This is a genomic window from Lentzea sp. NPDC051208 (assembly GCF_040682435.1).
GTDB classification, from domain to species: Bacteria; Actinomycetota; Actinomycetes; order Mycobacteriales; family Pseudonocardiaceae; genus Lentzea; species Lentzea kristufekii.
In genome coordinates this window covers 1-55,903 of record NZ_JBFBAW010000007.1, presented here as the reverse complement: position 1 = coordinate 55,903, position 55,903 = coordinate 1, and the positions used below count along the sequence as shown (strand labels likewise).

The following is a 55,903-nucleotide window of genomic DNA, read 5'->3' as shown; positions in this document are numbered from 1 at the left end:
TCCAGCGGCCCGTAGTACATCGTCTGCCCGCGCGACACGATCACGACCTGGTCGACGGTCTGCTCGACCTCGGCCAGCAGGTGGCTCGAGATCAGCACGGTGCGGCCCATGCGCGCGAACGACTGCAGGAAGTTCCGCAGCCACGCGATGCCTTCGGGGTCCAGGCCGTTCGCCGGTTCGTCGAGGACCAGCACCTGCGGATCGCCGAGCAACGCGGTGGCGACGGCCATCCGCTGCTTCATGCCCAGCGAGAACCCGCCGACGTTGCGGTCGGCGGCGGTGCTCAGGCCGACCAGGCCGAGGACCTGGTCCGCCTGAGCGTCCGGCACGCCGAGCGCCGCCGCGTACACGCGCAGGTGGTTGCGCGCCGTCCTGTTCGGGTGGAACCCCTGCGCCTCCAGCACCGCCCCCACCACGCGGCCGGGCTGACCGAGCTGGTGGAACGGTCTTCCGTTGATCGTCGCCGTACCGCTCGTCGGCTTCACCAGTCCCAGCAGCATTCGCAGGGTCGTCGTCTTGCCCGCGCCGTTCGGGCCCAGGAAGCCCGTCACGCTGCCGGGTGACACGGTGAAGCTCAGGTTCTGCACCGCGGTCACCGAACCGAACTGCTTGGTCAGGTTCTGGACCGCGATGAGGCCGCTGCCGTCATGCATGCGGCCCATCCTGCCTGAAGCGTCAGTCCGGCAAGGCGTGCTTGGGACGAGACACGACGGGCGCGCGGTGCACCACCGGCGGTTCGGCCGCCATGGCCGGCAGCTCGGTGGTCATCTCGGCCGGCGTCTCCTCCGGCAGTTCGATAACACCTGATCGAGTGAACGGGTTGCGCAACGGGCGGCGCCGTTCGCGATGCGGCAGGCCCTCGCCGATCAGGTGTTGGTGCGCCATGTTCCAGATCTGGCACGGCCATCGGCGGCGGCGCAGCCAGCCGGGACAGGCCTTGCACCGGCCGTCCTCGTCGGGCTGGTGCACCGTCAGCAACAGCCGCCAGCCGTCCGCGAGGCGGTGGATCTCCGCGCGGGCCAACGGAACCAGCGCTTCGGCTTCTCCGTGCTCCGCGACTTTGTCCAGCAGTGACAGGCGTTGCAGCACCGCGTCGCGCAGGGTCTCGTCCATCACATCTTCGCCGTGGCCTGGTCGAGCAAGGATCCCAGCCGACGTGTCTGAGTGGCGGACATCACAGCGGTCTCGCCCGGCGGCGTGACCAGCAGGACTCGGTCGTTCTCCACCAGAACGGTCATCGATCTGTCGCGCCCGAACGGGTCGTGGCAGTGGATCCATCCCTGTGGTTCAGCCATGGAATCTCCCTTCGAGGGACACCCGACTCCGTCTTCATCGGCCGAACGCCCTGCTCGCCGCACCGCGATGTCGGGATTTCACTCGTTTGCTGGAAGGGCCGGACACCGGCGGTGGTCCACTCGGGGAAACTTTTGGGTCGCGTTTCGGCGGGGGTGCTGGGCGCGGTGTGCCAGAGCCCGCTATATTTGGTCACGGCGGCCCCGCTCCCAGTGACCCCCAGGCTGGTTGAGCGCGGCCGCCCTTTAATCTCCCAGGTCCTTCCTCGTTCTTTCCTTCCGCGCACGCTCTGCGCGAAATCCTCTTGCGCCCTCCGCTCTCGTACGCTGTAAGTTGCTCGTACACCGTAAGGGGGAGGAACGATGACTTCGACGACCGAGAAGGTCGTGGCGCACCCGCATCCGCAACGCTGGGCCGTGCTCGGCGTGCTGTGCCTGTCCGTGATGGTCGTGGTGCTGGACAACACCGTGCTGAACGTGGCCATCCCGTCGATCTCGACGGGCTTGGACGCCAGCACCGCGGACATCCAGTGGATGATCAACGCCTACTCGCTGGCACTGGCGGGCCTGCTGCTCACGACCGGCTCGCTCAGCGACAGGTTCGGCCGCAAGCGCGCACTGCTGGCCGGTCTGGTGCTGTTCGGCACGGGCAGCGCGGTCGCGGCGTACGCGACCTCGTCCGAGGCGCTGATCGCGGCCCGCGGCTTCATGGGCATCGGTGCCGCGGTGCTGATGCCGGGCACGCTGGCCGTGCTGATGCAGCTGTTCGACGACAAGGAACGCCCGAAGGCCATCGGCATCTGGGCCGCCGTCACGAGTCTCGGCTTCGCGGCGGGACCGGTGATCGGCGGTGCGCTGATCAAGCACTTCTGGTGGGGCTCGGTGTTCCTGATCAACGTGCCGGTGGCGATCCTCGCGATCGCGGCCGTCGCGATGCTGGTGCCGGAGTCCAAGGACCCGGCCGTGCGCAAGCCGGACGTGCTCGGCTCGGTGCTGTCGATCGTCGGCATGGTGTCGATCGTGTACGCGGTGATCGAGGTGCCGGAGCACGGGTTCGGCTCGGCGGAGTTCGGCGTGCCGGTGGCGATCGGCCTGGTGACGATGACCGGATTCGCGTTGTGGGAACGGCACACCAGCGATCCGATGCTCGATCTCGGGTTCTTCAAGAACCGCCGTTTCACCGGCGCGGTGGCGTCGGGCGTGCTGGCGGCGTTCGGCATGGCGGGCTCGCTCTTCCTGCTGACGCAACACCTCCAGGGCGTGCTCGGCTACAGCCCGCTGGAGGCCGGCGTGCGCGTGGCGCCGATGGCGATCGCGTTGCTCGTCACCAGCAACACGTTGGGACAGCTCGTGATGAAGCTCGGCGCGGGCCGGGCGATGCTGCTCGGCATGACGATCGTCGCGGGCGGCGTGGCACTGCTGTCCGTCGGCACCACCTACCCGCCGACGCTGGCCGGGCTGGTCCTCATCGGCGTGGGTGTCGGTGTGTCCCAGCCGGTCGCGGTCAACGCGCTGATGGGCTCGATCCCACCGGAACGCGCCGGAATCGCGTCCGGGCTGTCGGGCACGCTGACGGAACTGGGCTCGTCGTTCGGCATCGCGGTGCTGGGCGCACTGCTGTCGGCGCGGTTCGTGGCCTCGCTGCCGGAGGGCGTCTCAGGGCGCTCGCTGACGGAGGCGCTGCACAGCGGTGCGGACATCACGGTCGTGCGCGAGGCGTTCTCGAACGGCATGAGCGTCAGCCTGGTCATCGGCGCCGTCGCCGTGTTCCTGGGAGGTGTTGTGGCCAGCGTGTTGCTCAGGCGTGCTTAGGATCGCTTCGTGGAGAGCGTGTGGTTCAGCAAGCCCAGGCCCGGCAGCGGCCAGCCCCTCGGCCTGAGCCGGGAGGCGATCGTCCGCAAGGCGATGGAGATGCTGGACGCGCACGGTCTGCAGAAGCTCTCGATGCGCAAGCTCGCGGCCGAACTGGGCGCGGCGCCGATGTCGCTGTACTGGCACGTGCCGACGAAGGACGCGCTGATCGAGCTGTGCCTCGACGAGGTCTACGGCGAGTTCACCCTCCCCGACACCGAGACCGACTGGGAGACCGCGGTGCGCGGGATGATGCGCGAGTTGCGTCAGCTCGCGCTCAAGCACCCGTGGTGGATTCGCGGCATCGGGGAGTTCAACACCATCGGCCCGAACGCCGTGGCGTACGCGGACGCCATGTTCGGGCCGATGATGCGCGCCGGACTGTCGACCGTGGCCGCCGCCCAGTCGATCTCCACGGTGGGCAGCTTCGTCAACGGGTACGCGATCGCCGAGGTCAACTTCATCGGCCGCGGCGGGATGGACTCGCCGCCGCCGGACATGGACAAGATCGCCGACCTCTACCGGGACAAGCACCCCAGGTACGTCGCGATGCTGGACGAGAGCGAGTTGTGGTCGCTCGAGCGCCAGTTCGAGTTCGGGCTGGACTGCGTGATCGAGGGCGTCAAGGCGAAGCTGGAGGCGCTGCGGCCGTGAGCATCGGCGCCAGATGGGCGAAACCCCCGCAGCGATTCACGCGTGCGGGGGCCTCAATCATCCAGTTGGCTTTCAGACGACGGTGTCCAGCGGCGTGTGCACGAGGCCGGTCGCCTCGGCCACCGGGCCGTTGGTCAGCAGACCGGCGTGGACGTTCAGGCCCAGGGCGAGCGAACGGTCGTCCTTGAGCGCCTTCTCCCAGCCCTTGTCGGCCAGCGCGACGGCGTACGGCAGCGTCACGTTGGTCAGCGCGTAGGTCGAGGTGCGCGGGACGGCGCCCGGCATGTTCGCGACGCAGTAGAAGACCGAGTTGTGGACCTCGTAGGTCGGCTCGGCGTGCGTGGTGGCGCGGGAGTCCTCGAAGCAACCGCCCTGGTCGATGGCGATGTCGACGAGCACCGAACCCGGCTTCATCTCGGCGACCAGCGCGTTCGAGACGAGCTTCGGAGCCGCGGCACCGGGGACGAGCACGGCACCGATGACCAGGTCGGCCTCGCGGACGGCCTGCTCGATCGCGAACGAGTTCGAGGCGAGCGTGCGCAGACGGCCCTGGAACTGGGCGTCGACCTGGCGCAGGCGGTCGACGTTGGTGTCCAGGATCTGCACGTCGGCGCCCATGCCGACGGCGATGGTCGCGGCGTTGACGCCCGCCACACCGCCGCCGATGACGACCACGCGGGCCGGGGCGACACCGGGGACGCCGCCGGGCAGCACGCCGCGGCCGCCGGAGGGCTTCATCAGCGCGAACGCGCCGACCTGCGGGGCCAGCCGGCCCGCGACCTCGGACATCGGGGCGAGCAGCGGCAGCGCGCGGTTCGGCAGCTGCACGGTCTCGTAGGCGATGGCCGTGGTGCCGGACGCGAGCAGCGCCTCGGTCAGCGGCTTGTCGGCGGCGAGGTGCAGGTACGTGAAGAGGGTCTGGCCGGCGCGGAGACGGGGGTACTCCTCGGCGATCGGCTCCTTGACCTTGAGGACCAGGTCGCCCTCGGCCCAGACGTCGTCGGCGGTCGCGAGGACCTTGGCACCCGCGGCGAGGTACTCCTCGTCGGTGATCGCGGACCCGAGACCGGCGCCCTGCTCGACGTAGACGTCGTGCCCGCGGCTGGTCAGCTCGTGCGCACCGGCAGGGGTGAGAGCGACGCGGTACTCGTGGTTCTTGATCTCGCGAGGAACTGCGATCCGCACGATGACTCCTCCGTTCGGTGGCCGACATCTCACAATGTGAGGCAGGCACAAGGTCATGTCACTGTGCTGGTCGCACTATCTGGTACCCCGATGGTTGTTCATCTGGGACAAAGCGACCTGAGCCCGGTTCGCGTTCCGCTCGACCGGCCCGCGTTGACACTCGGCGGGGGGCGCACATAGCGTTCGCCCCGGACAACTGAACACCGGCCGCGGCGCGCCAGCGCCAGAACCCGCGTGGGAGAGACCTCGACGAACTGGTCGAGGCGCCGAAGGGGCAAGCTCCCGCACACTCTCAGGCAGCAAGACCACCCGGGGTAGGCAACTCTGCACGGCGGAGGGGGCGCAAGTTTCCTGACCCGTCACAGCCAGAGGAGTCGCGCCGTGGAGTTCCCCGAGAACCTGCTCTACACCGTCGAGCACGAGTGGGTCGACTGGACGCCGGGCACCCAGGACCCGCTGACCTGCGGAATCACCGAGTACGCGGCCGACGCGCTCGGCGACATCGTCTTCATCCAGCTGCCCGAGGTCGGTGCCAAGGTCGTCACCAACGAGGTCTGCGGCGAGCTGGAGTCCACCAAGTCCGTGAGCGACCTGTTCTCGCCCGTCACCGGTGAGGTGATCGAGGTCAACAGCGCCGTCGTGGACGACCCGGCCCTCGTGAACAGCGACCCGTACGGCGCCGGCTGGCTGTTCAAGGTTCGCGTCGACTCGGCCGAGAACCTGCTCACGGCGGCGAAGTACGCCGAACTCACCAAATCTGACTGACCGCCCCACCACCACGAAGGACTGATCAGTGGCGATCAGCGTTTTCGACCTTTTCTCCGTCGGCATCGGACCGTCCAGCTCCCACACGGTCGGACCGATGCGCGCGGCCGCGATGTTCGTCGAGAAGCTCGGCGCGCGTGCGTCCGAAGTGGACCGCGTGCACGTAGAGCTGTTCGGCTCGCTCGGCGCGACCGGCCACGGCCACGGCAGCCCCAAGGCCGTGTTCCTCGGCCTCGAAGGCAACCTCCCCGAAGAAGTCGATCCCACCGCCGCGGCCGCCCGCGTCGAGGAGATCATCTCCACCGGACGGCTGAAGCTCGGCGGCACGCACGAGATCGCCTTCGCGCACGACCGCGACCTCGTCATGCACCGCCGCAAGTCACTCCCGTTGCACCCCAACGGGATGAGCTTCGAGGCGTTCGCGGACGGCAAGTCGGTGGAGCACGCCGTCTACTACTCGATCGGCGGCGGTTTCGTCGTCGACGAGAACGCATCCGGCACCGACCGGATCAAGCCGGACTCCACGCCGTTGCCGCACCCGTTCCTGACCGGCGACCAGCTCCTCGCGCGCTGCCGCGAGACCGGCCTGTCGATCAGCGAGATCATGATGGCCAACGAGCAGTCGTGGCGCACGGAAGCCGAGATCCGCCAAGGGCTTCTGCACATCTGGCACGTCATGCAGGAGTGCGTCGAACGCGGCTGCAACGAGCACGGCATCCTGCCCGGCGGCCTGAAGGTCCGCCGCCGCGCCGCCGAGATGCGCAAACGCCTGGAGGGCGAACACTTCGTCACCGACCCGCTGCGGGTCATGGACTGGGTGACGCTCTTCGCCCTCGCGGTCAACGAGGAGAACGCGGCAGGCGGCCGTGTCGTCACCGCACCGACCAACGGCGCGGCCGGCATCGTCCCGGCGGTCCTGCACTACTACACGAGGTTCGTGCCGGGAGCGTCCGACGACGGCGTGGTCAGGTTCCTGCTCACCGCCGGCGCGATCGGCGTGCTGTTCAAGGAGAACGCGTCGATCTCCGGCGCCGAGGTCGGCTGCCAGGGAGAGGTCGGCTCGGCCTGCTCGATGGCCGCCGGCGGCCTAGCCGAGGTGCTCGGCGGCACCCCCGAACAGGTCGAGAACGCCGCCGAGATCGCCATGGAGCACAACCTCGGCCTGACGTGCGACCCGATCGGCGGGCTCGTGCAGATCCCGTGCATCGAACGCAACGCAGTCGCGTCCATCAAGGCCATCACGGCCGTGCGCATGGCTTTGCGGGGCGACGGCTCGCACTTCGTGTCGCTCGACAAGGTGATCAAGACCATGCGGGACACCGGCAAGGACATGTCGGTGAAGTACAAGGAGACAGCTCGCGGCGGACTCGCCGTGAACGTCATCGAGTGCTGATCTCCGTGAGCCTCGAGCCCTTCACGTCTCAGCGGGCGTCGTACGCGGCCTGCGCGGCCAGCACCTCGGGCATGCGGCCTTCGAGCAGCTCGATCAACGACAGCAACCGCTCGGCCGTGTCGCGGCCCAGCGGCGTGAGGCTGTAGTCGACGCGGGGCGGGTTCGTGTTCTGGGCTTCCCGGAGCACGAGCCCGTCGCGCTCCAGCGCCTGCAACGTCTGGGACAGCATCTTCTCGCTGACCCCGTCGACGCGGCGGCGCAGCTCGTTGAAGCGCAGCTGCCCGTCGGCGAGCGCGGTCAGCGTCAGGCTGCCCCACCTGCCGGTGATGTGCTCCAGCGTGGGACGCGACGGGCACGCTTTCGCGAACACGTTGTAGTCCATAGCGGCATCATACCTGGTCAGCGCGCTAACGGAAAGTAAGTGTGAGAGCTCTCCGCGTCAGGAGAGCTCTCACGCCTCAGAACGGCCAGGTGGCGTTCTGACCTGCTTCGAGCAAGGGGATCACCTTGAAAGTCGCGTCCGTCAGGCCGCCGAACTCGTGGCGGTTCGCCTTGCCGGTGGCGTACGCGGCGTTCTGGTAACCACCGAGGTTGAACCCGTAGATCGGCACGTGCGCCGGCACGACGTCCGAGACGCCCTGCCCGTGGTACCCGGACATCGTCTGCATGTCCGAGATGATGAACACGCGGTCGTGGCCCCGGTAGGAGCGCTTCAGCGATCCGGCGATGTCGGTGCCGTGCCCGACCTCGCCGATCCGCTTGAGGAACCGGTCGACCTCGCGGATGACCGAAGCGCCCCGCTTGACGTCGTGCCGGAACGTGCCGTTCGCGAACCCGACCACGTCGACCTGCTCGCCTTTCGCGCCCAGGGCGACGCCGAAGACCGCCGCGGCCTTCGCCGGGGTGACCTTCGAACGCGCCGAGATCGCACCGGTCGTCATCGACGCCGAGGTGTCGACGAGGATCAGCGAGCGGCCGGGCAGGGCGGGCAGGTTCGACAGCGACGCCTGCAGCGCCTGGTCCAGGGCGTGGCCCCAGCGCAGGCTCGGCGCCGCCTCGTAGGCGGACAGGAAGCGGAACGGGAACTGCCGCGAGCGCGCGACCTGGCCGGGGTCGGCCAGTCGAGCGGCGACAGCGGCCGCGGCCTCGTCGGTCATGCCGGCCTCGTCGAAGTTCCTTAGGTTCCTCAAGAGGGCCATGTAACCCATGGACGGCGCGAGCGCCTCCCACACTTCACGAGTCAGCGGTCCCTGCAGCCAGCCGGCCACGGACTCCCACGTCATCCCCGCCCTGCGCAGCACGTCGACCGCGTCGGGACGCTCGAACAGCGCGCGGCGCTGCTCGACCGGCCATGCCATCAGCTCCCGCCGTGCCGCGATCACGCGCAGTTCGGCGGGCACGTCGGCGTCGGCGGAACGGCGGCGGTCCAGCACGTGCTGGAAGAGCGCGCCCTGCCACGGCGCGGCAGGCGAGGGGTGCGCGAGGTTCAGCACGTCGGCCATGCGGAAGCCGCGGGCGTCGCTGTCCCACTTGAGGACCGCGCGCTCGTTGTAGAGGCGCCCGACGGCGTCGGCGATGCCGCGCTTGATCGGCTTCGGCACGCGCCGGCCGTTCTGGCTCGTCCAGTAGGCGAGGAGTTCGCCCGGCTCGTCGGCGCGCTGCAGCACGGAGGCCACGACGGCGCGATTGGTGACGCCGGCGTCGGACTCGGCCACGAGGCGCGCGAGCACGAACTCGGCCGCGCCGACGAGCGACGCCGTGCGCATGTTCGCCTCGCTGCGCAGCCACTGGAGCAGACGCGCGGTCCACTCGGGATCCGCCAGGGCGGCCTTGTGCACGAGCTGGGCGAAGCGGTTGTCGCGCTGCGAGCCGGACTCGTAGAAGGTGTCCTCGCCGCCCATGTTCGACACGGCGAGCAGGAACAGCTCGGACTTCGTGTCGCGGGCGTAGCCGTCGCCACCCTCGTGGGTGACGCCAGTCGGTACCGGCGCCGTCGTGACGGGGCTGGTGGCCGCCGGACGCGCGCGGAAGATGTTGAACTTCGCCATTGGCACTTCCCCCTCGGAGAAAACAAAGGGGAGCCCACAAACCCCACACGTGTCCGAGATCAAGGTCGCGGAAGGTACGTAGCTGCTCTGCCGTTTGAGCTACAGCCGGTTTCCCGTCTGGCGGGACTCGAACCCGCAACCCGCCCATTAACAGTGGAAGTAACCCTCTGCTTCGCACCGGACACGTGTGGAGTTGTGCGCTCCCGAGATCAAACTCGCCAACGGTGTGTTTGCGTTTTGAGACGAAGTAACCGTTGGCTTCGCACCGGGTGCGATTTCTATGCAACCACACCTGACCAGCGATTTAATTCTGACCGGTGTGGAGTTTTGGACGCCCGAGATCAAATCGCGGAGGGTGACGTGCTCACCGGGGTGAGCGGAGACCGGCCGGAACCGGCCTCAGGAGTCGAACCTGAGTAACCACCGAAGTAACCCTTCGCTGCGCACCGGGCGCACACTCATACAACCACACCGCGCAAAGGGTTTTCCTAAGGCGCCGCCTTCACGAGCCGGCGCAGCATGTAGAACAGGCCGACCGTCAACAGGAAACCGACGGCGCTGATCATCACGATCTGCTCGACGGTGTCCGCGTGCGATCCGGCGAACACGTAGGCGGCGCAAATCGGGATGGTGCCGACGAGGGTGAACGACATGAAGGTGCGGAATGACACCCGCGACACCCCGGCGGACACCGACACCGTCTCCGCCATCATCGGAATGCCGCGCGCCACCCCGAAGAACCAGGGCCCGAACTGACGGCCCCAGCGCCGCATCTCGGTCAGTTCCTCGATGGTGACCACCCGGCGCACCAGCCACGGCCCCGCGAACCGCCCCAGGGCGTACCCTGCGGCAGAGGAACCCAGGGATCCGATGACCGCGAGTGCCAGCCCCAGGGGCAGGCCGAGTGCCGTTCCGGCCAGCACGATGAGCGGCGTGGACGGCACGGGCAGCAGCACGTCCACGACGAGCAGGGCGAAGATCGCCACCGCCGCCCACACCGGGTCGATGCCGCGCACCCACGTCACGACCCCGTCGAAGTCGATGAGATCCAGCGCCTCGAACACGATCCAGCTCAGCAGCACGAAGCCGAGCACGACGGCCGGTATCCACTTCCACCGAACGCCCGTCTCATAACTCATCGGGTGATGGTCGCCCACGCCGATGCGCCGGACAATCCGCCAGTGGCGCAGGTTCCGCGAAGGGACACACATGAGTGACGATCTCGTGCCTTTTCTCGGGCACTGGGTGCTCGACCCGGCACGCTCCGCGTACACCGGTGGCACCCCGCCACGCAGTGGTCACTACGACCTGCGGCTCGAGGGCGACCGGCTGGTGGTCAGCATCGAGGGCGTGCTGGGGTCCGGTGATCCCATCCGCACCGGGTACGCGTTGGACCTGCGGCAGGACACGCCGATGAGCGTCGGCCACGTCGACCGCGTGCGGACGGTCGTCGAGCCGCGCCGCTTCTGCACGATCGCCTACGCGGGCGCGCAAGCGGTTGCGCGTGCCTGGAGGGTGCTCGGTCACTTCAACGAGATGACGGTCGTCCAGTCCGCGCCCGACGTGTTCGGCGTGTGGCGTGACGACGTGTCCGTGTACCGCAGGCAGTTCTAGTTGCGTGGCCTGAGCACCGTGACGACGACGCGCAGGCCCAGCAGCACGGCGATGATCAGCAGGTTGTAGCCGAGCACCTGGTGCAGTCCCACGTCCGCGGCGATCTGCGGCCCGCCGGACGAGCCGAGCAGCAGCACCGCCATCACGCCGGCGGTGGCGCCCAGCGCGGTCAGCATCACCTGGTGCAGCAGGCCCGTGATGAACGACCTGTCGCGCTCGTCCGCGAACAGCCTCATCGACATGCTCAGGCGGCCCTGCTCCATCGCGCCGGTGATCCGGTCGATCCGCCGCGGCAACCGGCGCAGCATGGGCAGCACGGCCTGCAGTTCCTCGGCCATGGTCCGCTGCACGGACTCCGGTGTGAGCCGTTCGGAGATCTGCTCGGCGGCGAACGACCGCGACTCCACGACGATGTTGAAGCCCGGTGCGAGCACCGCCAGCGTGCCCTCCAGCGTCGCCAGGGCCCGGAACACCGCCGCGATCTCCGGCGGGATGCTCAGGCCGAATCGCGAGACGATCAGGAACAGGTCGCCGAACATCTCCACGTCCGGACGCATGCCCGCACCGAGGTGGCGGGCCATGAACTGACCCAGAGCACGCTCCAGCCGTTGCTCGTCGATGTCCTCCGGGCGTGAGGTCAGCTCCAGCAACGCGTCCGTGAGCCCCGCCGGATCGCTGCGGTCGATCGCCAGCAGCAGCCGTTGCAACGCCGAGCGCAGCGCGGAGTCGATCCGCCCGACCGAGCCGAAGTCGAGCAGGCCGAGGCGTCCGTCGGCGAGCAGCAGCACGTTGCCGGGGTGCGGGTCGGCGTGGAAGACGCCGTCGAGCATCACCTGGCGCAGCACGAACCGCAGCAGGGTGCGCGCGAGCCCCAGGTCCTCCGCGGCGCCGCGCAACGGCACCCCGTCGAGCCGGTCCATGACCAGGACGCGAGACGTCGACAGGTGGACGTGGGGCAGTCCGACGGACGAGTCCGACGCCGCCGCCACGGTCGTGATGTTGCGTGCCTCGATCTTGAAGTCAAGTTCCTCGCGCAGTGCCGCGGCGAACCCCGCCGCGAGGTCGCGGACGCCGAGAGCCGAGCCCCACCGCGTGCGTTGCAGCTTCTCGGCGAGCCGCGTGACGATGTCCAGATCGCCCTCGGCGGTTGCCCTTACGTCCGGGCGCTGCACCTTCACGACGACCTCGGCGCCGGACTTCAGCACCGCCCGGTGCACCTGCGCGATCGAGGCCGCCGCCAGTGGTTCGGGATCGACCTCCTGAAACGCGTCGAGCCCGACCTCGGCGTCGAGCACCGCCCGGACCTGCTCCCACTTCGCGGCCGGCACCTTGTCCTGGAGCAGGCTCAGTTCGTCGACGAAGTCCTGCGGCAGCAGGTCGGCACGCGTCGACAGCACCTGTCCGAGCTTCACGAACGTCACGCCGGCGTCCTGCAACGCGAGCCGCAGCGACCGCGAGAGCCCCATGGACGTCCGCTCCCGGCCGCGCAGGTAGGGCCCCAGGCCGTGCCGGAACGCGATCGCGGTGATCCGCGAGTACCGCCGGGTCCGCGCGATCCGGCGCCGCGCCATGCCCCACCACTCGGTGGGCGGCGGGATGGAGCCGGTCGGCACGATGATCTCGGCGAACGCGAGCAGCCCGATGACCACCAGGATCGACAGCCCGAGCTGCACGGTGATCAGCGCGGCGGACGGTTCCGCGGTGGCCTCGCCGAAGATGCTCGTCGCGATCGACATCGCGAGCGCGCACATCAGCGCGGTGCGGATCAGGCCTATGCGCAGCCCGAGAATGCGCCGTGCGGCCAGGGCCATGCCCAGGACCAGCAGCAGGAACGTGATCGGGAAGCCGATCGTGTAGACGAGGAAGTCCCCCATGATCGAAGCCTAGGCGCGCCCCTTGACTCAGACTGGGAGGTCGCGAAAGATCCGATGAATCGCTGCCAGCGTTGAGGGCCCGTTCCTCGGCAACGGCTACCTGGGCTCCGGCATCTACGCCGAGCCGGGCGCCAACGCCGTCCGGTTCACCGTCCAGCACTCCCAGGTGCAGGACCACCGGCCGGAGTTCGGGGCGCTGTTCGGCCTCGCCCGGCTGCCCATCGGCTACTTCACGCTCGAACCCGTCGGCGCGATCACCGGCGTCGACCTGCGGCTCGACCTGTGGAACGCCGAACTGACCGGCACGATCACCACGGCCGCGGGAGTCTGCGGGTGCGGGCGTTCGTCCACACCCGGCGCCGGTCGGGTTCACCGACAACCCGCCCGTGCAGCTGACCAGCGCAGGCGAGGTGCAACTCGCGGTGCAGCCACTGAACGCCGGTGGCGAGCACGTGACGGCGTGGCGTGAGGTCACCCGTGGCACTCGGCGCACGCTGTTCACGAGCGTCGCGTGGTCACACTCGGCGAGAACGGCTGTGCGCAAGGCGATCGCGAACGTCCGGTGCGGCTCGATCGACGCCCTTGCCGTCGACCACCGGCTGTGGTGGCACGAGTTCTACCGCAGGAGCTTTCTGTCCATTCCGGACAAACGGCTGGAGGCGTTCTGCTGGATCCTGCTCTACAAGTTCGCCTCGGCGGCACGGAAAAGGTTCCCGCGATGGCGACCTGTCGACCTCGACGCCGTCACCCACTCCGTCGACAGCTACCGCGACGTCCTGGTGGACCAGGTGCCGGCCGAGTACCGGCACGACTCCGCGGGCATCCCGCGCACCACCGACACCGTGCTGAACAACGGCGCGGGCGTCGGCAACTCCGGTTCCGGCGTGGGCGTTCCCGTTGCGCAGGACCGTCAACTACTACTTCCACTTCCTGACCAAGGGATCCGACGGGAGGTGGCACCTGCCGTTCACGTTCTCGCCCGAGTACGGCGTGAACGCGCCTGACTGCACCTAAGACCTCGCGCTGATCCGGTGGGGTTGCCGGACGTTGCTGGAGGCCGCGAAGTCGTTGCGCGTCAACGATCCGCTGATCCCGAAGTGGCAGGACACGCTCGCTCACCTCACGCCGTACCCGGTGGACGCCAACGGGTACATGATCGGCGCCGGGGTGCCGTTCTACCCGCTGTACGAGGTCACGTGGGAGGATACCGCGCAGCGGCAGCTCATCGAGACGTCGCTCAACCACTGGGTCAGCTTCGAAGGCGCGTTGCAGGGCTACACGTTCACGGGTGCGGCCTCGATCAGCGCGCAGATGCTGCGCGGGGACAAGGCGGACTTCTGCCTCGGTGAGCTGATGCGCCGGTACAGGCCGCCCTCGACTCACTCGACCGGCTCGAGGCCCTGCTGGGCAGTCGGGACGCGGCGGCGTTGCGGGCGGCGGACAAGCAGCTGCGCGTGCCGGACCTGGACCACCGCGCGCTGTGGCGCGACTACGAATCTGAAGCCAGGTCCGGTGGCCGGCGCTTCCGCGCCTTCCTGGGGCTTGCCGGGGTAGGACGCCACCGGTGTTCCAGCGCGACGGCGGTGCGCTGGAACACCGGTGACGCGGCTCAGAAGTCGAAGACCTTGCCGGTGTTCGCCCGCAGCACGCACGGGTTCGAGAACACCTCCTGGAAGTCGATCCTCTTGTTGCGCCACTTGCCGCGCAACGTGGCCTTGGTCGGGTTCAGCTCCATCGTGCACATCGCGCCGGTCTCTTCCAGTTTGCGGAAGTCGCCTTCGACGGGCATGAGCTGGTCGCACGCCAGTTCGGCGTGCTTGTGCGGTCCGCCTGCGGGTTCGCAGTTCAGCTGCGTGGTGCTGAGCGTGCCCATCTCCGGTTGCACCGACAGCACCAGGCCGGATGCGGGGAGGAGAGGCGCTGTCAGGGGTGCCGCCTGGGCCGTCGCGGGGACGAGCGGTGCGGCGAGCGCGAGACAGGCAAACAAAAGTCGGGTCCTTGCCATGCCAACACTCTGGCGCGGCGAGGACCCGGACTCCATCCAACTGGGCGGTAAGCACCGGATCGTGTAAACCGCCGGAGGTGCGTGCAACTAGACGCCGGTCAGTTCCGTCCCGGCGAGAGCGGCGGCCACCTGCTCACCCACCGCTGCCATGCCTTTGGCATTCGGGTGAACCGGGAACGCGAGGCTCGTCGGGATGATGCCCTCGACCCACTTGTCCCACGGTGCCGCACACGTATCGCGACCGGTGCTGATGTCGTACGGGTTCACGAACGTGGCACCCGCGGCGTTCGCCTGGGCGCCGAGCATCCCGTTGAGCTGCTTCTGGACGTTGTCGAGGTACGGCACGTCGCCCCTCGAGATCGGCACGATCGGCCAGCACCCACCGGACGGGGGCAGGATGCGCAGGTAGCCGACGACGACGATCTTGGCCTTCGGCGAGCGCTGCTTGATGCCGGCGAGCACCGCGGCCACCCTGGCGGCGGTGGCGTCGACGCGCTGGGCGAGGGAGTCGCCGTAGTTCGCCTTGCAGGGAGCGCCGTGCGGGTCGAGCACGCTCTTGCCGGCGCAGGTCAGGATGATGTCGGAGAAGCCGATGTCGTTGCCGCCGATGGAGACGGTGACGAGGTCCGTGTCGGCCTTGAGGGCGGAGAACTGCGGAACCGGCTGACCGGGGACGCCGCTCTGGACACCCGCCATGTCCTTGGTCTGCGCGCCACCGCAGGAGATGTCGGTGAAGTTGGCGATGCCGAGCCTCTTCGCGAGGACGGACGGGTAGTTCTGGGTGGACTTGAAGCAGCTCAGCGGGTCGAGCCGCTGCAGCGGGATGAACGGTCCCGACACGAACGAATCTCCGAGCGAGACGTAGTTCCGGTACTGCGGGGCGGCGCTGGCGGGCGGTGCCAGCATGGCCGCGATCAGGGCCGTGAGCAGGGAAACAACAGTCACTCGGCGCGTCATTGCTACCTCGTTACTGAAGAGTAGGAACGTAGGACGAAGGGTGACCGGACCATTGCGCAGTGTCAATCCCTCGACCAGGCTGGAACGATGACGGGGGTGCGCAAGGTGGCGGCCGCATCGGCGGTCGGCAACACGATCGAGCTGTACGACTTCTTGCTCTACGGCACGGCTTCGGCGCTGGTGTTCGACAAGATCTTCTTCCCGCAGTTCGACTCGCGCGTCGGTGTGCTGCTCGCGTTCGCCACGTTCGGCGCGGGCTTCTTCGCCCGGCCGCTGGGCGGTGCGGTGATCGGTCACCTCGGCGATCGGATCGGGCGCCGCGCGATGCTCGTGGTGACCTTGTCCGTGACCGGTCTGTCGACGGCGTTGATCGGCCTGCTGCCGACGTACGCCCAGGTCGGCATCCTCGCGCCGGTGCTGCTGGTGCTGTTGCGGGTCGTGCAGGGCTTCTTCATGGGCGGCGAGCAGGGCGGCGCGTCGCTGATGGCCGTGGAGCACGCGCCACCGGGGCGTTGGGGCTGGTACGGCAGCTGGGTGTTCATCGGGTCGCCGGTCGGGCTCGTGCTGGCGAACCTCGCGATGTACGTGTCGTCGCGCGCTTCCGGGCCGGACTTCCTGAGCTGGGGCTGGCGGTTGCCGTTCCTGTTCTCGATCGTGCTGGTCGGGATCGGCCTCTACATCCGGCTGCGCGTGTCGGAGTCGCCGCAGTTCGTGCGGGCGGAGAAGTCGCGGCTGCCGATCGCCGAGGTGCTGCGCGACCGGTGGCGCGTCGTGCTGCTGGGGGCCGGCGTGAACCTCGGCTTCACGATCTTCATCTACGTGCTGAGCGTGTTCATGATCGGATACGGGCGCACGGCGTTGAAGATCTCCGCGGACGACCTGCTGATCGCGACCGTGGTCGGGTCGCTGGCACAGGTCGTCGCGGTGCCCGCGTTCGCGTTGCTGTCCGATCGCGTCGGGCGGCTGCCGGTGATGTTCGGCGGGGCGATCTTCCAGGCCGCGTTCGCGTTCCCCCTGTTCTGGCTGACCGACTCGGGCTGGTTCACGTTCGCGATGGTGCTCGGGTTCGTGGGCTCGGCCGCGTTGTTCGGTCCTTCGGCCGCCTACTTCGCCGAGCTCTTCCGCACCCGCGTGCGGTACAGCGGGGTGGCGCTGAGCTTCCAGCTCGGTGCGGTGCTCGGTGGCGGGCTCGCGCCGCTGGTCGCGCAGTCGTTGCTGCGCACCGGAACATGGGCCATCGCCCTGTACCTGATCGCGGGTGCCGTGCTGTCCGGCGTGTGCCTGCTGGTGATCGGGTCAGCGCACCAGGCGGAGCCGGCGGGCGGCGAGCCCGATGCTCAGCCGCTGTCCCCAGCCCAGTCGTAGCGCGTCGCTCTCGATGCCGTCGCCGAACACCACCAGCCCGTCCGACTCCACGTCGATGTCGAGCGGGCGGTCGGTGATCTCACCCTCGGTGTGCTCGATGCCGGTGCTCGGCGACGGCCAGGCCTCCCTGACGAACCAGACGAGCCTGCGTTCGGTCGGGGTGGGCAGGGTGAGCGGGCTCTGCCTCTCGCGGTGCGCCGAACTGCACCAGCCCGTCGCCCCGGTGCCGCTGCCCACCAGGATGCCGGACGAGGCCTGGCGTTCGTTGCTGATGCGGTAGCGGCTGGTCTGGTGGCTCGGGTGGCCGACGTAGATCTCGTTGAGCGCGTGGAGGGTCTGGCCGTCGTCCGCCCTGGCCTCGACCATCGTGCGGTCCTCGGTGTCACCGGTGCTGTGCAGGAGTTCCTTCGCGTCACCGGGGGCGTGCTTCGCCAGCACGCCCCGTTCCGGGTTGATGCCGATCACGGGCTGGCCGTCGAGGTACTTGGCGACGTTGGCGACCAGTCCGTCCTGACCGACGATGACGACTACGTCCTCGGGCGCGAACAGGAACCGCGACAGGTCTTCCCGCTCGACGACGCCGCGGCGCCAGTCGAGCGGGATCGCGGCGCTGACGTCTCCCAACGCCCTGCGGGTCTGCTGGTCACGGTCCACCACCTCGTCCAGGGTTCTGTTGCGGGACTTGAGGAAGAACTCGACCTGACCTCGCGTCCCGTGTCGTGCCAGCAACTCTGTCAGTTCGGTGCGCCGGTGCACCAGCACGATTCGCGGGGCGAGGCTCATCGGGCCAGTCTCTGCAGGAGCGGCTGGATCAGGTCCGGGGTCAGGGTGATGCTGCCGATCTCGGGCAGGTTGCCGGCGAGTTCCTTGACCGCCAGGGCGTAGAGGGTCTCCTGCGGGACCTCCTTGTAGGCGTCGAGCCGTGCCTTCTCGCCCGCGGCTTCGGCTTCGGCCAGCTTGCGGATGCCGTCGGCCTTGGCGTCGTCGGCGACGCGGCTGGCCCTGGCGTGGTCCTCGGCCTTCTTCAGGGCGTTCGCGCCCCGCTGGACGACCAGGAGTTCCTCGCGCTTGGCCAGTTCGATCTGGTTCTGCAGCTCGTTCTCGCTGATCGACCGCTCGCGTTCGACCGCCATCGCGCGGCGCTCGTAGGTGGCCTTGTCGGCCTCCTGCTGGACCTTCTCCCTGACGGTGGTCTGGAGGGCCTTCTCCATGTCCGCGTCCGGGCGGATCGCCACGACCCTGACGTCGATGATCTCCAGGCCGATGTGGTCCGCGGTGAGGTTCTCGGCGACCGCCTGCTTGACCCGTTCCACGCCGGTCCTGATGGCGGTGTCGAGGTTCAGGGTGCCGAGGATCTTGAGAGCGTGCTGCTGGGTGCTCTCGGTGAGGGTGTTCGCGATCTGGCTCAGCGGGTCCTGGCGCCAGGTGCCGGTGTCCGGGTCGATCGAGAAGTCGATCCTGGCCGTGGCGGTTTCCGGGTCCGTGCAGCGGTAGGTGATGGTCAGCTGGACCGTCACGTCCTGGTAGTCGTGGGTTCTCGCGTGGAACAGCATGGGGAGTTCGCGGTCGTCCACCGGTACTTCCGACAGGACCGCGGTTCTCGGGCGGAACCAGAAGCTCAGGCCCGTGCCCTCGTGGATCAGCTTGCCCTTGTCGACGTGTCGGATGTGGACGGTGGGGGCTCCCCTGAGGTGGCGGAGTCCTGGGTAGCGGCTGATGTCGGCCATGGGGCTGGCTCCTCTTGGCTCGCAGGCGGCTGGTCGTCTGTCAGCCGGCCGTCTCTCGGCTTGTCGTCGTTCTGACGATAAGCCTATACTTCGTGGGGTGTACACGCCAAGTGATTTCCCTCCCTTCGCTGTCACGGTCGATCTCGTGGTGTTGACCGTTCGGGACGATGCGTTGTGTGCGCTGCTGGTTCGGCGGGGGGAGGCGCCGTTTCGGGGGCGGTGGGCGTTGCCCGGGGGGTTCGTTCAGGTTTCCGAGTCCGTGGATGCTGCTGCTGCTCGTGAACTGGTCGAGGAGACCGGGGTGTCCGGGTTGCACCTCGAGCAGCTCGCCACCTACGGGGAGCCTCGGCGGGATCCTCGGATGAGGGTTGTTTCTGTGGCTTATCTGGCGTTGGCGCCTGACTTGCCTGTGCCTGTGGCCGGGACTGATGCCGCTTCGGCTGCTTGGGTGCCCGTTTCGGAGGTTTCGTCGTTGGCCTTTGATCATTCTCGGATCTTGGCTGACGGGGTGGAGAGGGCTCGGGCCAAGTTGGAGTACACGGGGCTTGGGACTGAGTTCTGTGGGGATGAGTTCACCGTGGCTGAGTTGCGGCGGGTTTATGAGATTGTTTGGGGGGTTGGGCTGGATCCTCGTAACTTTCATCGGAAGGTCACGGGGGTTGAGGGGTTTTTGGTTCCTACTGGGGGGAGTACCGCTCGGGATGGGGGGCGGCCGGCTGCGCTTTATCGGCGGGGGGATGTTGGGGTGTTGAGTCCGCCGTTGGTTCGGTCGTCGGCTTGACGTGCGCGGGTGGGTGGGTCGCTTTGCGTGCCGCGACCTGGCTGGTGGGTCGCCTTGCGTGCCGCGACCTGGCGGGTGGGTCACCTTGCGGGCGGCTGGCTTGCGTTGCGTGCTTTCCCTGGGGGCTCTGCCCCCAGACCCCCGGCAATCTGATCGGGGGGTGCGCCGTGCGCGGGTAGATGGCACGCCTGTTGTTTTGGGCGGCTGCCTGTTTCGTAGTTCGGGTGCGTTGGCGGTGGGGTCCCGTCACGAGCCGCACCAAGAGCGGGCCACACCTGAAGAAGGGTGTCAAGCGGACGAAAAGCGTGTCCGCTTGACACCCTTCTTCAGGTGCAGCAAGTGCTATGGCGCGACTCGTGACGGGACCCCACCGCCCTTGCCTTCTGGAAAGACGGCTCGCCTTCGGCTTCGCGTTCGATCAGAGGCGGACTGAGTCGCCGGTGATTGCAGACTGCTTTGCTGCCTCGATTACCTCTAGGCCCGCTACTGCGTCTTGTGGTGATACTGGGGGTTTTCCTGCTGCCACTTGGGCGTAGAAGTCCTGGTATGCGCCTGGTTCTGTGCGGTGGGGCTTTCCGGCTAGCGTGCCCCAGGCTTCTTCTGGTTCTTCGCCCCAGCCTGGGGTGGCGGGGGTTTCGCCTGCCTTCAGGCGTTCTTCCTGGGGGTCCATGCCGTACTTCACGTAGGCGGCGTCGTGGCCCAGTACTCGGAAGCGGGGGCCCAGGTCTGCTGCCAGGGCGCTCATCCAGAGGTGGGAGCGGACGCCGTGTTCGTGGGTCAGGGAGAGGAAGACGTCGTCGTCTGCCTTTGCGCCTGGGCGGACGGTGGCGATTTCGGCGTGTACTGAGGTCGGGCGGCCGAAGAGGGCCACTGACTGGTCTACCAGGTGGGTGCCCAGGTCGAAGAGGATGCTGCCCAGGTCTGCCGGGTCGCCTGATTCCTTCCAGGATGACTTGATCTCTGGGCGGTAGCGCTCGAAGCGGGACTCGAACTTGTGGACTGTGCCCAGGGCCTTTTCGGCCAGCAGGCGCTTCACCGTGAGGAAGTCGCCGTCCCAGCGGCGGTTGTGGAACGGGACGAGCATGAGGTTCTTGGAGGAGGCGATCGAGGCCAGGGCTCTTGCTTGCATCGCTGAGCCCGCGAAGGGTTTGTCCACCACCACGTTGAGGCCGTGTTCCAGGACCTGGCGGGCGTGAGTTGCGTGGAAGCGGTTCGGGGTGGTGATGACCACCAGGTCGAAGTCGCCCGTCCAGACTTCGTCCAGTGAGGACAGAAGGCGGGTGTTCGGGTAGCGGGACGCCACCTCTGCCTGGCGCCTCGGGTTCGACGTGACGACGGCGGACAGGTCCAGGCCTTCCGTTGCCTCGATGAACGGGGCGTGGAAGGCCGCCCCACCTAGTCCGTAGCCGACCAGAGCTGTGCGCATGCGATCAGCCTAAGCGGTCTCACCTGGTGGACGGGGTGTCGGAGGGACCGTCCGGCCCCCTACCTTCATCGACTATGACCATGCCGTTGGTTAGCCGGCGCCACGTCGACTACGTGCGCGTCACCAGCATGGCCTGTCGTTGCTCTCGTTGATCCCAAGCCCTTCCGAATCAGCGAACGTTGGAGCACAGCCATGTCCTGGTCCTTTGAGACTGCTCAGATCCACGCGGGCGCCGCGCCCGATCCGGCCACTGGTGCTCGTGCCACGCCGATCTACCAGACCACCTCCTACGTCTTCAGGGACACGCAGCACGGTGCTGATCTCTTCGCGCTGGCTGAGCCCGGGCACATCTACACGCGCATCAACAACCCCACGCAGGACGTGCTGGAACAGCGCGTCGCCGCGCTCGAAGGGGGTGTTGCGGCTGTCGCCTTCGCGTCCGGGTCGGCCGCGGAGACGGCAGCGATTCTGAACTTGGCGCGGTCTGGGGACCATCTGGTGTCCAGCGCGTCGTTGTACGGCGGTACGTACAACCTGTTCCACTACACGTTGCCCAAGCTCGGCATCGAAGTGTCGTTTGTGGACGACCCGGACGATCTTGACGCGTGGCAGGCCGCGGTGCGGCCCAACACCAAGTTGTTCTTCGCGGAGACGTTGGCGAATCCGCGTTCTCACGTGCTGGACGTCGAGGGGGTTGCCGGGGTCGCGCACGCGAACCAGGTGCCCTTGATCGTGGACAACACCGTGCCCACGCCGTACCTGCTTCGGCCGTTGGAGCACGGGGCGGACATCGTGGTGCACTCCGCGACGAAGTACCTCGGTGGGCACGGGACGGCCATCGCGGGCGTGGTCGTGGACGGCGGGAAGTTCGAGTACGGCGCGGAGAAGTTCCCGGACTTCCACGAGCCCGACCCCAGCTACAACGGGCTGCGGTACTGGCCGGTGCTCGGGCACGGGGCGTTCGCGGCGAAGCTGCGGGTGCAGGGGCTGCGGGACACGGGGGCGGCCATCGCGCCGTTGACCAGCTTCCTGGTCATCCAGGGCATCGAGACGTTGTCGCTGCGGATCGAACGGCACGTGCAGAACGCGCAAGCGCTTGCGGAGTGGTTGGAGGGACGGGACGAGGTCGAGAAGGTCCACTACGCGGGCCTGCCGTCGTCGCCGTTCCACGACAACGCGCGGAAGTACCTGCCGAAGGGTGCCGGCGCGGTCGTGAGTTTCGAGCTTCGCGGTGGTGTCTCGGCCGGCCGGGCGTTCGTCGACGGCACGAGCCTGTTCAGCCAGCTGGTGAACATCGGTGATGTGCGGTCGTTGATCGTGCACCCGGCGTCGACCACGCACAGCCAGCTCACGCCCGAGGAGCAGCTCGTCACGGGTGTCTCGCCCGGCCTGGTGCGGCTGTCGGTCGGGCTGGAGGGGCTGGAGGACCTCAAGGCGGACCTGGAGGCGGGCTTCACCGCGGCGAAGTCCGAGTTGTAGTGGGCGGCTGGCGGTTCGGTGATCCGTTCGGCCGGCGGAAGTGGTTCAGCCACGCCGGGAAGTTCGGGGAACTGCCGGGTTTCCAGCTCGCGTACGAGACGTGGGGGACCTTGAACGCCGAGGCCTCCAACGCGGTGCTCGTGCTCCACGCCCTGACCGGGGACAGTCATGTCGCCGGGGGCGTGGAGCCGGGTCACCCGACGCCGGGCTGGTGGGACTCCCTCGTGGGGCCGGGTAAGCCGCTCGACGCGTTCTTCGTCGTCGCGCCGAACGTGCTGGGAGGCTGTCAGGGCAGTACCGGGCCCTGGCAGCACCCCCGGTTCCCCGACCTCACGATTCGCGACCAGGTCGCGGCCGAGGTGCACCTCGCGGACCACCTGGGCATCGGGCGGTGGGCCGCCGTGCTCGGCGGGTCGATGGGGGGCATGCGGGCCGTCGAGTGGGCGGTGAGCGAGCCGGACCGGGTCGAGTCGCTGTTGTTGCTGGCGACGACCGCCGCGGCGTCCGCCGAGCAGATCGCGCTGGCGTCCGCGCAGCTGCACGCGATCAGGGCCGATCCCGTGGAGGGACTGGGGATCGCGCGGCGGATCGCGCACATCAGCTACCGCAGCGAGCAGGAGCTGCAGGCCAGGTTCGGCAGGAGCAGGCAGGAGGACGGCCGGTTCGAGGTGGAGTCCTATTTGGACCACCACGCGGCGAAGCTGGCCCGGCGGTTCGACGCGGCCAGCTACGTCACGCTGACGGAGGCGATGAACTCGCACGACGTCGGGTACCGGCGCGGTGGGATCAAGGCGGCGCTGCGGAAGGTCACCGCGCGCACGATCGTCGCCGGTGTCGACTCGGATCGGCTCTACCCGCTGGCGCAGCAGGAAGAGCTGGCCGCGGGCATTCCCGGGGCCGACGACCTGAGAGTGATCGAGTCGCCGTACGGGCACGACGCGTTCCTGATCGAGAGCGAGCAGGTCGGTGCGCTCGTCACGGAGCTGGTGCCCGTGCGGTCAGGTAGTCGTTGAGACGTGCGGAGGCGGCCAGCATCGCCAGGCCCCGTGCGGTGAGGCGGCGGCGCCAGTCGGCGAGGGCGGCACCGAGGCTGTCGGTGCCGCCCGCCGTGCGGATCTGGTCGACCACCAAAGCGATGCGCGCCAACGGATAGCCGCCGCGCCGCAGCAGGTGGGCGAGTTCGGCGTCGCGGACGTCCTCGGCTCGGAACAAGCGGTAGCCGGTCGGTTCACGGGACGGCACGAGGATGCCGGCCTCCTCCCACGCGCGCAGCGTCGCCGGGGTCACGCCGAGGCGCCGGGCCAGCTCGCCGATCGTGCGAGGCTCCAGCACCGGTTCGAACTCCGTCAGGTCCTGCACCGCGCGGCTGACCGAGTCGAGGGTGGAGCGGTCGCGCAGCAGTTGTTCGTGGCCCCGGTCGATCGTCGCGAGCACGTCGTCCAGCGAGTCGTCGTGAATCGCGTTCATGATCTGGCCGGCGGTGGCGTGCCCGAAGGCGGGGATCAGCGCGAGGAACGTGCGCAGCGCGGCGGCGTGGACTTCGGTGTAGACGCGGTAGCCGGACGGCGTGCGCTCGGCGGGCGGGAGGAACCCGGATTCCTCGTAGTTGCGCACCGCCTGGGTCGAGAGGCCGTGCTCGCGGGCGAGGTCGGTTGGTCGCACGGTTGAGACTTTAGGCATGAATCGCGAGAAGATCGCGTAAAAGTCTCAACTGAGCTTTCAATGTTACGGTTGAACCACATGAGCCAGGACATTCGCGAGTTCATCACCCCCTTCACCGAGCTGCTGGGGTTCGGGGAGCCGACGCACCTCGACCACGCCCACACCTGGATCCGCAACGAGCTGTTCGAGCAGCTCGCGGGCCTGGGTTTCCGCTCGATCGCCCTGGAGACCTGCCGGATCAGGGGCCTGAGCGTCAACGACTACGTCCACGGCGGACCCGGTGACCTCGACACGATCATGAAGGAGGGCTTCTCCCACACGTTCGGGGAGAACTGGCCCGCCAACCGCGAGCTCGTGCAGTGGATGCGCGAGTACAACGCGGACAAAGCGCCTCAGGACCGCCTGTCGTTCCACGGCTTCGACTTCCAGACCGAGACGGCCAGCGCGCCCAGCCCGCGTCCCTACCTCGAACACGCCCGCGACTACCTGGGCGAGGACGTGGACCTGACGATCGACGACGAGAAGTGGAGCCGCGACGAGGCCGTCATGGACCTCACGCAGTCGCCCGGGCGGTCGGAAGAGGCGATCAGGCTGCGGGAGATCGGCACCGGGATGCTCAAGCGGCTGCACGAGCGCAGGACCACCGACGAGGCCTGGGCCCGCGCGGAGACGCACCTGGTGGCCGGACTCAGCCTGCTCCAGTACCACCGGGAGTGCGCGGAACCGAACCCGCTGGGCGTGCGCCTCAACCGCCTGTGCCAGATGCGGGACGGCGTGATGGCGCGGAACCTGCTGGAGATCCGGCGCGCCGAGGCCGCGAACGGTCCGACGTTCGTGTTCGCGCACAACGCCCACCTGCAGCGCACCAACAGTTCGATGGAGATGGCCGGCGAACGCGTCGAGTGGTTCTCCGCGGGCGCGCTCGTGGCGCCGATCCTCGGTGACCAGTACACCGTGATCGGCGGCACGCTCGGCCGCAACGACTCGATCGGGCTCGGCGAACCGGACAGAGCCACCTTCGAAGGCCGGCTGCAGGACAGGTTCACGACCTGGGGCATCACGAAGGACAAGCCTGTCGGGTCACCCCGCACCGACACGGGCGCCGATCCCATGCTGGCGATGGCCTACTTCCCGCTCGATCAGCACCTCATGGACGGTGTGGACGCTCTGCTGCACATCAAGGTTGGTCGTCCAGCGACGCGGTGATCCACGACGCGACGGGCAGGTCGCGCGTCTCGCACTCGATCGCCAGCTTCAGCGTCCACCGCAGGGCTTGTAAAACGACTGTCGCAAGCTCCTGCGGCTGGCCGTTGGCCAAGGCGATCTCGATCTGCTCCGCAGCCGCGTCCTGGTCGCCGTGCACCTCGGCCAGCAACGCGCGGATCGCCGTGCGGACGGGTGGGTCCGCGTCGTCGATCTGGACCTCGTTGCCCTCCTCGTCGAAGACCTGCATCTTCACCGGGGTGGCGCCGCCGGAGCCGAGCGCGCTGACCATGCTGCTGCACTCGGCGAACAGCAGGAGCACGAGCTCACGGATCTCCTCGTTGCCCTCGGGCGACCCGCTGAGGTACCCGGTCACGAGGTCTACCGCCACAGCGTCTTCCCCGGCCCTGGCCGCAGCCAGCGCCTCGCCGGCGACGGCCGTCAGCCGTGACCAGCGATCTGGATCCTGTGGTGGTGTCACAGGTACTGCCTACCGCGCGGTGTCACGCATTCGCAATGCCCCATCTTGATCAGAGTGCTACCGGGGTATGTCACTCCGCAGGTCAATGTGCGAATCAACGGATCCACCTAGCATCGGCTGGTGTTCCGCGCGCTGTACCGGACCGTTCTGGGTCCTGATCGCACCCGAGTGCTCGCCAAGGCGCTGGGGCGGTGGCGCATCCCGGTGCACACCGCGCTGATCATCTACGCTTTCGTGTGGGCGATCGTCGCGAGCGCCGGCTACGTGCGCCAGGAGGACTCGGACGGCTGGTGGGTCGTCATCTTCCTGGTGACGGTCGTGCCGTACGTGCTGCTGATCTGGTCGCCGCTCTACGCCTGGCGGCTCGCGGTGCCGGGCTTCTACCTCGTCAGTCTCCTGTGTGCCGGTGACGGCGCCGAGACCTTCCAGTACTGGACCGCGGCACCGTTGTTCGTCGCGGTCGCGGCGTTCTACTCGCGCGCGACCGTGATCGTGGCCACGTTGCTCAGCGGCGCGCTCATCATCGCGTCCGAGCCGCAGGCCGCGGACAGGGCGTTCTTCGTGCCGATCGTGGGTGCGGCGGTCTTCCTGTTCGGTGCGCGCGGCAGAGCGGAACGCGAACTCGAAGAAGAGCGTGACGCCAAGGCCGCGCTGGAGGAACGCGCTCGCATCGCACGCGAGATGCACGACGTCGTGGCGCACCACATGTCGCTGGTGGTGGTCAGGTGCGAGACCGCGCCCTACCGTCTCAAGGGACTGAACGAAGAGGCGCAGCAGGAGTTCGCCGAAGTCGGCGAGGCCGCGCGTGAGGCGATCACCGACATGCAACGGCTGCTGGGCGTGCTGCGGACGAACGGCGAGGCTCCTCAACGGGAACCGCAGCCGGGCATCAGCCGCATCCCGGAACTGGTGAGGCCCGGCGACGAGGCCGAGGTCGACGTGGGCGACGTTCCGGAGGCGGTCGGCCTGACCGCGTACCGGATCGTGCAGGAGGCGCTCACGAACGCCACCAGGCACGCGCCCGGCTCGAAGGCGTCCGTCCACGTGCGCGAGAACAAGGGCGTGCTCGAGGTGGTGGTGATCAACACCGCCGGCGGGCCGTCCAGGGGTGGTGGCGGCGGGCAGGGCCTGGTGGGGATGCGAGAACGCGTCGCCGTGCACGGTGGCACGCTGACCGTGAAGTCGACCGAGGACGGCGGGTTCCTGGTCAGGGCGAGAATTCCGTTGGGGGACAAGTGATCAGGGTGGTCGTGGTCGACGACCAGGAGATGGTGCGCGAGGGGTTCTCCGCGCTGCTCGACTCGCAGGACGACATCGAGGTCGTCGGCGCCGCGGGCAACGGCGTGCAGGGCGTCGCGCTGGCGCGTACGGTCAGACCGGACGTCGTGCTGATGGACATCCGCATGCCCGAAATGGACGGACTGACGGCGACGCGGTTGTTGCTGAACGGGTCGGACGACCTGAAGGTCCTCGTGCTGACCACGTTCGACCTCGACGACTACGTCTACGAGGCGTTGCAGGCAGGCGCGAGCGGGTTCCTGCTCAAGCACGCGCCCGCCCGCGAGCTGCTGGGCGCCGTCCGCGTGGTGGCCGCGGGGGAGGCCCTGCTCGCACCGTCGATCACCAAACGCCTGATCGAGGACTTCGTCCGGTCGCGCCGGTCCGACCGCGTCCGGCCCGCGCAGCTGTCGGTCCTGACCGAACGCGAGACCGAGATCCTCGTGCTGATCGCGCAGGGCCTGTCGAACACCGAGATCGCCGCACACCTCGTGTTGGCCGAGCAGACCGTCAAGACGCACGTGAGCCGCGTGCTCACCAAACTCGGCCTGCGCGACCGCGCCCAGGCCGTCATCGCGGCCTACGAGAGCGGGCTCGTGATACCGGGGTAGCAACGGGAAAACGGCCCGCCGGGGTGACGATCCGGGGTCTGTGGTCTTCCTAGCGTCGATTCATGCGCCGAGCCGTCCTGTTCCTCCTGCTGATCGCCCTCCCGTCGGTCGCGCCGTCGATCGCGCAGTGGCGTTCCGACGTCGCCCGCCGGGTCGCGATCGTCGGTGACCTGAGCACCGCGCGTGACGTCGTGATCATCGTGCCGGGGTCCGACGTGGACGTCGGCAGGTTCGAGCGCACGGTCGGGCGGATGGCGTCCAACCTGTACGAGCAGGCACGGCGGGACGACCTCGCGGTGATCGCCTGGCTCGGGTACCGGACGCCGCAGGGACTCGGCGTGGACGCGATGACCGGCTCGCTCGCACGCCAGGGCGCCGCGGCGCTCGTCGACTTCGTGCGGTCGTTGCGGACACAGGCGCGCGTGCACGTCGTCGGCCACAGCTACGGGTCGGTGGTGGTCGGGCTCGCGGCGCACGAGCTGGACGTGGCGGACGTCGTGTTCACCGGAAGCCCTGGTGTGCGGGCGGATTCCGTCGAGGAGCTGGGGACCACGGCTCGGGTGTGGGCACTGCGGTCCAGCGGGGACTGGATGAGGTTCGTGCCCAACGCGCGGCTGTTCGACCTCGGGCACGGCACGGATCCGGCCTCGGACGGCTTCGGCGCGACCGTGCTGCGGTTCGAGGGCGGGAAGCACGACACGTACTACGAGCCGGGCAGCGAGACGTTGAACGCTCTCGTCCGGATCGTTTCGGGTTCGGGGGAGAAGCTGTGAGAAATCCGTTCATCGACGCCGTGCGGGCGATCGCCGTCGTCACGGTCGTGCTCGGCCATTGGCTGGTGACCGCACTCGTCGACACGCCCACCGGCATGTACATCGACAGCCCGTTGCAGCACTTGTCCTCGCTGACACCGGTTTCGTGGGTGCTGCAGACGCTCGGCCTGTTCTTCTTCGTGGGCGGGTACGCGGCCGCGCACTCGAAGACGCCGTTCCTCGTCCGGCTGAAGCAGCTCGCCGTGCCGACGTCGCTGATGCTCGGCTGCTGGGCCGCTGTCCTCTTCGGACTGACGTTGCGCGGCGTGGACCAGGGCACCGCCTGGAACATCGGGTTCCTGGTCACGACACCGCTGTGGTTCTTCGGCGTCTACCTGGTGCTGCTCGCACTGAAACCGCTGGTGCGCAAGCTGGACGAGTACTCGTGGGGTGTGCTCGTCCCGGTCCTGCTGGTGCTGGTCGTGCCGTACGCGGTGTGGTGGGCGGCCTGGCAGCTCGGCCACTCGCTGGCGCGCAGGAGGATTCCCGGACCGCCGCTGCTGGTGCTGGGCGTGCTCGGGTACGCGCTGCTGACGACGTTCGGGGGCTATCCGCTGTCGGCGGTGGGCATCCCCGGCGAGGTCGTCTCGAACCTCAACCCGCCGAACTACGCGACGCTCGCGCTGGCGTTCGCACAGATAGGTCTGGTGCTCACGATCGCGCCGCTGCTGACCAGGCTGGGGACGGCGAAACCCGTGGCATGGCTGAACAAGCACGCGCTCGGCATCTTCCTGACGCACCAGAGCGCGCTGATCACCCTGACGCTGGCGCTCAGCGCGTGGGGCTCGCTGCCGGGGCTCCAGCAGCCACCAGACCATCCGGACTGGGTGTGGCAGCGACTGCTGTGGCTGCCGGTGTGCGCGGCCGTGACCTGGGGATGGCTCCGAGCGCTGCGAGGCCGATCGCCACGGCGTGCAGCACCACCACCGGCGGCGCCGGGTCCAGCGCCAGCATCGGCGGTACGCACGCCAGCGCCGTGAGCAGCCACGGCAGGCGGGTGTCGCAGCTGCCGGTGCGGGCGGTGTGGATCAGGTACCAGCCGAGCAGCAGGTGGATGAGGTTCTGCAACGGGTCCACGGGCAGCAGCACCAGCACCCCGTCACCGAGGAACCCGCTCACCACGAACCCGAGCACGCCGAGCGTCCCGAACGACACGCCCATGGCCGTCGCGAGGCGCGTGCGGTGCGACTCGTGCGGCAGGCGCTGGAGCCGGACCAGGCGCCGTTCGAACCGGTGGAACAGCAGGATGAGCGGCACCAGCCCGAACACCAGCCAGACCGGCGCCTGCGTCAGCCCGAGCAACCCGACCAGGGCGCCGACCCCGGCCAGGTACGTGAGGTACACCGTCATCGGGGCGCGGCGGGCGAAGTCCACGACGTGCCACCACCGGCCGTCGAGCCACGAGGTGACCCGTCCGCGGGCGAGCAGCGCGAGACACACCTGCGCCACTCCGAGCACCATCATCGAGCGCGGGTAGTCGCTGAAGAACACCAGCGCGGGCAGCGTGACGGCCCCCATCGCGGCCAGCAGCCTGCGCGAGAGGACGGTCAGCGTGCCGTCCGCGTAGAAGAAGCCGATCTGCTGCATCAGCAACGCGCCGACGATCAGGTTCGCGTACCCGCCGGTCTTCCAGTCCGTCGACGTGCGCGCGATCTCGACCGCGAGCGTCACCAGCACCAGCACGAACGGCGTGTTGCGGCGGAAGTGCTCGTGCAGCCACGCGGCCGCCGGCGTCGCGGCCACGGCGAGCAGGTAGACCCCGAGGAACCACAGCGGATGCGTGATCAACCGGCTGTACGCGTCGACCTTCACGTCCATCAGGTTCAGCGCCGCGAACAGCACCACCCACAGCAGCACGAACGCCAGCACCGGCCGCAGCAGCCACGACGTCCGGCTGGACACCCAGCAGCCGAAGCCGCCCTGGTGCGCCTGCCAGCTGCGCAGGTTCGCGTGCCCGCCGGCGAAGAAGAACAGCGGCACCGCCTGCAACGCCCACAACCACGGCGTGCCGAACCCTCTGAGGTGCGCGAGCGTCGCCACCGTCTCGCCGAGCACGAGCAGCGCGAGGCTGAAGAGCCGCAGGAACGTCGCGTACCGGTCCTGCTCCGCGTGTGCCAGCACCAGGGGCAGCGAGTTCGCGGTCGTGCTCTCGCGGCGCCGGCCGTGCAGCCGCGCCAGCAGGAGGAACACCACGACCGCGCTGCCGAACGCCCACGCCACCACGGGTTCGTGGCCGGGCGCTCCCCACCGCTGCCGCCAGGAGTTGAACTTCAGGCCCATCGCATAGGTCTCGGCCACCGCGTGACAGCTCTGCCCGGCACCGCGCGGGTTCAACCGGCACTGCGCGTGCAGATCGGTCGTGAGCCTGTCGTCCAGCGCCTTGCGCGCCTGCGGCCCGAGCGGTTCGCCCTTGTGGTCGGCGTAGCGCAACAGGTCGTAGCCCAGGTCGTGCGCCCGGCACGCGGCGCTGAAGTCCCATTCGGTGTCACCGGCCGGCCCGGAGCACCCGCCACCCGCGTCGACCACCCGGAGCGTCCCGTCCGGCGCCGTGATGGTCTTGGGATCGCGCCCCATCTCGCGCGCGAAGTCGCTCGGCAGGTTGAGGTACGGGTCGTGCGTCGCGGACGGCGCCACGAACGCCTCGACGGCGTTGGCCGCGGCGATCACGTCGGCGCTGGGCGGAACCCCGTTGTCCCCGGTCGCCGGGCGGGAGGCGACCACCCCGCAGACGAACACCGCGAGCGTGATCACGGTGAACCGGAACCAGGCCGGAAGCCGGAGGAGGAGTTTGCGCGCGCCCATTGTCGGGCAAGGTTACGGAAGGGTCTCGGCTGACCGCCAGTTCACCAGGTCAGGCGCACGCCATCCGTCGATCGGTGGATCCCGGGCCAGCCGCGGCGGAGGGCGGGGTGCACGACACGGCCGATGTCGCCCGGCCGGTCACGACGACAGGCTCGAAGCATGAAACGCCTGCTCACACCTGATCTCGCCCGCGGGTACGGCAGATCCGCTCACGCGCACCCTCGATGCGGGTGCTGGTGCTGACGACGCCCGACACCGATGCCGACGTGCTGCCGACGATCGAGGCGGGCGCGATCGGGTACCTGCTCAGGGACGCGCCGCGCGAGGAGCTGTTCCGCGCGGTGCGGGCGGCGGCACGCGACGAGACGGTGTTGTCGCACCAGGGAAGACGAACCGCGAGGTGGGTGCGGTGCTGCACATCAGCGAGGCGACGGTGAAGACGCACCTGCAGCACGTCTACGCCAAGCTGGAGGTGCCGGACAGGGCTTCGGCCGTGTCCGCGGCGCACCAGCGAGGACTGATCTAGGACGTCACCACGGCGGGCGTGAGCGAGGCGAGCGCCATGCGGGAGAGCAGCGCGGCCATCTGGTCGCGGTCGAGGTGGGCGCTGTGCGGCGTCGAGTTGATGAGCCCGAACACGGCGTGCGCGGCGGCACGGGCGGTCGGCTCGTCGAAGCCCGGCACCGTGCGCCGGATCGTCTCCACCCACACCTCGACGTACCGGCGCTGCAAGGCGCGCACGCGCCGGCGGTCCGGATCGGTGAGGTTCGCCAGGTTGCGCATCTGCACGGTGATGAGCGCGGGGTCGTCCAGCGCGAAGTCGACGTGCCAGCCGATGAGCTCCCGCAACGCCTCCTCGGCGTCCGAGGCGGCGTCCACCCGCGCCTGGCCGCCGTCGAGCAGCCGTTCGGAGATCGACGTCAGCATCTCGCCGAGCATCGCGTCCTTGCTGCGGAAGTGCCGGTAGAGGGCCGGGCCGGAGATGCCCACGGCCGCACCGATGTCGTCGATGCCCACGCCGTGGAAGCCGTGGCGCGCGAAGAGCTCGGCCGCGGCGTTGAGGATCTGGTCCCGACGTGAGGGTTTGTCGACCACAGAGGGAGGTTAGCAGCCGTTCACATGAGGCCGTGTCCTGCAGATCGGCCCGCGATGGTCGCGCCCGAGGGGGCTTCTGGCGGCACCGCCGCAACCCCCGAATACGACCCGGTATGAGGGGGGCGCGGCGGCACCGCCAGAAGCCCTCTCGAACGTGACTCTCATCGAGCCGATCTGCAGGACACGGCCTCGCCCGATGGGTGGAATTCACGCAGGTGCAAGCGCGAATCGTTGACTCTTGACCAATACTTCACACAGGCCTTACCCCTGGGTAACCATTGACCCGCAATGCATCACGCCCCTGCGGCCCCTTCGGGAGTCTTCGATGCGTCCTGCTCACCTCATCGCCTCGGTGGTCACCGCCGCCGCGGCCGTCATCGCGCTCGCCAATCCCGCGAGCGCCGCCCCGATCAACTACGTCGCGCTCGGCGACTCCTACGCCTCCGGGCTCGGGACCGGCAGCTATGACGGTGCCAGCGGCAGCTGCAAGCGCGGCCCGCTCGCGTATCCGGCCCTGTACGCGGCGGCGACAGCGCCCGCGACGTTCAAGTCCGTGGCCTGTTCCGGCGCGCGGACAGGGGACGTCATCACCCAGGCGAACAACCTCACCGCGGCGACGAACCTGATCACCGTGCAGGTCGGCGGCAACGACGCCGGCTTCGCCGACGTCATCACCACCTGCACCTTCGGCTCGGACCAGGACTGCACCAACCGGGTGAACCAGGCCAAGACCTACGCCGCGAACACGCTTCCCGGCCTGCTCACCAACGTCTACAGCACGATCAAGTCGAAGGCCCCGTCCGCACGCGTGGTCGTGCTCGGTTACCCGCGCATGTACAAGGTGCCGGGCTCGTGCAACGTCGGCCTGAGCGACACCAAGCGCGCCGCGATCAACTCCGGTTCCGACGCGCTGCACAACACCATCGCCGCTCGGGCGGGGGCCGCCGGGTTCGGCTACGTCGACGTGCGCGGGGCGTTCACCGGGCACGAGATCTGCTCGTCCAGCTGGTGGCTCAACAGCCTGAGCTGGCCGGTCGAGGAGTCGTACCACCCGAACCGGGCAGGGCATCAGAGCGGCTACCTGCCCGCTCTGCGGTCGGCCATCGGTTAGCTTATTCCGGAACGTGAGAGTGCCTGAAAGTCTGCTTGACCTGCGTTCGGGTCACTCTCGAGGCGTTCCTGTGGACCGCCAGGTTAGCGGGCGCTAACATGAGGATGTTAACGCCCGCTAACCTGAGGTCTGGGGAGCATGGACGCACCTGTCCTGCGCAGCGCAGCCGAGCCGTCGGACCGCTACGCCAAGGAGCACACCGCGCTCGTCGACGAGCTGCGCGGCAAGCTCGCCACCGCCGCTCTCGGCGGTCCCGAGAAGGCACGTCAGCGGCACGTCGACCGCGGCAAGCTGCTGCCGCGCGAGCGCGTCGACACGCTGGTCGACCCCGGTTCGCCGTTCCTGGAGCTGTCGCCGCTGGCCGCCAACGGCATGTACGGCGACGAGGCACCGGCCGCGGGCATCATCACGGGCGTCGGACGCGTCTCCGGCCGTGAGTGCGTGATCGTCGCGAACGACGCCACGGTCAAGGGCGGCACCTACTACCCGATCACGGTCAAGAAGCACCTGCGCGCGCAGGAAGTGGCGCTGCAGAACAACCTTCCGTGCATCTACCTCGTCGACTCCGGCGGCGCGTTCCTGCCCAAGCAGGACGACGTGTTCCCGGACCGCGAGCACTTCGGCCGGATCTTCTACAACCAGGCCACGATGTCGGCGCGCGGGATCCCGCAGATCGCCGCCGTGCTGGGCTCGTGCACCGCCGGTGGCGCGTACGTGCCGGCGATGAGCGACGAAGCGATCATCGTCCGCAACCAGGGCACGATCTTCCTCGGCGGCCCGCCGCTGGTGAAGGCCGCGACCGGCGAAGTCGTCTCAGCCGAAGACCTCGGCGGCGGCGACCTGCACTCGCGCACGTCCGGCGTCACCGACCACCTGGCGGAGAACGACGCGCACGCGCTGCGGATGGTCCGTTCGATCATCTCGACGCTCGGCCCGCGCGCGCAGCGGCCGTGGGACGTCGCGCCCGTCGAGGCGCCGGTGGTCACGGACGACCTCTACGGCGTCGTGCCCACGGACTCCCGGACGCCCTACGACGTGCGCGAGGTGATCGCGCGGATCGTCGACGGCTCGAAGTTCCAGGAGTTCAAGAAGGAGTACGGGCAGACGCTCGTCACCGGCTTCGCACGCATCCACGGCCACCCGGTCGGGATCGTCGCCAACAACGGCATCCTGTTCGGCGAGTCGGCCGTGAAGGGCGCGCACTTCATCCAGCTGTGCGACAAGCGGTCCATCCCGCTGGTGTTCCTGCAGAACATCACCGGCTTCATGGTCGGCCGCGAGTACGAGGCGGGCGGCATCGCCAAGCACGGCGCCAAGATGGTGACGGCGGTGGCCTGCGCGCGCGTCCCGAAGTTCACCGTGATCATCGGTGGCAGCTTCGGTGCCGGCAACTACTCGATGTGCGGCCGGGCCTACTCGCCGCGGTTCCTGTGGATGTGGCCCAACGCCCGCATCTCCGTGATGGGCGGTGAGCAGGCGGCGTCCGTGCTCGCGACCGTCCGCCGCGACCAGCTCGGTGACGAGTGGTCCGCGGAGGACGAGGAGGCGTTCAAGGCGCCGATCCGCCAGCAGTACGAGGACCAGGGCAACCCGTACTACTCGACCGCGCGGCTCTGGGACGACGGCGTGATCGACCCGCGTGACACCCGCACGGTGCTGGGACTTGCCTTGTCCAGTGCGGCGAACGCCCCCATCGACGATGTTTCCTACGGCGTCTTCCGGATGTGATCATGTTCGACAGCGTTCTGGTGGCGAACCGCGGGGAGATCGCGGTCAGGGTGATCCGCGCGTTGCGGTCGCTCGGGATTCGTTCCGTCGCCGTGTACTCCGACGCGGACGCCGAGGCGTTGCACGTCAAACTGGCCGACGAGGCCGTGCGGATCGGGCCCGCCGCGGCCCGTGAGAGCTACCTGTCCATCGAGAAGATCGTCCAGGCCGCCGTTTCGACTGGCGCGCAGGCGATCCACCCCGGCTACGGCTTCCTGGCGGAGAACACCGCGTTCGCGGCGGCCTGTGACGCGGCGGGAATCGTGTTCGTCGGCCCGCCCGCGCCGGCGATCGACGCGATGGGCGACAAGATCCGCGCGAAGCTGACCGTGTCGGCGGCGGGCGTGCCCGTCGTGCCGGGCCGCACCCGCGCGGGCATGTCCGACGACGAGATCGTCGACGCCGCCCAGGAGATCGGCTTTCCGGTGCTGCTCAAGCCTTCCGCGGGCGGTGGCGGCAAGGGCATGCGGCTGGTGCACGAGGAATCGGCGCTGCGCGAGGCGATCGAGTCCGCACGGCGCGAGGCGCGCGGGTCGTTCGGTGACGACACGCTGCTGATCGAGCGGTTCATCACGAACCCGCGTCACATCGAGATCCAGGTCCTCGGCGACGCGCACGGAAACGTGATCCACCTCGGCGAACGCGAGTGCAGCCTGCAGCGCAGGCACCAGAAGATCATCGAGGAAGCCCCGTCGCCGTTCCTCACGCCCGAGATGCGCGAGGCCATGGGTTCCGCCGCGGTCGACGCCGCGAAGGCCGTCGGGTACGTCGGCGCGGGCACCGTCGAGTTCATCGTGGACGGTGCGTCCGGCGACTACTTCTTCATGGAGATGAACACCCGGCTGCAGGTCGAGCACCCGGTGACCGAGATGGTCACGGGCGTCGACCTCGTCGAGTGGCAGCTCCGCGTGGCCTCCGGCGAAGAGCTGGATCTGAAGGTCGAGCTGAACGGCCACTCGGTCGAGGCCCGCGTCTACGCCGAGGACCCGGCGCGCGGTTTCCTGCCGACCGGCGGCCGCGTGCTGGCGTTGAGCGAACCGGCCGACGTGCGCGTGGATTCCGGTCTGTACGAGGGACTTGTGGTCGGTTCGGACTACGACCCGATGCTGGCCAAGGTCATCGCGCACGGCCGTACCCGCGAGGAAGCTCTCAGGCGTCTCGACCACGCGCTCGGCCGGATGGTGCTGCTCGGCGTCACGACGAACATCCCGTTCCTGCGCGCACTCCTGCGCGACGAGGACGTGCGTTCGGGCGCCCTGGACACCGGCCTGGTCGAGCGGAAGCTGGACTCGCTGACCTCTGCCGAGATCCCGGACGACGTGTACGTGGCGGCCGGCCTGGAGCGTTCGTTGCAGCCGCACGGTGACGACCCGTGGGACCAGCCGGGCGGCTGGCGCGTCGGTGAGCACGCCTGGACGACCTGGCGGATCAACGACGTCGACGTGCGCGTGCGCGGCGAGGAAGTCGTTGTGGGCGCCGGAGAACCGGTCCGTGCTCGGGCGCGCCGCGAAGGCGCCGACCTGCTCGTCGGCTCGCGCCGCTACGCGATGGCCCGCGACGGCGACGTCCTGTGGCTGGGCCACGACGGCGCCTCCTGGGCGCTGGTCGAGGCCGAGTTCCTGGTCGGCGCCGCCGAAGGTGCCGCCGCGTCCGGTGGCCCGGTGAAGTCGCCGATGCCCGGCACCGTGCTGGTGGTTCGAGCCCAGCAGGGCGAGGAAGTGACCGCCGGTCAAGCGTTGTTCGTGGTCGAGGCCATGAAGATGGAGCACACCGTCACGGCACCCGTCGACGGCGTGCTCGCCGAAGTGAACGTGCAAGCAGGCCAGCAGGTCGCACTCGACCAGGTGCTGGCCCTCGTCGTCTCTCACGAGGAGTGACAGCAATGGTGGACTTCAGGCTCCCGAGCGAGTACGAGGACCTGCGCAAGACCGTCGAGGAGTTCGCCCGCGACGAGGTGGCGCCGGTCATCGGCGACTACTACGAGCGCTGCGAGTTCCCGTACCCGATCGTCGCGAAGATGGGGCAGATGGGCCTGCTCGGCCTGCCGTTCCCGGAGGAGCACGGCGGCATGGGCGGCGACTACTTCGCCCTGTGCATCACGCTCGAGGAGCTCGCGCGCGTCGACTCGTCGGTCGCGATCACGGTGGAGGCGGCCACGTCGCTGGGCGCCATGCCGATCTACCGCTTCGGCACCGACGAGCAGAAGGCCGAGTGGCTGCCGTCGCTGACGTCCGGCGAGAAGCTCGGCGCGTTCGGCCTCACCGAACCCGGCTCCGGTTCCGACGCGGGTGCCCTCTCCACCACCGCACGCCTCGAAGGCGACGAGTGGGTCATCAACGGCACCAAGGCGTTCATCACGAACTCCGGCACGGACATCACCGGCCTGGTGACGGTCGCCGCGGTCACGGGCACCCGGCCCGACGGCCGCAAGGAGATCTCCTCGATCATCGTCCCGTCCGGCACCCCGGGCTTCACGGTGTCGAAGAAGTACTCCAAGGTCGGCTGGAGCGCCTCCGACACCCGCGAACTGTCCTTCTCCGACTGCCGCGTGCCCGCCGCGAACCTGCTCGGCACGCGCGGCCGCGGCTTCGCCCAGTTCCTGCGCACGCTGGACGAGGGCCGCGTCGCCATCGCCGCGCTGTCGGTCGGCCTCGCCCAGGGCTGCGTGGACGAGTCGGTCCGCTACGCCCACGAGCGCGAGACGTTCGGCGCGAAGATCGGCACCTACCAGGCGATCCAGTTCAAGATCGCCGAGATGGAGGCCCGCGTGCACACCGCGCGCCTGGCCTACTACGAGGCCGCGTCCCGGATGCTGCGCGGCGAGCCGTTCAAGAAGCAGGCGGCCATCGCGAAGCTGGTCTCGTCCGAGGCGGCGATGGACAACGCCCGTGACGCCACGCAGATCTTCGGCGGCTACGGCTTCATGAACGAGTACCCGGTCGGCCGGTTCTACCGCGACGCCAAGATCCTGGAGATCGGCGAGGGCACCTCCGAGGTGCAGAAGATGCTGATCGCCCGCGAACTCGGTCTTTAGGCCGTTCCATCTAAATAGTTTCGAAACGCCGGTTCGAATGGCTCTGTCCGGCTACCGTCGTCTGCCTTCCGCACGAGTGTGAGGGTGCAGATGACAGGTAGCCGGACAGAACCGTTCTTCCCGGGTGTGAACGTACTTCTCGAAGTCATTCGCGGTCTGTGCGACCGGCCCGGCTTCTTCTACCGGAGCAAGACCGAGGAAGTGGTCGGTGACCAGCCACTTCCGTTGCTCTACCTGGAGAGCGAAGCCAGTCCGACGCCATTTCTGCGTGCCCTCGAACACAAGCTCGACGAGGGTCGCCCGGCAATACCGCACGCTTATGTCGACGTATCCGCCGTAGGTGCGGAAGTGGACAAAAGATGGCCACCGGAAGCGCGGGAGACGCCACCGCTGCTGCCGTTGCTGGACGTGCTGAGCCATCGGTTGTCGGAGGTCCACGTCGGCACCGAACGGCTGACGCGGTTCGACCACTACCGGCTCGTCGACTGGCTCACCAGCAAGCGGCTGCCGCGTTCGCCCGGCCGTGACGACCGGGCGAGCGTCATCGAGCTGTTGCGGCAGTGGACCGGGCGTACGGGCCAGGACGGCGACGCGCTGAACCGGGCCGTCGACGCGTTCATCCCCAACCTCGTGACGAGGCTGGGGCTCGGGCTGGTCGCGTGGGTCGGCAGCAAGGCCGGTTTCCGGTGGCTCGGCAAGCGGGTGCCGGGGCTCGCGCGCGAGTCGAAGTGGTTCATGCGGGGGCAGAACTTCGCACTGCCGAACCACTCCATCGAGTTCCTCGGGTTCGCCGAGCGACTGACGCTGGGCAGGCGCGAGTCGGAGAACGAGGAGCAGATCAAGCTGCTGCTCGTGCACGCGTTCCTGGAGGACCTGCGGATCTCCTACCGGCGCCGCCGCCGGTTCCTGCCGCGCAGGGCCGGGTTCCGCCGCACCGCCTACATCCCCGTGCTGCTCGACGGCGTGACGGAGGACAACGGCGGCTGGGAGCTGCTGGAGCTGATCAACGACGTCCGCAACGAGACGGGCGAGGCCGACCCGTTGCTGGTGATCGCGGCCAGTTCGGTGCGGCCGGCGTTGTCGGAGCGGCTCGGGACCACGCCGGTCGAGCCGGAGGAGACCGCGGACGCGCTGGCGACGTGGCGGGAGGAGCTCCCGCGCAAGCGCCAGATGCTCGCGCCGGACGCGCGCTACCTGATGATCAGGCTGCCGTTCCCGGACCCGGACAGGAAGAAGTGGAAGGGCGCGCCCGCGTTCACGGCGGCGCCGGTGAAGTGGCTGGCGCGGCCGCGGCGACTGGAGACGATCATCGCGGCGGTGGCCGCGGTGTTGCTGCTGCCGGGGTTCGTCACCGTGCAGAACCACATCGACGCGAACTGCTCGATAGTCGGCTCAGCGGTCTCGCCGGGGGTGTCGACGCGGCTGATGGACGTCGACGGGCACACCGAATGCGTGGGTTACAGCGACAACGACAGCCAGGTGTTCGGGTCGAACGAACGGCTCCGGTGGACGCAGCAGGCGGTCTTCGCGCAGAACGAGGAGGCCGAACGGCTGCGCGCCTCGAACCGCGACCGCCCGCTCGTCTCGTTGCTCTACTTCTCGAGCCTCACCCACCGGGACAGCAACCCCGACGCCGACCACTCCAGGGCCGAGGAACTCGAGGGGATGCTGCTCAAGCAGCGGCAGCAGAACGACAGGTCGAGCTCGGGGCCGTTGCTGCGCATCGTGGTCGCGAACGGCGGCGCGAAGATGGATCGCGCGCACGACGTGCTGACGGAGATGCTGACCCCGTTGCTGGAAAGGGATCCGAGCATCATCGGGGTGATCGGGCTCGACCGCAGCGTCGAGCAGACCAGGAAGGTCATCACGTCGCTCGGTTCGCTCGGGGTGCCGACCATCGGCACGACGCTCACCGAGGCGTCGCTGCCGAAGCTCTCGGCGATGTACTTCCAGCTGATCCCCGGCAACGTCCGGCAGGCCGACCTCGTGCGGCAGTACGCGCAGCACGTCCGCGCGACCAAGGTGACGATCCACCACCCGAAGCTGGGGCAGGAGGACGTCTACCTCGACAACCTGGTCGCCGTCCTGGGACAGGAGCTGGCCAGGTCGGGTGTGCTGTACGAGGCGCGCGAGTGGGCCAACGGCCCGCAGGAGGTGCCGTCGCAGTGCGTCGAGAACCACTCCAGCGAGCTCGTGTTCTTCGCCGGCCGCGAGGAGCACTTCGGCGAGTTCCTGCAGGCGGTCGGCAGGAACTGCTACGACAAGACGCGCCTGCCGCGCATCCTCGCGGACGACGCGATCATCCGGTTCATCGCGCAGGAGGCGAGCCGCAAGCGCGACTCGCTGGCCGGTATGCGCGTGTCCTACGTGAGCATGGCCGGACTGGTCGTGCTCGCGGGCAAGTCCTGCGTCGACGGCAAGCCGGACGCCAAGGTGCGCGGCGGTCTGCCGCTGGACGCCTTCTGCGCGGGCTACAGCAAGCTGGCCAAGGAGGTCCAGGACTCCGCGCTGCCGCGGGAGGACAAGCCCGCCAAGCCGTGGCCCGGCGAGCACATGGCGGTCGCCTACGACGCGGCAGGGCTGTTCCTCGACGCCGTGCGCAACGCCCAGGCCCGCCTGGCCGGGTACACCCCGCACCGCGGGGCGATCGGCGGGGAGCTGCGTGAACTGGAGTTCTTCGGCGCCACCGGACGCACGAACTTCAAGGTGTCGAGGGTCGGTGAGACGAGGAACTTCACGATCCTCGAGCTCGCCGACATCTACGACTTCGCGCAGCAGCCCACGTGCGTGTTCCTGACCGGTGACCTGTACGGGCCGGACTCGCCGCGCCTGCCGAACGGGTGCCCCGCCTAATTAGACCTTGGGCACCGCCCGGTCGATGATCGAGGCGAAGTCGGTGGACTTGGGGAGCGTGCCGAACGCGACTCCCCAGTCCCCGCCCAGCCGGGAGCCGAGGAACGCGTCCGCGACGGCGGGGTGCCCGTGCTTCACCAGCAGGGCACCCTGCAGGATCAGCGCCATCTTCTCCACGACCCGGCGGGCCTGCGACTCGTCCACATCGGACAGCGCGGTGCCGAGCTCGTTCAACGCCCTGTCGACGCGCTGGTCGACGCCGGTGACGGCGGCGAGGAACTCCTGCACCGAGCCGGGTTCCTTCTTCATCGCGCGCAGGACGTCGAGCGCGGCGACGTTGCCGGAGCCCTCCCAGATCGACATCAGCGGCGACTCGCGGAACAGCCGCGGCATCCCGCTGTCCTCGATGTACCCGTTGCCTCCCAGGCACTCCAACGCCTCGGCGGCGTGCACCGGTCCGCGTTTGCACACCCAGTACTTGGTGACCGCGAGCCCGAGCCGCGGCCGGTGCTGCGCGAGCCACATCGCGGTCGTGGTCGCCGCCTCGGACTCGATCGCGAGGTCGGCGAGCACGTTGCGCATGGCGGGCTGGTCGATCAGGTAGCTGCCGAACGCCTTGCGGTGCGCGGCGTGGTGCGCGGCCTGCCTGAGTCCGGCGCGCATGCCCGCGGCGCTGCCGAGAACGCAGTCGAGCCGGGTCATGTTGACCATCTCGATGATGGTCCGCACGCCGCGGCCCTCGTCGCCGACCCGGTGCGCGAACGCCTCGTCGTACTCGATCTCGGCGGAGGCGTTGGACTTGTTGCCCAGCTTGTCCTTCAGGCGCTGCAGGAAGAACCGGTTGCGCGTGCCGTCCGGGAGCACCCGCGGCACGAGGAAGCACGTCAGCCCGCCGGGTGCCTGCGCGAGGGTCAGGAACACGTCCGACATCGGCGCCGAGGTGAACCACTTGTGCCCGGTCAGGACGTAGCCGTCGGCGACCGGCTGCGCGACGGTCGTGTTCGCGCGGACGTCCGATCCGCCCTGCTTCTCGGTCATGGACATGCCGGCGATCAGGCCCTGCTTGGACAGCGGAGCGCGCAGCCCGAAGTCGTAGTTCCGCGCGGTGAGAAGGGGTTCGTAGCTCTCGGCCAGATCCGGTGCGACGCGCAAAGCGGGCACGGAGGCGTAAGTCATCGAAATCGGGCATCCGTGGCCGGCCTCGACCTGGGACCACACGTAGAACTTGGCCGCGCGCTCCAGGTGCCCACCGTCGACATAGGCGTGCAACCCGTGCGAGACCGCGACGTCCATCAGTTCGTGCCAGGCAGGGTGGAACTCGACCTCGTCGATTCGGTTCCCGAATCGGTCGTGGGTGTGCAGCACCGGCGGGTAGGCGTTGGCGAGCCTGCCGCGCTCCTGCCACTCGTGGCTGCCCGCGAGCCTGCCCAGCTCGTGCAGTTCGGCGTCGTCGACCCAGCTGAGCAGGGCCGGATCGTCCGCGACGTCGTGGCCGCTGAGCAGCGGGACCTGGTTGGTCACCTCGTGCGTAGCCATGCCCAGCACGTTACTACTCGTAAGTAACTTTGGGCAGGGTGCCGGTGAAGATCGCTGGCCCATTCGGGCTTTTGGGCGTGCCAAGGACGCTGACGAGGAATAACGTCGTTCTGGTGAGTGACCATGGGCACAGCTCGGCCGTGGCTGCGCTGAGCGCGCAGTACGCCGCGATGCGCGAAGGTGCGCCAGTGCGGCTCGCGAAGAAGACGTCGAACCTCTTCCGGTTCCGGGCCGACCAGGCCGGCGGGCTCGACGTCGGCAGGTTCGACCAGGTCCTGTCCGTGGACCCGGTCGGACGCACCGCACAGGTGCAGGGCATGACCACCTACGAGAACCTCGTCGCCGCGACACTTCCCCACGGCTTGATGCCGTTGGTGGTGCCGCAGCTCAAAACCATCACCATCGGCGGAGCGGTCGCCGGGCTCGGCATCGAGTCCACGTCCTTCCGCAACGGGCTGCCGCACGAGTCCGTGCGGGAGCTGGAGATCCTCACCGGCGACGGCGAGGTGGTCGTCGCCAAACCGGACGACGACCTGTTCCGCGCGTTCCCCAACTCCTACGGGACGCTGGGCTACGCGCTGCGGCTGGAGATCGAACTGGAACCGGTGCGCCAGTACGTCCGGTTGCGGCACGTCCCGTTCGGTTCGTTCGCGGAGTGCGCCGCCGTCATCGAGGAGGTCTGCGAGGACGGCTCAGCCGACTTCGTCGACGGCACCGTGTTCTCACGCGGCGAGATGTACCTGACGTTGGGCCATTACGCCGACATCGCGCCCTACACGTCGGACTACACCGGCAACCAGATCTACTACCGGTCCATCCAGAACCGCCGCACGGACCACCTGACGATCCACGACTACCTGTGGCGCTGGGACACCGACTGGTTCTGGTGCTCGCGGGCGTTCGGCGCGCAGAACCCGGTCGTCCGTCGCCTGTGGCCGAAGCGGTACCTGCGTTCGGACGTGTACCGCAAGCTCGTCGCGAAGCACCGGCAGCTGAGGCCGCGCACGGACGTCGAGCCGGTGATCCAGGACGTGGAGATCCCGGTCGCCGGACTGGCCGACTTCCTCGACTTCTTCGACCGGGAGATCGGCATCTCGCCGGTGTGGCTGTGCCCGGTCCGCCTGCGCGACACCACGGGCTGGCCGCTGTACCCGATGGACAGGGACACGTTGTACGTCAACGTCGGGTTCTGGTCGGAGGTCCCGGTACGACCGGGGGAGAAGATGGGTGACCGCAACCGGCTGATCGAGCGCGAGGTGGCGCGGCTGGGCGGCCACAAGTCGCTGTACTCGGACTCCTACTACACCGAGGACGAGTTCTGGCGGCACTACAACGGTTCGCACTACCGGTCCGTGAAGGCCCGGTACGACCAGACGAACCGCCTGCCTGATCTGTACGCCAAGTGTGTCAGGGGACGATGAATGCGGTTGGCCTCCATTTTCCAGAGCATCACAGGTGGCAGCGACGTTCGCTTCCAGGCCTACGACGGCAGTACCGCCGGGCCGTCGGCGGCACCGGTGTCCATCGACATCAGAACACCGGAAGCCTTGTCCTACCTGGCTTCCGCGCCCGGTGAACTGGGGCTGGCCCGTGCCTACGTGACGGGTCACCTGGAGATACTCGGCGACGTGCACGCCGGTCTCTCCCGGCTGTCGGAGTTCTCGCTGCGAGAGCTCCCGTGGTTGCAACGGGTCGAGCTGCTGCGGTTCCTCGGCCGGATCCGGTTGTCGCACAAGGTGTCCCCACCGCCGCAGGAGACCCGCCTGCGCGGCCTGCGGCACTCCAAGGCCCGCGACTCGCAGGCCATCGCGCACCACTACGACGTCTCGAACCAGTTCTACGAGTGGGTCCTCGGCCCGTCGATGGCCTACACCTGCGCGGTGTACCCGACGCTCGAATCCACCCTGGAGGAGGCCCAGTTCGCCAAGCACGACCTGGTGGCGCGCAAACTGGGGCTGAAGCCCGGCATGAGACTGCTGGACGTCGGCTGCGGCTGGGGCGGCATGGTCATGCACGCGGCCCGCGAGTACGGGGTGCGGGCGATCGGCGTGACGTTGTCGCGCAACCAGGCGGAGTGGGCGCAGAAGGCGATCGTCGAGGCCGGGTTGTCGGACCTGGCCGAGGTGCGGCACCTCGACTACCGCGACGTGCGGGAGACCGGGTTCGACGCGGTGTCGTCCATCGGCCTGACCGAGCACATCGGCAAGGCGAAGCTGCCGGCGTACTTCTCGTCCCTGTACCGGAAGCTGAAGCCCGGTGGCCGGCTGCTGAACCACTGCATCACCCGGCCGGACAACAAGCAGCGGGCGTTGTCGGGGCCGTTCATCGACCGGTACGTGTTCCCGGACGGCGAGCTGGTCGGGCCCGGCCACCTCGTGTCGCTGATGCACGACACCGGGTTCGAGGTGCGGCACGAGGAGAACATCCGCGAGCACTACGCCCTCACGCTCGCCGCCTGGAGCCGCAACCTCGACGCGCGCTGGGAAGAAGCGGTCGAGGAGGTCGGGGAGGCTCGGGCGCGGGTGTGGCGGCTGTACCTCGCGGCCTCGCGGCTCGGGTTCGAGCGCAACAACATCCAGCTGCACCAGGTGCTCGGGGTGAGGCTGGACGGGACGACGTCGCACATGCCGTTGCGCCCGGACTGGCTTTCCTGACCTTCGGCAAACCTGAAGAGTGGTCTTCGGCAGATGTGAAGGCGGAGGTTCGGCGGATGTGACGCCGGGACGGCTGGGGCGGCGCTTCCGCCGCGCCAGTCGTATCCCCCAACCGGGGCGATTGGTGCCACAATGGCACCATGAAGCGGATGAACCTGAGAGATGTGCCGGATGAGGTCTACGCGGCTCTCGCGGACGGCGCCGCAGCGAACCACCAGTCCTTGAACGCTTTCGTCGTCGAGCGGCTTACCGAAGCTGCCCAGGTGCTGAACATCAGCGACTACCTGGCGACCTACGAGCCGCCGAGCGGCACCGGGGTCACTTTGGAGGATGCGACGGCCGCTGTGCGCGAGGTACGGGACGCTTCATGAGTCTTGCTGTGGTCGACGCCTCCGTATTGGCCGCGTTCTACTCGGCCAGCGATCCTCGGCGTCACCAAACGGTCGCTCGCATGTCTGCTGGGCACGGTCTGTTCGCCCCCGCTCACCTCGATGTGGAGGTGGCCTCGGCATTGCGCACGATGTCCAGAGGCAATCCGGCACTTGCCGCGGCGGTTCCGTCCGCGTTGCAACACCTGGCTGGTCTGCCGGTGCGCCGGATGCCATTGGCGCCGTTGTTGTCTCGTATGTGGGAGTTGCGCGACAACATCACCCCGTACGACGCCGCATACGTCGCACTGGCCGAGCAGCTCCGGGCCGTCCTGATCACGTGCGACGTGCGCTTGGCCTCCGCTCCGGGGGCCAAGTGCACGTTCGACGTGATCAGTTAGCTCAGCTCGTCGACGATCTGCTTGGCCGTGTCGGACGGGATCGCGAACCCGATGCCCACGCTCCCGGCTTCGCCGCTGCTCGACGCCGGCGAGTAGATCGCCGAGTTGATCCCGATCAGCTCACCGGCCGCGTTCACCAGCGCGCCGCCGGAGTTGCCGGGGTTGATCGACGCGTCGGTCTGGATCGCCTGGTACGACACGGAAGACGCGCGGCGGGTCTCGCCCGGCACGGTCACCTTGCGGTCCAGGGCGGACACGATGCCGGTCGTCACGGTGCCCTGCAGCCCGGACGGCGAGCCGATGGCCATCACCGCGTCACCGACCTTCACCGAGCCGGAGTCCGCCCACTTGATCGGCGTGAGGCCCGATGCTCCGGAGACCTGCAGCACGGCGAGGTCCGAGGCCGGGTCGGTGTTGACGACGGTGGCCGGTAGTTCGCGGCCGTCGTTGAACTTCACCGTGACCTGGCCGCCGGACGAGGCGACGACGTGGTTGTTGGTGAGGATCTTGCCGTCCGCGGAGAGGACCACACCGGAGCCGAGGCCGTTGCCGACGTTCACCTGGACCACCGAGGGCAGCACGCCGGACGCGACGGCGCTCCAGTCCGGTGTGGACGTGTTCGCGATCGTCTGCGCCGAGACGGAAGAAGTCGCGGGGGCGGAGTCCGGCGAGGCGATCACCGCTCCGGTGACACCTCCGAACAGGCCGGCGACGAGTGCCGCGGCCGTGAGCATCGGGGCCGTTCGGCGCCAGAACTTCGGGGCGACGACGGCGGGCTGCGGTTCCACCAGTGACCCGCTCATCGCGGGGAAGCTCTGCTCGGTCATGACTCCACGATGGACCCCCATCATGTGAGCCAGCTGTGCCGAAACCCTCGAAAACCCTGATAAGAACTAGCTGAGAAGGAGCGCGGAGACCTCCGCGGCCGACAGCGCCGGCCCGAAGTGCGGGCCCTGCCCGCCCGTCACGCCCAGCGTTCCCAGCCTCGCGGCCTCGGCGGCGGTGCGCACGTCCTCGGCGTAGAGCGGCAGCTTCAGCAACGACGCCCACCGCAGCAGCGCCACTGAAGCGCTCTCCTCCACGCGGTTCGCGCCCTCGTCGAGACCGTGCACGACGGAGCCGGTGAACTTCACGCCGCTCAACGGCAACTGGCGCAGCCGGTCGACACCGACGTTGCCGCCGTTCAGCTGGTCCAGCACCAGCCCGATGCCGCGCTCGGCGAGGATCGTGAGCTCGTCGAGCTGTTCGTCGTTCAGCAACGCCGGCAGGTGCTCGTGCAGTTCGAAGCGCAGCAACGACGCGGGCAGGCCGGTGCGGTCCAGCACGCGGGCGACCTCGGCGACGAGCTCGGGCTCCTGGCACAGCCGCGGCGGCAGGTCGATCGAGAGCACGGGCATCCGCGAGCCCAGCGCCAGGTGCCAGTCGGCCGCGTGCCGGCACGCGGCCTCCAGCCCCCAGTGCACCAGGCGGACGATCATGCCGTTGTCCGACGACTGGCCGAGGAACGTGTCCGGGCACAGCACCCCGCGTTCGGGGTGGACCCAGACGATCTTGGCCTCCAGCGCGAGCACCGAGCCGTCGGCCAGCGAGTGGACGGGCACGTAGTCGACGCGGAACCGGCCCTCTTCCAGGGCGCCGGGGATCGAGGCCGCGAGCGCGTACCTCTCCTTGTCGTGCCGGTCCCGTTCGCGGTCGTACAGCGCCCACTGCGCCTTGCCGTCGCGCTTGGCCCAGCCGACCGTGACGTCCGCCGCGCGCAACAGGTCCGCCGAGTCGCCGCGCGCCGCCCGCGCCACGATGCCGACGCTCGTGGTCACGCCGACGCCGTGCGAGCCGATCCAGATCGGCTCCTCCAGGCGTGCGGTGAAGTCCTCGACCAGGGCGACCACGCTCCGCACGTCCTGCGGGTCCCTGATCAGCACGCCGAACTCGTCCTCGCCGATGCGCGCGACCTTGGCGACGTCCTCGGAGAACACCGCCCGCAGGTGCGTCGCGACGTGCATCAGCACCCGGTTGCCCGCCTCGTGCCCGAACGCGTCGTTCACGCCGCGGAACCCGTCGATGTCGACCTGCACGAGCGCGAGCGTCTCCGGGCCCTTCGAACCGGACACGCCCTCCAGCCAGCCGAGGAACTGCGCGCGGTTCGGCAGGCCCGTCTGCACGTCGTTGAGGCTCTGCCGCACGAGTTGCGACTGCAGCGCGCGCATCTCGCTCATGTTCTCGATCATGGTGACGAGGTACGGCGGCGTGCCGTCCTCCTCGCGCACGACCGAGATCGCCATGTGCGTCTGGATCGTCTCGCCGTCGCTGCGGACCATCCGCTTCTCGACCCGGATGTTGTCGTGCTCGGACGCGATCAGCTGCTTCGTCAGCTCCCGCAGCCCGGCCCTGTCGTCCGGGTGCACGAGGTCGCGGCCGCTCATCTTGCGCAGGTCCTCGTGCTTGTAGTCGAGCATCACGAGCAACGCCTCGTTGACGTCGATGATCTCGCCCTTGAGGCCGCTCACGACGATGCCGAACGCCGAGCTCTCGAAGACCGCGCGGAACTTGGCCTCGCTCGCCCTGACCGCGGCCTCGGCCCGGCGCATCGTGTTGATCGCGGCCGTGCGGCTCAGCTCCTGCTGGGCCAGCGTGCGGTCGCGCAGCCCCTCCGCGTACCCGGCGGCGAGCGCGGCCAGCTGGGCCGGCGTGACCGGGGTGTGCTCACTCAGGCAGGTGAGCGACAGCTCCAGCGTCACCGAGGCGATGAGGCCGTGCTCGACCATGGACCGGCCGACCTGCCGCGCCTCGCCCACACCACCGTCGAGCAACTGCTCGACGTAGCCGCCGAGCAGTTGCTCGAGCTTCGCGCGCGTGAAGTTCGCGACGAGGGTGTTGGAGATCGCCGCCGCCCAGCGAACGGCGGGCTCTCGGCTGTCGACCATGTTCATTCAGCTCAGGTGGCCGTTCGTGGAGGACCGGGGGTGATCTGCTTCGATCTGTTGACGCGGTACCACCACCAGGAGTGGGTCCAACGGGCAAGCTTACTGATCACTCAGAACCTGTCCAACGGAACCCCGAATCCCGGTCGAGAATCGACGATTCGGCCATGAATTCACTCGTTTGAACTAACGAATCACCTTGGTGAAGGCCAGCGGACCAATTGTCAGAGGGTCTGTCTCCACGTCGAACAACGGTGTGTAACCAGTCGCCAGGTACAGCCCTTTCGCCTCCGGCTGGCGCGGTCCCGTGGTGAGGTAGATCCTGGTGTACCCAAACGTTCTGGCCTCGTTCTCCAGTTCCACGAGCACCCGCCGCGCCAATCCGCGCCGGCGGTGTTGTGAATGCGTCCAGATCCTCTTCAGTTCGGCTGTTTCGGCGTCAAACCTTTTGAACGCGCCGCCCGCCACGGCCACTCCCGCTTCCATCAGAAGGAGGAACTGTCCGTTCGGCGGCTCGAACACGTCCGCCGGTCGTTGCATCTCCTGTGCGCCCATCGGTCCGTAGCGAGACGTGTATTCGTACGTGAGTTCAGCTACCAATGGCGCCGCGTCCGGATCCGACTGCCGGACGCGGCGCACTTCGAGAGTTGTCATGCGGCCTTGACCCGGTCTCGCTTCGCGACCTCCTCGCGCACGATCGGGATCACGTACCGGCCGAAGTCGATCGCGTCGTCGAGCAGGTCGTAGCCGCGCGCGGACAGGATGTCGACGCCGAGGTCGTAGTAGTCCAGCAACGCCTGCGCGACTGTTTCCGGAGTGCCGACCAGCGCGTTGGAGTTGCCCGCGCCGCCCGTCGCCTTCGCCGTCGGTGTCCACAGAGCACGGTCGAACCGCTCGCCGCGGTCCGCGACCGCCAGAAGTCGTTGCGAGCCGGTGTTCTCCGGGCTGGTCAAAGAGTGCCGGCGGCTCAGCGGCCCGTTCGCCTTCCGCGCCTCGATCCGGTCGACCGTGCGGTGGGCCTTCTCCCAGGCCAGTTCCTCGGTCGGCGCGATGATCGGCCGAAACGCGACCTGGATCCTCGGCACGTCCGCGCGGCCGGCGTCCTTCGCGGCCTGCTTCACCGACTCGATCTGCTGCGCGGTCTCGGCCAGCGGCTCACCCCACAGGCAGAAGATGTCGGCCTCCGCTCCGCCCGCCGCGTAGGCAGCGGGGGAGGAGCCGCCGAACGACACGTTCGGGCGTGGCTGCTGGACGGGGAACACGTCGCTCACGAAGTCCGCGAAGTGGTAGTGCTCGCCGTCGTGGTCGAACGCCGACCGGCTGGTCCAAGCCTTCTTGACGATCTGGATGTACTCGCGGGTGCGGCCGTAGCGCTGGTCCTTGGTCAGGTAGTCGCCCTCGCGCTGCTGTTCGTGATCGGTGCCGCCGGTGATGAAGTGCACGGTCAGCCGGCCGTCGCTGATCTGGTCGAGCGTCGCGAACGTCTTGGCCGCGAACGTCGGGTAGCTGACGTTCGGCCGGTGTGCCAGCAGGATCTGCAGCTTGTCGAGCTTGCTGGCCAGGTAGGCGGCCGCCGCGGAGGGTTCCGGGGCGCCCGATCCGTACGCGAAGAGCACGCGGTCCCAGCCGTGCTCCTCGTGCGCCCTGGCGAGCCTGAGCGTGTAGTCCTTGTCGAACGCGCCGCTGGACGACCGCGGCGTCGTTTCCGACCCGTCGTTCGTGGCGGCGATCCCGAGAAACTCAACTGGCATGACCGATTCCCCAGAACTGGTAGTGGGAGCAGGGCGCGTTGAGGGAGGCGCTCTTCGAGTGCACACCCGGATCCGGCTCGTCGCAACGACGTCCACAGAGCGGGATTTGCTTGCACGCGCGGGGTACCGTGGTGGTGTTCGCGTTGAGGGGCGTGGCTCGTTTCTCGTTGCCCTCCAACGGAAAGACGCGCATGCGCTCACTCGTCGTGATCGGTGGCGGCCCCCGTGCCGCCGGCCTGCTGGAACGCATCGCCGCCCAGGCGCCCACGGTGCCCCTGGCCGTGCACGTCGTCGACCCGTTCCCGCCGGGTGCGGGCCGGGTGTGGCGGCACGCGCAGTCCCCGTTGCTGCGCATGAACTCCATGGCCGAGGACGTCACCGTGTTCACGGACGACTCCTTCGACGGTCTCGGCCCGGTCCGTCCCGGTCCGTCGCTGGCGGAGTGGACCGGCATCGACCCGACGGCGTTCCCGTCGCGTCAGGTGCAGAGCAGGTACCTGGAGTGGTTCTTCGGCCACGTAAGAGAATCTCTGCCTCCGACCATCTCTGTGACCGTGCATCGCGCATCGGCGACGAAGGTCACCGGCAACCGGGTGTGGCTCGACAACGGCTCCTCGCTGACCGCGGACGTCCTCGTGCTCGCCCTGGGACACCTCGACGCCGAGCCCGAGCCAGAACACCGCAAGCTCGCCGAGCACGCCTCGGAGCACGGGCTGGTCTACGTGCCGCCGCTGTACTCTGCCGACTCGGACCTGTCGGCGGTGTCCGGTGACGTGGTGCTGCGCGGGTTCGGGCTCGCGTTCATCGATCTCATGGTGTTGCTGACCGAGGGCCGTGGCGGCCGGTACGTGCGTTCTGACGGCCGGCTTTCCTACGTGCCCTCCGGTGCGGAACCGACGCTGTACGTGGGCTCGCGGCGTGGCGTGCCGTACCACTCGAAGACCGGCTACCGGCTGCAGGGAACCCGTCCGTCGTTGCCGCACTTCTTCGTCGCGGATGCGTTGCGGGGACGCGAGTTGGACTTCCGGGACGACGTGTGGCCGTTGATGGCCAAGGAGATCGCCTGGGGGCACTACCACGAGCTCTTCACCGGGCACCCCGGCCTGGTGCGGATGCCGTTCGTGGAGTTCGCCGCCTCGTTCACCGCTTTCCCCTGGTACAGCGCCGAGATGCGGGCACTGGAAGAGCTCGCCGTCCCCGACCCGGCCGACCGCATCGACTTCGAGCTCCTCGACCGGCCGCTGGCCGGGGTGACCTTCGGGTCCGCCGAGGAGTTCCAGGAGCACCTGCGCGCGTACGTCGAGGCCGACGTGGCCCGGCGCTCCGATCCGCGGTACAGCGCCGACTTGGGGGCGTTCCTGGCACTGCTGTCGGTCTACGGCCAGCTGGCGGGGCTCATGCCGTTCGACGGCTGGTGGCACGGCTACTTCAGCTACCTGGCCTCGGGCCCGCCGCCGGACCGGCTGGAGGAGCTGCTGGCGTTGTCGCGCGCGGGAATCGTGCGGTTCCTCGGCGCCGACATGTGGGTGGAGGCGGTGGAGGGCACCTTCGTGGCGGGCAGTGCGACGACACCGGACGTGGTGCGCGCCAACGGTTTGATCGAGGCCCGCCTGCCCACGCACTCGTTGTCGCGCACGGCGGATCCGGTGCTGCGGTCGCTGCGCGCGGCCGGCGCCGTCTCCGAGGACGCCGCCGGACTGGTGCGGGTGTCACCGGTGGGGCGCCTGATCAACGAGAACGGCGACAAGGACCCGGTCCGGTTCGCCGTGGGGCCGTACACGACGGGCAAGGCGTTCGCGGCGTTCGCGCGGCCGAACACGAACGCCCCGGCGTTCCGGCAGAACGACGTGCTGGCAAGGGAGATCCTGCGCCAGCTAGGCGACTGAGGTGTAGCGCCCCTGGTGCCGCACCAGGGGCGCGGCGAGGTCGGAGTGGGTGATGTCCAGCGGTTCGCCGACCAGCGCCACGTGATCGCCGACCGCGATCCGCCGCGCGGTCCGGCACCGCAGCCGCACCGGCGCGTCCAGCAGCCACGGCACGCCGTCGGCGTCCTCCTGCCACCGCGTCGCAGGGCCGAACCGGTCGACGCCCTTCGTCGCGAACAGGTCCGCGAGGCCGGTCTGCGCGGCGTCCAGCAGGTGCACGGCGAACAGCGGCGCGGTCCGCAGCACCGGCCACACCGACGCGCCCTCGCCGATCCACACGACGACGAGCGGCGGTTCGAACGAGACGGAGGTGAACGAGGAAACCGTTGTGCCGGCCGGACCTTCCGGACCGGTGGCGGTCACGATCGTCACGGCCTGGGCGTGGTGCCTCAGCGCGTCGCGCAGCCGGTCCTTCACCGCAGCACCTTCAGCGCGTCCAGGTCGAAGTCCGTGACGTCGGCGGGAAGCGCGGCCTCGTTGAGGAACAACGCCTGCGGCACCACCGCACCCAGCTCGGCGAGCACCGGCCGCAGGTGCACCTCGACGGCGAGCGCGTGCTTGTCGGACGCGGCGATCTGCAGCGGGACGACGAGCTTGCCCTTCAGCCAGCCCGGCGGTGCCTGGTCCAGCACGGCCTTCAGCAGACCGGTGTACGCGGCCTTGTACGTCGGCGTCGCCACGACCAGCACCTCGGCCTGCCCGAGCGCCGTCAGCGCCGCCTTGATCGTGTCCGGTTCCGTGAACACGGCCGGTGCCAGTTCCGCCGCCTCGACGACGGGCCCCTCGACGGGCACGCCCAGGGTCGCGGCGAGGGCCTCGCGCAGGGCCAGGGCCGCCTGCAGCGTGCGTGAGGCGGGCCGCGGGTTGCCGACCAGAACACCGATCTGCGTCATGCCTTCCAGCACAGCCGCAGGGCCGGGGACCGTCAACCCGCGTCCACCACGCGAGACCTACTTGACGGCCTCCGCCGCCGCACGCCCGGCCACCCTGCCGGAGAACAGGCAGCCGCCGAGGAACGTGCCCTCCAGCGCGCGGTAGCCGTGCACGCCACCGCCACCGAACCCGGCTGCCTCACCGGCGGCGTACAGGCCCGGCAGCACCTCGCCGGACGAGTCGAGCACCCGCGACGACAGGTCGGTGTGCAGGCCGCCCAGCGTCTTGCGCGTGACCACCGAGAGCCTGACCGCGATCAGCGGACCGGCCTTGGGGTCGAGCAGCCGGTGCGGTTCGACGACGCGGATCAGCTTGTCGGTGAGGAAGTGCCGCGCCGCGCGGATCGCGTTGACCTGCATGTCCTTGCTGAGACCGGCGGTGACCTGGCGGTCGCGCTCGACGATCGTCTTCTCCAGCTCGGCCGCGTCGATCCGCGAGTCGCCGGTCAGCGCGTTCATGCCGCGGGCCAGGTCCGCGACGGTGCCCGCCTGGATGAACTCCTTGGACCTCTGCGCGAACGCCTCCACGGGCGCCACGGCACCCGGCAGCGCGCGCTTGAGGACGGCCCTCGTGTCCTTGCCCGTGAGGTCCGGGTTCTGCTCGGAGCCCGAGAGCGCGAACTCCTTGCCGATGATCTTCTTGTTCAGCACGAACCACGAGTGCTCGTGGCCGTGCGAGGTGATGTGCTGCAACGACCCCAGCGAGTCGAACCCGGGGAACAGCGGGATCGGCAGCCTCCTGCCCTCGGCGTCGAGCCACAGCGACGACGGGCCGGGCAGGATGCGGATGCCGTGCCGCGACCACACCGGGGCGTAGTTCGCGATGCCCTCGGGGTAGTGCCACATGCGGTCGGCGTTGATGATCGCGCCGCCGGCCTTCTGCGTGATCTCCATCATCGAGCCGTCCACGAAGTCCGGCACACCGGCCAGCATGAACTTCGGCGGCGTGCCCATCCGCTCGGGCCAGTTCCTGCGCACCAGGTCGTGGTTGCCGCCGATGCCACCGGACGTGACGATCACGGCCTGCGCCCTGAACGAGAAGTCGCCCGCGACCGTCCGCGAGCTCGGCTCGGCCCTGCCGGTCGGCGAGGCCTCCAGCACGTCGCCGGACACGCCGTCGCACACACCGTTGGTGACGTTGACGTTCGTGACCTTGTGGCGGAACTTGAGCGTCACGAGTCCCTTCGCGACGGCCTCCCGCACCCGGCGCTCGAACGGCTCGACGACGCCCGGCCCGGTGCCCCACGTGACGTGGAAGCGCGGCACCGTGTTGCCGTGCCCGTCCGCCAGGTAGCCGCCGCGCTCGGCCCACTGCACGAACGGGAACCAGCGCATTCCCATGTTGTGCAGCCAGGAGCGCTTCTCACCGGAGGCGAAGTCCACATAGGCCTGTGCCCACAGCCGTGGCCAGTGGTCTTCCTCCCGGTCGAACGCCGCCGTGCCCATCCAGTCCTGCAACGCCAGGTCGTGCGAGTCCTTGACCCGGAGCCTGCGCTGCTCGGGGGTGTCCACCATGAACAACCCGCCGAACGACCACCAGGCCTGGCCGCCGAGCGACGCCTCCGGCTCCTGGTCGAGGAGAATGACCTTGCGACCCGCGTCCGCGAGTTCTGCGGTCGCGACGAGACCTGCGAGGCCCGCGCCGACGACGATGACATCCGCGTCATGTGCCATCGGGCGAGTCTAGATCTACCGCTGGTCAAGCACGAGACCTGAGTCAGTTTCACTTTTTAGGGGGAGGGTTCGCGATGAGCTTCCGACCGGCTTCCGAGGTGGGCTTCACCACCGCGACCACGCGTTTCGTAGCGCCCGGATCGGTCACGAACGGCGAGTTCGGGCTGTTCGAGTGGCGGATGGAGGCCCGCCGGCCCGGCGCCCGGCCGCACTTCCACAAGACCTTCTCGGAGTCGTTCTACGTGCTCGAAGGCGAGATCACGCTGCTCGACGGCGAGGAGTGGGTGACGGCGGGTGAGGGCGACTTCCTCTACGTCCCACCGGACCGGCCCCACGCGTTCCGCAACGACAGCGACTCTCCGGTGCGGATGTTGATCCTGTTCTCGCCCGGCATCGCCCGTGAGGAGTTCTTCCTGGAGGTCCGGGAGGCGAAGAACCTGTCGCCTGACGAGTTGGTCGCGTTCTACGAGCGGCACGACCAGTACAACCTCTAAGTGCGGTGATCGCCGACCTCACCGGAAACAACCGGGGGGGGGGGGGGGGCCCGCGCGTGGGGGGTGCGGGGGCCCGGGCCCACCGGGGGGGGGGGGTACGGGTTGGCCGGGGGCGGGGGGTG

Annotated in this window: 52 protein-coding genes, 2 pseudogenes and 1 riboswitch (1 of these 55 cut by a window edge); of the genes and pseudogenes, 29 read left to right on the top strand and 25 right to left on the bottom strand. The window is 68.9% G+C overall.

Annotated features, from left to right (window positions below; all coding sequences use genetic code 11):
* The 3 genes in view from AB0M48_RS18105 to AB0M48_RS18095 are tightly spaced (at most 22 nt apart) and all read right to left on the bottom strand, a layout consistent with a single transcriptional unit that may run on beyond the window.
* Positions 1-653, bottom strand: the 5' portion of a protein-coding gene (locus AB0M48_RS18105; RefSeq protein WP_363842905.1) for an ABC transporter ATP-binding protein. 301 nt of this gene lie to the left of the window's left edge; the window shows 653 of its 954 coding nt (coding positions 1-653); its start codon is at positions 651-653; the stop codon falls past the left edge of the window.
* A 22-nt stretch (positions 654-675) separates the two neighbouring features.
* Positions 676-1,113 carry a hypothetical protein gene (locus AB0M48_RS18100; protein WP_363842902.1) on the bottom strand — a complete coding sequence of 146 codons (438 nt, stop codon included), beginning with the start codon at positions 1,111-1,113 and terminating at the stop codon, positions 676-678.
* Positions 1,113-1,295, bottom strand: a complete 183-nt coding sequence (locus AB0M48_RS18095) for a hypothetical protein (RefSeq protein WP_045312139.1) — start codon at positions 1,293-1,295, stop codon at positions 1,113-1,115. Before AB0M48_RS18095 ends, AB0M48_RS18100 begins: the two co-directional genes overlap by 1 nt.
* Before the next feature lie 360 nt (positions 1,296-1,655).
* Between AB0M48_RS18095 and AB0M48_RS18090 the strand changes: the two genes are divergently transcribed.
* Positions 1,656-3,104 carry an MFS transporter gene (locus AB0M48_RS18090; RefSeq protein ID WP_363842899.1) on the top strand — a complete coding sequence of 483 codons (1,449 nt, stop codon included), beginning with the start codon at positions 1,656-1,658 and terminating at the stop codon, positions 3,102-3,104.
* Positions 3,105-3,113: 9 nt separating this feature from the next.
* Positions 3,114-3,797: a TetR/AcrR family transcriptional regulator C-terminal domain-containing protein gene (locus tag AB0M48_RS18085; RefSeq protein WP_363842896.1), complete on the top strand. Its 684-nt coding sequence runs from the start codon at positions 3,114-3,116 to the stop codon at positions 3,795-3,797.
* Between the two features lie 72 nt (positions 3,798-3,869).
* On the opposite strand, the gene ald is transcribed toward AB0M48_RS18085, so the two are convergent.
* Positions 3,870-4,982, bottom strand: coding sequence for an alanine dehydrogenase (gene ald / locus AB0M48_RS18080; protein WP_363842893.1), 1,113 nt, complete (start codon positions 4,980-4,982; stop codon positions 3,870-3,872).
* Positions 4,983-5,207: 225 nt separating this feature from the next.
* Positions 5,208-5,300: riboswitch (glycine riboswitch) on the top strand.
* Between the two features lie 63 nt (positions 5,301-5,363).
* Here ald and gcvH point away from each other — a divergent pair.
* Together gcvH and AB0M48_RS18070 are read left to right on the top strand one after the other, a co-directional pair.
* Entirely contained in the window at positions 5,364-5,747 is a 384-nt protein-coding gene (gcvH, locus tag AB0M48_RS18075) for a glycine cleavage system protein GcvH (protein ID WP_363842890.1), read from the top strand.
* A 28-nt stretch (positions 5,748-5,775) separates the two neighbouring features.
* Positions 5,776-7,140, top strand: coding sequence for an L-serine ammonia-lyase (locus AB0M48_RS18070; RefSeq protein WP_363842887.1), 1,365 nt, complete (start codon positions 5,776-5,778; stop codon positions 7,138-7,140).
* Between the two features lie 28 nt (positions 7,141-7,168).
* Here AB0M48_RS18070 and AB0M48_RS18065 read toward each other — a convergent pair whose 3' ends face one another.
* The 3 genes from AB0M48_RS18065 to AB0M48_RS18055 form a co-directional block, all read right to left on the bottom strand.
* Positions 7,169-7,522 (bottom strand): helix-turn-helix domain-containing protein, encoded by a 354-nt coding sequence (locus AB0M48_RS18065; protein WP_363842884.1) that lies wholly within the window; start codon positions 7,520-7,522, stop codon positions 7,169-7,171.
* Positions 7,523-7,598: 76 nt separating this feature from the next.
* Positions 7,599-9,188, bottom strand: coding sequence for a TROVE domain-containing protein (locus AB0M48_RS18060; RefSeq protein WP_363842881.1), 1,590 nt, complete (start codon positions 9,186-9,188; stop codon positions 7,599-7,601).
* Between the two features lie 488 nt (positions 9,189-9,676).
* The gene (locus AB0M48_RS18055; RefSeq protein WP_363842878.1) at positions 9,677-10,327 is read right to left on the bottom strand and encodes a VTT domain-containing protein; all 651 of its coding nucleotides are present in this window, start codon (positions 10,325-10,327) and stop codon (positions 9,677-9,679) included.
* Between the two features lie 70 nt (positions 10,328-10,397).
* Here AB0M48_RS18055 and AB0M48_RS18050 point away from each other — a divergent pair, with 70 nt between their 5' ends.
* Positions 10,398-10,802 carry a hypothetical protein gene (locus AB0M48_RS18050; protein ID WP_363842875.1) on the top strand — a complete coding sequence of 135 codons (405 nt, stop codon included), beginning with the start codon at positions 10,398-10,400 and terminating at the stop codon, positions 10,800-10,802.
* Here the strand turns inward: AB0M48_RS18050 and AB0M48_RS18045 are convergent.
* Positions 10,799-12,676 carry an AarF/UbiB family protein gene (locus tag AB0M48_RS18045; protein WP_363842872.1) on the bottom strand — a complete coding sequence of 626 codons (1,878 nt, stop codon included), beginning with the start codon at positions 12,674-12,676 and terminating at the stop codon, positions 10,799-10,801. The two genes, AB0M48_RS18050 and AB0M48_RS18045, sit on opposite strands and share 4 nt — an antisense overlap.
* Before the next feature lie 166 nt (positions 12,677-12,842).
* Here AB0M48_RS18045 and AB0M48_RS18040 point away from each other — a divergent pair, with 166 nt between their 5' ends.
* From AB0M48_RS18040 to AB0M48_RS18030, 3 genes are read left to right on the top strand one after another with little or no spacing between them, the layout of a single operon-like run.
* The gene (locus AB0M48_RS18040) at positions 12,843-13,145 is read left to right on the top strand and encodes a hypothetical protein (protein WP_363842869.1); all 303 of its coding nucleotides are present in this window, start codon (positions 12,843-12,845) and stop codon (positions 13,143-13,145) included.
* A complete protein-coding gene (locus tag AB0M48_RS18035; RefSeq protein WP_363842866.1) occupies positions 13,099-13,680 on the top strand; it encodes a hypothetical protein in 582 nt (193 codons plus the stop codon). The genes AB0M48_RS18040 and AB0M48_RS18035 overlap by 47 nt, the downstream gene beginning before the upstream one ends.
* A gap of 43 nt (positions 13,681-13,723) precedes the next feature.
* A complete protein-coding gene (locus AB0M48_RS18030) occupies positions 13,724-14,230 on the top strand; it encodes a hypothetical protein (RefSeq protein WP_363842863.1) in 507 nt (168 codons plus the stop codon).
* 55 nt (positions 14,231-14,285) lie between these two features.
* Here the strand turns inward: AB0M48_RS18030 and AB0M48_RS18025 are convergent, their stop codons facing one another.
* Both AB0M48_RS18025 and AB0M48_RS18020 read right to left on the bottom strand, forming a co-directional pair.
* Entirely contained in the window at positions 14,286-14,681 is a 396-nt protein-coding gene (locus AB0M48_RS18025) for an SSI family serine proteinase inhibitor (protein WP_363842860.1), read from the bottom strand.
* Positions 14,682-14,768: 87 nt separating this feature from the next.
* Positions 14,769-15,638, bottom strand: a complete 870-nt coding sequence (locus AB0M48_RS18020; protein WP_363842857.1) for an SGNH/GDSL hydrolase family protein — start codon at positions 15,636-15,638, stop codon at positions 14,769-14,771.
* Positions 15,639-15,725: 87 nt separating this feature from the next.
* Here AB0M48_RS18020 and AB0M48_RS18015 point away from each other — a divergent pair, with 87 nt between their 5' ends.
* Entirely contained in the window at positions 15,726-17,003 is a 1,278-nt protein-coding gene (locus AB0M48_RS18015) for an MFS transporter (protein ID WP_363842854.1), read from the top strand.
* Here AB0M48_RS18015 and AB0M48_RS18010 read toward each other — a convergent pair.
* Together AB0M48_RS18010 and AB0M48_RS18005 are read right to left on the bottom strand one after the other, a co-directional pair.
* Positions 16,935-17,786, bottom strand: coding sequence for a hypothetical protein (locus tag AB0M48_RS18010; protein ID WP_363842850.1), 852 nt, complete (start codon positions 17,784-17,786; stop codon positions 16,935-16,937). The genes AB0M48_RS18015 and AB0M48_RS18010 overlap by 69 nt on opposite strands.
* Entirely contained in the window at positions 17,783-18,730 is a 948-nt protein-coding gene (locus tag AB0M48_RS18005) for an SPFH domain-containing protein (RefSeq protein WP_363842847.1), read from the bottom strand. The genes AB0M48_RS18010 and AB0M48_RS18005 overlap by 4 nt, the downstream gene beginning before the upstream one ends.
* Positions 18,731-18,827: 97 nt before the next feature.
* Here AB0M48_RS18005 and AB0M48_RS18000 point away from each other — a divergent pair, with 97 nt between their 5' ends.
* Entirely contained in the window at positions 18,828-19,511 is a 684-nt protein-coding gene (locus AB0M48_RS18000; protein ID WP_363842844.1) for an NUDIX domain-containing protein, read from the top strand.
* A gap of 418 nt (positions 19,512-19,929) precedes the next feature.
* Here the strand turns inward: AB0M48_RS18000 and AB0M48_RS17995 are convergent, their stop codons facing one another.
* A complete protein-coding gene (locus AB0M48_RS17995) occupies positions 19,930-20,937 on the bottom strand; it encodes a Gfo/Idh/MocA family oxidoreductase (RefSeq protein WP_363842841.1) in 1,008 nt (335 codons plus the stop codon).
* A 192-nt stretch (positions 20,938-21,129) separates the two neighbouring features.
* On the opposite strand from AB0M48_RS17995, the gene AB0M48_RS17990 reads away from it, so the two are divergent.
* A complete protein-coding gene (locus AB0M48_RS17990) occupies positions 21,130-22,416 on the top strand; it encodes a bifunctional o-acetylhomoserine/o-acetylserine sulfhydrylase (RefSeq protein ID WP_363842838.1) in 1,287 nt (428 codons plus the stop codon).
* Positions 22,416-23,429 (top strand): homoserine O-acetyltransferase, encoded by a 1,014-nt coding sequence (locus AB0M48_RS17985; protein WP_363842835.1) that lies wholly within the window; start codon positions 22,416-22,418, stop codon positions 23,427-23,429. Before AB0M48_RS17990 ends, AB0M48_RS17985 begins: the two co-directional genes overlap by 1 nt.
* Here the strand turns inward: AB0M48_RS17985 and AB0M48_RS17980 are convergent.
* On the bottom strand, positions 23,392-24,078 hold the full coding sequence (locus AB0M48_RS17980) for a TioE family transcriptional regulator (protein WP_363842833.1): 687 nt from the start codon (positions 24,076-24,078) through the stop codon (positions 23,392-23,394). The genes AB0M48_RS17985 and AB0M48_RS17980 overlap by 38 nt on opposite strands.
* Before the next feature lie 78 nt (positions 24,079-24,156).
* On the opposite strand from AB0M48_RS17980, the gene AB0M48_RS17975 reads away from it, so the two are divergent.
* A complete protein-coding gene (locus tag AB0M48_RS17975; RefSeq protein ID WP_363842830.1) occupies positions 24,157-25,284 on the top strand; it encodes an erythromycin esterase family protein in 1,128 nt (375 codons plus the stop codon).
* Here the strand turns inward: AB0M48_RS17975 and AB0M48_RS17970 are convergent.
* On the bottom strand, positions 25,256-25,762 hold the full coding sequence (locus AB0M48_RS17970; RefSeq protein WP_363842827.1) for a hypothetical protein: 507 nt from the start codon (positions 25,760-25,762) through the stop codon (positions 25,256-25,258). The two genes, AB0M48_RS17975 and AB0M48_RS17970, sit on opposite strands and share 29 nt — an antisense overlap.
* A 120-nt stretch (positions 25,763-25,882) precedes the next feature.
* Here AB0M48_RS17970 and AB0M48_RS17965 point away from each other — a divergent pair, with 120 nt between their 5' ends.
* From AB0M48_RS17965 to AB0M48_RS17950, 4 genes are all read left to right on the top strand, one after another.
* Complete coding sequence (locus tag AB0M48_RS17965; RefSeq protein WP_363842824.1) at positions 25,883-27,001, top strand: histidine kinase; 1,119 nt, start codon at positions 25,883-25,885, stop codon at positions 26,999-27,001.
* The gene (locus tag AB0M48_RS17960; protein ID WP_363842821.1) at positions 26,998-27,651 is read left to right on the top strand and encodes a response regulator transcription factor; all 654 of its coding nucleotides are present in this window, start codon (positions 26,998-27,000) and stop codon (positions 27,649-27,651) included. The genes AB0M48_RS17965 and AB0M48_RS17960 overlap by 4 nt, the downstream gene beginning before the upstream one ends.
* Before the next feature lie 62 nt (positions 27,652-27,713).
* Positions 27,714-28,424 (top strand): alpha/beta hydrolase, encoded by a 711-nt coding sequence (locus AB0M48_RS17955; RefSeq protein WP_363842818.1) that lies wholly within the window; start codon positions 27,714-27,716, stop codon positions 28,422-28,424.
* Positions 28,421-29,443: an acyltransferase gene (locus AB0M48_RS17950; RefSeq protein WP_363842815.1), complete on the top strand. Its 1,023-nt coding sequence runs from the start codon at positions 28,421-28,423 to the stop codon at positions 29,441-29,443. The genes AB0M48_RS17955 and AB0M48_RS17950 overlap by 4 nt, the downstream gene beginning before the upstream one ends.
* A 1,357-nt stretch (positions 29,444-30,800) precedes the next feature.
* Here AB0M48_RS17950 and AB0M48_RS17945 read toward each other — a convergent pair.
* Positions 30,801-31,037: pseudogene (locus tag AB0M48_RS17945) on the bottom strand (hypothetical protein); the annotation flags it as partial.
* A 455-nt stretch (positions 31,038-31,492) separates the two neighbouring features.
* Here AB0M48_RS17945 and AB0M48_RS17940 point away from each other — a divergent pair.
* A pseudogene (locus AB0M48_RS17940) lies at positions 31,493-31,791 on the top strand (response regulator transcription factor); the annotation flags it as partial.
* On the opposite strand, the gene AB0M48_RS17935 reads toward AB0M48_RS17940, so the two are convergent.
* Entirely contained in the window at positions 31,788-32,360 is a 573-nt protein-coding gene (locus AB0M48_RS17935; RefSeq protein ID WP_363842812.1) for a TetR/AcrR family transcriptional regulator, read from the bottom strand. The pseudogene AB0M48_RS17940 and the gene AB0M48_RS17935 overlap by 4 nt on opposite strands.
* A gap of 325 nt (positions 32,361-32,685) precedes the next feature.
* Here AB0M48_RS17935 and AB0M48_RS17930 point away from each other — a divergent pair, with 325 nt between their 5' ends.
* The 5 genes from AB0M48_RS17930 to AB0M48_RS17910 all read left to right on the top strand — a co-directional run bounded on the left by AB0M48_RS17930 (position 32,686) and on the right by AB0M48_RS17910 (position 41,125).
* On the top strand, positions 32,686-33,471 hold the full coding sequence (locus AB0M48_RS17930) for an SGNH/GDSL hydrolase family protein (protein ID WP_363842809.1): 786 nt from the start codon (positions 32,686-32,688) through the stop codon (positions 33,469-33,471).
* A gap of 138 nt (positions 33,472-33,609) precedes the next feature.
* On the top strand, positions 33,610-35,199 hold the full coding sequence (locus tag AB0M48_RS17925) for a carboxyl transferase domain-containing protein (protein ID WP_363842806.1): 1,590 nt from the start codon (positions 33,610-33,612) through the stop codon (positions 35,197-35,199).
* 2 nt (positions 35,200-35,201) lie between these two features.
* Positions 35,202-37,115 carry an acetyl/propionyl/methylcrotonyl-CoA carboxylase subunit alpha gene (locus AB0M48_RS17920; RefSeq protein ID WP_363842803.1) on the top strand — a complete coding sequence of 638 codons (1,914 nt, stop codon included), beginning with the start codon at positions 35,202-35,204 and terminating at the stop codon, positions 37,113-37,115.
* Positions 37,116-37,120: 5 nt separating this feature from the next.
* Positions 37,121-38,272 (top strand): acyl-CoA dehydrogenase family protein, encoded by a 1,152-nt coding sequence (locus AB0M48_RS17915; protein WP_363842800.1) that lies wholly within the window; start codon positions 37,121-37,123, stop codon positions 38,270-38,272.
* Between the two features lie 126 nt (positions 38,273-38,398).
* Positions 38,399-41,125 (top strand): hypothetical protein, encoded by a 2,727-nt coding sequence (locus AB0M48_RS17910; RefSeq protein WP_363842797.1) that lies wholly within the window; start codon positions 38,399-38,401, stop codon positions 41,123-41,125.
* On the opposite strand, the gene AB0M48_RS17905 is transcribed toward AB0M48_RS17910, so the two are convergent.
* Positions 41,126-42,661 (bottom strand): acyl-CoA dehydrogenase family protein, encoded by a 1,536-nt coding sequence (locus tag AB0M48_RS17905; protein ID WP_363842794.1) that lies wholly within the window; start codon positions 42,659-42,661, stop codon positions 41,126-41,128.
* Between the two features lie 170 nt (positions 42,662-42,831).
* On the opposite strand from AB0M48_RS17905, the gene AB0M48_RS17900 reads away from it, so the two are divergent.
* The 4 genes from AB0M48_RS17900 to AB0M48_RS17885 all read left to right on the top strand — a co-directional run bounded on the left by AB0M48_RS17900 (position 42,832) and on the right by AB0M48_RS17885 (position 46,084).
* Positions 42,832-44,082 (top strand): FAD-binding oxidoreductase, encoded by a 1,251-nt coding sequence (locus tag AB0M48_RS17900; protein ID WP_363843961.1) that lies wholly within the window; start codon positions 42,832-42,834, stop codon positions 44,080-44,082.
* Positions 44,083-45,315, top strand: a complete 1,233-nt coding sequence (locus tag AB0M48_RS17895; RefSeq protein ID WP_363842791.1) for a cyclopropane-fatty-acyl-phospholipid synthase family protein — start codon at positions 44,083-44,085, stop codon at positions 45,313-45,315. It begins immediately after the preceding gene.
* Between the two features lie 140 nt (positions 45,316-45,455).
* Entirely contained in the window at positions 45,456-45,686 is a 231-nt protein-coding gene (locus tag AB0M48_RS17890) for a hypothetical protein (RefSeq protein WP_363842788.1), read from the top strand.
* Positions 45,683-46,084 (top strand): type II toxin-antitoxin system VapC family toxin, encoded by a 402-nt coding sequence (locus AB0M48_RS17885; RefSeq protein ID WP_363842785.1) that lies wholly within the window; start codon positions 45,683-45,685, stop codon positions 46,082-46,084. Before AB0M48_RS17890 ends, AB0M48_RS17885 begins: the two co-directional genes overlap by 4 nt.
* On the opposite strand, the gene AB0M48_RS17880 is transcribed toward AB0M48_RS17885, so the two are convergent.
* The 4 genes from AB0M48_RS17880 to AB0M48_RS17865 form a co-directional block, all read right to left on the bottom strand.
* Positions 46,081-46,911, bottom strand: coding sequence for a trypsin-like peptidase domain-containing protein (locus AB0M48_RS17880; protein WP_363842782.1), 831 nt, complete (start codon positions 46,909-46,911; stop codon positions 46,081-46,083). The two genes, AB0M48_RS17885 and AB0M48_RS17880, sit on opposite strands and share 4 nt — an antisense overlap.
* 66 nt (positions 46,912-46,977) lie before the next feature.
* Entirely contained in the window at positions 46,978-49,008 is a 2,031-nt protein-coding gene (locus tag AB0M48_RS17875; RefSeq protein ID WP_363842779.1) for an EAL domain-containing protein, read from the bottom strand.
* 183 nt (positions 49,009-49,191) lie between these two features.
* Positions 49,192-49,659, bottom strand: a complete 468-nt coding sequence (locus tag AB0M48_RS17870; RefSeq protein ID WP_363842776.1) for a GNAT family N-acetyltransferase — start codon at positions 49,657-49,659, stop codon at positions 49,192-49,194.
* On the bottom strand, positions 49,656-50,756 hold the full coding sequence (locus tag AB0M48_RS17865; protein WP_363842773.1) for an LLM class flavin-dependent oxidoreductase: 1,101 nt from the start codon (positions 50,754-50,756) through the stop codon (positions 49,656-49,658). The genes AB0M48_RS17870 and AB0M48_RS17865 overlap by 4 nt, the downstream gene beginning before the upstream one ends.
* 191 nt (positions 50,757-50,947) lie before the next feature.
* On the opposite strand from AB0M48_RS17865, the gene AB0M48_RS17860 reads away from it, so the two are divergent.
* A complete protein-coding gene (locus tag AB0M48_RS17860) occupies positions 50,948-52,642 on the top strand; it encodes an FAD/NAD(P)-binding protein (RefSeq protein ID WP_363842770.1) in 1,695 nt (564 codons plus the stop codon).
* On the opposite strand, the gene AB0M48_RS17855 is transcribed toward AB0M48_RS17860, so the two are convergent.
* From AB0M48_RS17855 to AB0M48_RS17845, 3 genes are read right to left on the bottom strand one after another with little or no spacing between them, the layout of a single operon-like run.
* The gene (locus tag AB0M48_RS17855; protein ID WP_363842767.1) at positions 52,631-53,098 is read right to left on the bottom strand and encodes a flavin reductase family protein; all 468 of its coding nucleotides are present in this window, start codon (positions 53,096-53,098) and stop codon (positions 52,631-52,633) included. The two genes, AB0M48_RS17860 and AB0M48_RS17855, sit on opposite strands and share 12 nt — an antisense overlap.
* Positions 53,095-53,574: an NAD(P)H-dependent oxidoreductase gene (locus AB0M48_RS17850; protein ID WP_363842764.1), complete on the bottom strand. Its 480-nt coding sequence runs from the start codon at positions 53,572-53,574 to the stop codon at positions 53,095-53,097. The genes AB0M48_RS17855 and AB0M48_RS17850 overlap by 4 nt, the downstream gene beginning before the upstream one ends.
* A 57-nt stretch (positions 53,575-53,631) precedes the next feature.
* Positions 53,632-55,287 (bottom strand): FAD-binding dehydrogenase, encoded by a 1,656-nt coding sequence (locus AB0M48_RS17845; protein WP_363842761.1) that lies wholly within the window; start codon positions 55,285-55,287, stop codon positions 53,632-53,634.
* A gap of 74 nt (positions 55,288-55,361) precedes the next feature.
* Between AB0M48_RS17845 and AB0M48_RS17840 the strand changes: the two genes are divergently transcribed.
* A complete protein-coding gene (locus AB0M48_RS17840; RefSeq protein ID WP_363842757.1) occupies positions 55,362-55,781 on the top strand; it encodes a cupin domain-containing protein in 420 nt (139 codons plus the stop codon).
* Positions 55,782-55,903 lie beyond the last annotated feature (122 nt).

Bases quoted from the DNA above. Each gene is read 5' to 3' on its own strand.
- AB0M48_RS17990 (WP_363842838.1), top strand. From the start codon at position 21,130: ATGTCCTGGTCCTTTGAGACTGCTCAGATCCACGCGGGCGCCGCGCCC.
- AB0M48_RS18050 (WP_363842875.1), top strand. From the start codon at position 10,398: ATGAGTGACGATCTCGTGCCTTTTCTCGGGCACTGGGTGCTCGACCCG.
- AB0M48_RS17975 (WP_363842830.1), top strand. From the start codon at position 24,157: ATGAGCCAGGACATTCGCGAGTTCATCACCCCCTTCACCGAGCTGCTG.
- AB0M48_RS17845 (WP_363842761.1), bottom strand. From the start codon at position 55,287: ATGGCACATGACGCGGATGTCATCGTCGTCGGCGCGGGCCTCGCAGGT.
- AB0M48_RS18010 (WP_363842850.1), bottom strand. From the start codon at position 17,786: ATGAGCCTCGCCCCGCGAATCGTGCTGGTGCACCGGCGCACCGAACTG.
- AB0M48_RS18100 (WP_363842902.1), bottom strand. From the start codon at position 1,113: ATGGACGAGACCCTGCGCGACGCGGTGCTGCAACGCCTGTCACTGCTG.
- AB0M48_RS17920 (WP_363842803.1), top strand. From the start codon at position 35,202: ATGTTCGACAGCGTTCTGGTGGCGAACCGCGGGGAGATCGCGGTCAGG.
- AB0M48_RS17905 (WP_363842794.1), bottom strand. From the start codon at position 42,661: ATGGCTACGCACGAGGTGACCAACCAGGTCCCGCTGCTCAGCGGCCAC.
- AB0M48_RS17955 (WP_363842818.1), top strand. From the start codon at position 27,714: ATGCGCCGAGCCGTCCTGTTCCTCCTGCTGATCGCCCTCCCGTCGGTC.
- AB0M48_RS17865 (WP_363842773.1), bottom strand. From the start codon at position 50,756: ATGCCAGTTGAGTTTCTCGGGATCGCCGCCACGAACGACGGGTCGGAA.
- AB0M48_RS18025 (WP_363842860.1), bottom strand. From the start codon at position 14,681: ATGGCAAGGACCCGACTTTTGTTTGCCTGTCTCGCGCTCGCCGCACCG.
- AB0M48_RS17860 (WP_363842770.1), top strand. From the start codon at position 50,948: ATGCGCTCACTCGTCGTGATCGGTGGCGGCCCCCGTGCCGCCGGCCTG.
- AB0M48_RS18020 (WP_363842857.1), bottom strand. From the start codon at position 15,638: ATGACGCGCCGAGTGACTGTTGTTTCCCTGCTCACGGCCCTGATCGCG.
- AB0M48_RS17840 (WP_363842757.1), top strand. From the start codon at position 55,362: ATGAGCTTCCGACCGGCTTCCGAGGTGGGCTTCACCACCGCGACCACG.
- AB0M48_RS17915 (WP_363842800.1), top strand. From the start codon at position 37,121: ATGGTGGACTTCAGGCTCCCGAGCGAGTACGAGGACCTGCGCAAGACC.
- AB0M48_RS18090 (WP_363842899.1), top strand. From the start codon at position 1,656: ATGACTTCGACGACCGAGAAGGTCGTGGCGCACCCGCATCCGCAACGC.
- AB0M48_RS17995 (WP_363842841.1), bottom strand. From the start codon at position 20,937: ATGCGCACAGCTCTGGTCGGCTACGGACTAGGTGGGGCGGCCTTCCAC.
- AB0M48_RS18095 (WP_045312139.1), bottom strand. From the start codon at position 1,295: ATGGCTGAACCACAGGGATGGATCCACTGCCACGACCCGTTCGGGCGC.
- AB0M48_RS18065 (WP_363842884.1), bottom strand. From the start codon at position 7,522: ATGGACTACAACGTGTTCGCGAAAGCGTGCCCGTCGCGTCCCACGCTG.
- AB0M48_RS17850 (WP_363842764.1), bottom strand. From the start codon at position 53,574: ATGACGCAGATCGGTGTTCTGGTCGGCAACCCGCGGCCCGCCTCACGC.
- AB0M48_RS17890 (WP_363842788.1), top strand. From the start codon at position 45,456: ATGAAGCGGATGAACCTGAGAGATGTGCCGGATGAGGTCTACGCGGCT.
- AB0M48_RS17900 (WP_363843961.1), top strand. From the start codon at position 42,832: ATGCGCGAAGGTGCGCCAGTGCGGCTCGCGAAGAAGACGTCGAACCTC.
- AB0M48_RS18005 (WP_363842847.1), bottom strand. From the start codon at position 18,730: ATGGCCGACATCAGCCGCTACCCAGGACTCCGCCACCTCAGGGGAGCC.
- AB0M48_RS18060 (WP_363842881.1), bottom strand. From the start codon at position 9,188: ATGGCGAAGTTCAACATCTTCCGCGCGCGTCCGGCGGCCACCAGCCCC.
- AB0M48_RS17885 (WP_363842785.1), top strand. From the start codon at position 45,683: ATGAGTCTTGCTGTGGTCGACGCCTCCGTATTGGCCGCGTTCTACTCG.
- AB0M48_RS18055 (WP_363842878.1), bottom strand. From the start codon at position 10,327: ATGAGTTATGAGACGGGCGTTCGGTGGAAGTGGATACCGGCCGTCGTG.
- AB0M48_RS17930 (WP_363842809.1), top strand. From the start codon at position 32,686: ATGCGTCCTGCTCACCTCATCGCCTCGGTGGTCACCGCCGCCGCGGCC.
- AB0M48_RS17875 (WP_363842779.1), bottom strand. From the start codon at position 49,008: ATGGTCGACAGCCGAGAGCCCGCCGTTCGCTGGGCGGCGGCGATCTCC.
- AB0M48_RS18045 (WP_363842872.1), bottom strand. From the start codon at position 12,676: ATGGGGGACTTCCTCGTCTACACGATCGGCTTCCCGATCACGTTCCTG.
- AB0M48_RS17895 (WP_363842791.1), top strand. From the start codon at position 44,083: ATGCGGTTGGCCTCCATTTTCCAGAGCATCACAGGTGGCAGCGACGTT.
- AB0M48_RS17880 (WP_363842782.1), bottom strand. From the start codon at position 46,911: ATGACCGAGCAGAGCTTCCCCGCGATGAGCGGGTCACTGGTGGAACCG.
- AB0M48_RS17870 (WP_363842776.1), bottom strand. From the start codon at position 49,659: ATGACAACTCTCGAAGTGCGCCGCGTCCGGCAGTCGGATCCGGACGCG.
- AB0M48_RS18015 (WP_363842854.1), top strand. From the start codon at position 15,726: ATGACGGGGGTGCGCAAGGTGGCGGCCGCATCGGCGGTCGGCAACACG.
- AB0M48_RS17925 (WP_363842806.1), top strand. From the start codon at position 33,610: ATGGACGCACCTGTCCTGCGCAGCGCAGCCGAGCCGTCGGACCGCTAC.